Genomic DNA, 57671 nt, shown 5'->3' on the forward strand with positions numbered 1-57671 from the left:
AAACGGGCTGGCGCCGCAGAATCCAGCCCGTTTTTTTAAAAAGGGAGGCGCGCTTCGTTGAGAATGGTCGACATTATTGAGAAAAAGAGAGATGGTCAACAACTGTCGCAGGCGGAAATTGAGTTTTTGATCAAGGGCTATACCGAAGATAAGATTCCAGATTATCAAATTTCCGCGTGGGCGATGGCCGTTTACTTTCAGGGGATGTCCGCGCGTGAAACCGCAGATTTAACAATAGCGATGGCGGACTCGGGCGAGCGGGTGGACTTGAGCGCAATTAAAGGAATAAAAGTAGACAAACATAGTACGGGCGGGGTCGGTGACACGACGACACTTGTGTTGGGACCGCTTGTCGCCGCCGCGGGGGCTCCTGTCGCTAAGATGTCGGGAAGAGGGCTCGGACATACAGGGGGCACCATCGATAAACTTGAGGCGATCCCAGGCTTTCATATTTCGTTAGGCAATGATCAGTTTTTAGAAAATGTGAACAAACTAAAATTAGCAGTTGTCGGTCAAAGCGGTAATTTAACACCCGCCGATAAAAAACTTTATGAATTGCGTGATGTGACGGGAACGATTAACTCCATCCCAATGATTGCCTCTTCCATTATGAGCAAGAAAATCGCTTCGGGCGCTGACGCGATTGTGTTAGATGTAAAAACGGGCAACGGCGCCTTTATGAAGTCGCTGCAAGACTCTGAAGCATTGGCCCAGACGATGGTTGAGATTGGCAATCGGGTCGGTCGAAAAACAGTCGCTCTGATTAGCAATATGGACCAACCGTTAGGTTTTGCGATCGGCAATGCGTTGGAAGTAAGGGAAGCAATTGAAACATTGCAAGGCAGGGGTCCCGCTGATTTAACGGAACTGTGTCTCGCGCTGGGGGCGCATATGGTTGTGTTAGCGGAAAAAGCGGAAAACTATGACCAAGCGTATGAACGACTCCAAACCATGTTGACGACAGGCGAGGCGATCGATACGTTTAAGAAATTCGTTGTGGCCCAAGGCGGCGATCCCGGGATTGTGGATCATCCGCAACGATTGGCCCAGACAGCTTATCAGTTTGATGTGAAGGCAACCGAATCGGGCTATGTTGAGGCGATTGCCGCCGAGGAAATCGGGCGGATTGCGATGATGCTGGGGGCCGGTCGTCAAACGAAAGAGGACGCGATCGATTTGGCGGTCGGTGTGATGCTAGCTAAAAAAGTGGGCGATCATGTGACTCCTGGTGACACGTTAGCGACGTTATATGCCAATCAGCAACAAGATCAAGCTTTAGCGCAAAGGACTTTACAGGCGTTTCGATTTAGTCCGCAGCCGATTCAAGTTCCGAAACTGATTCAACAAGTGATCCGTTAACCCTTTCTTACGCGTCAAACAAGGTGTATAATCAAACATTATGCAACTTCGGAATAGGAGAATAGAGATGTCAAAATTGAACAATATTGAGCTCATTGCAACCTCCACATTTGGTCTGGAAGCAGTCGTGGGGGAGGAAGTCCGCGAGCTCGGATACACGGATGTTCGTGTGGAAAATGGAAAGGTGACTTTTCGTTCAGATTTGAGCGCAATTCCCCGCGCCAACCTCTGGCTTCGATCCGCTGATCGGATTCGCTTAAAAGTGGGGGAATTCCAGGCGCGCACCTTCGATGAACTTTTTGAACAAACGAAAAAATTGCCCTGGTCAGACTGGCTTCCGAAAAACGCCTGTTTTCCAGTCGATGGAAGATCGGTCAAATCAACCCTTTTTAGCGTGTCCGATTGTCAAGCGATTGTGAAAAAAGCGATTGTAGACCATATGCAAGGAACGTATAATCAAAGTTGGTTTGAGGAAGATGGCCCGTTATATCGGATTGAGGTTGCCCTACTAAAAGACGTCGCTACACTAACAATCGATACGAGCGGGGTGGCGCTTCATAAACGAGGATACCGTGGTTTGATCGGCGGGGCTCCCTTAAAAGAAACGATGGCTGCCGCTCTAATTCGCTTGTCGAGATGGAATCCCGACACGACGTTGATCGATCCATTTTGCGGATCAGGCACAATTCCAATTGAAGCGGCATTGATTGGTCAAAACGTGGCGCCTGGCATGAATCGCGAATTCGCTTCAGAACACTGGCCCGTCATCCCAAAAGAGCTGTGGAGACAGGCCCGTATGGAAACGCATGATTTAGCTAATTATGATCGTCCACTTGAGATTATCGGCACCGATATTGACGATGAAGTGTTAAAAGTCGCTCGGCTCAACGCCGAAGAAGCGATGGTTAATGATGCGATCCATTTTCAACGGATGGACGTTTCGCAAGTTCGTTCATCTAAAAAGTACGGGAAGATCATTTGCAATCCTCCATATGGCGAGAGGCTGGGTGAACAGCAAGAAATAGAACGCATGTATCAGAAAATGGGAGACGTATTCCAAGCGCTTGATACATGGTCGTTTTATGTACTGACCTCAAATGAAAATTTCGAGCGTATTATCGGCAAGAAAGCATCTAGAAAGAGAAAATTATTCAACGGAAATCTTAAAGTCGATTATTATCAATTTTTTGGCCCGCGTCCACCGCGACCAAACAGAGAAGGAGAACGGAGAAGTGGAAGAGTTCTTTCGGAGACGGCGAAATAGCAAACCTTTATATTATGTCATGCTCGTCTTCATCTTACTGGGGATCTTGCTGATCGGATTCGGTGTATGGTTCGTGATTAATTTTTAGGATCAAAAATAGCAGTCGAATGGAAAACGAGTCAGTTTCTCCACGACTGCTATTCATTTGTTAGCGCAAGCGCAGAAACTCCGCTTATTTTTGTCTAGGTTGGCGAAAACGGGTTAATTCCGCGATCCTCGGCGCGCTTGTGTGGAAATAGTCGGAGAAACTCCGCTTATTTTTGTCTAGGTTGGAAAAAACGGGTTAATTCTGCCATCCACGGCGCGGTTGTGTGGAAATAGTCGGAGAAACTCCGCTTATTTTTGTCTAGGTTGGCAAAATTGGGTTAATTCCGCCAACCACGGCGCGGTTGTGTGGAAATAGTCGGAGAAACTCCGCTTATTTTTGTCTAGGTTGGCAAAATTGGGTTAATTCCGCCAACCACGGCGCGCTTGTGTGGAAATAGTCGGAGAAACTCCGCCTAGTTCTGTATCCACTATCCCCTTACGATTCTAGATTGGGTTGGTCCTGTAGTACCTGAAAAAAAGGGGCTTTTGCAAAATGGATCGTTGGCAGTTCTTGCTCACCGACAGGCCACCAATGAAAGCCGTTTTGTTCAAGCAACTGGTGGGATTCTTTCGGTGGACCCCAGCTTCCCGCTGAATAAGATACGAGTTCGACTTTGTCTTCTTTAAAAGCGGTTGAGATTGGATCGATAAAATCCCAAGCGAGGGCAACCTCATCCCAACGTGTAAAGTAAGTGGAATCCCCGCCCAAACAATCGTGTAATAATCGCTCATACGCTTCTGGTGAATTCACGCCACCTTCGCAATTCTGACAGAAGTCGACTGCGATGGGGGATACACTTCCATCTGTTCCAGGCTTTTTGGCATTGATCTTGAAGTAGATGCCCTCATACGGGAAAATACGGATACTGAGTAAGTTCGGTTCCAAATTCCCATGTTGATTAAAATAGAGATTTTCGGGCACATTTTTAAACTCCACAACGATTTCGGTTGATTTAAGCGGCATTCGTTTTCCGGTACGAATATAAAAAGGAACCCCCGCCCAACGGAAATTATCAACGAACAAACGCGCGGCGACAAATGTGTCGGTCATGGAACTGGGGTCGACATCCTCTTCTTCCCGATACCCTTTATATTCGCCAAACCGTGTATATTGTCCGCGAATAATATGATCCTTCACCTCGTCAACTGAATAGGTTCGCAGCGAGCGGAGGACCTTCACTTTTTCATCGCGGGTCGCTTCTTTTTGCAAACTACTCGGCGGTTCCATCGCAATCATCATTAGCATTTGCAGCATGTGATTTTGGGCCATGTCCCGTAGAGCGCCCGCCTGTTCATAATACCCGCCGCGGTCTTCGACACCGACCGTTTCGCTTGATGTAATTTGCACATTGGCAATGTATTTATTGTTCCACAACGGTTCGAATAATGAATTTGCAAACCGAATTACTTCGATATTTTGGACCATTTCTTTGCCAAGGTAGTGATCGATACGGTAGATTTCTTCTTCTTCAAAAACGGCTCGGATTTCTCGATTCAACTTTTCAGCTGAGCTCCGATCGTGACCAAATGGTTTTTCAATGAGTAGTCGTTTCCAGCCATCGGTTTCAACGAGTCGGCTATTTTTTAAATTTGCGGACACCGAACTAAACAGTTCGGGAGCAATCGCCAAGTAAAAGGCCCGATTTTGGGGAATGTCTTTTTCGGACTCTCGTTGCTCTACAACTTCTCTCAACTTCTCATAGTGTTCCGCTTCAGTAAGATTAACTTGGGCATAATTCAAATGGGCGCAAAAAGAATTCCATTGCTGTTCATCATGCGCTTGATACCCGCCAAACTCTTTTAGCGCCTGTAACACAAATTCCCGAAAAGTTTCTTGTGAAAAATCTCGACGAGCGACGCCGATGATTGCAAACGAGGGTGGCAGCATCTCGCGCTTAAACAGATTAAACAGGGCGGGAAACAATTTTCGCCTCGATAGATCGCCTGTTGCCCCAAATAAAATAATTGTTGCGGGGTCTAGCTTTAAGGTTTGTAGTCGCATAGTTCATTCCTCCGTTACCAATAGATCTTCTTATTTATTATTCCAACCGCTCTCGTTTTATATCAACTAAATACGTTATAATGAAAGGAAAATGAAGAAGGAACGAGTGGACGATTCGATTGAAAACTAAGTTGCAAACGTATGTAGATGCAGAAAATTTTATGTACGAATCTTTTTTACGGGCCCAAGCTTATATTCCAAAAGCGGATGATTCGGTCACGCGTGATCCCAAACGAGCCAGATGGTTATTAGATCAACTAGGCAAGCCCGATCAAGGTATAAAAACAGTGTTGGTTGCGGGCAGTAAAGGGAAAGGATCGACATCCCATCTCATTTCTATTTTATTGCGTGGCTTAGGATACCGAGTGGGGTTGTTTACTTCACCGCATCTGATCCAGTTTACGGAACGAATTCAAGTGAACGGGCAGCAGATTAGCGAGCTAGATTTTTTGCGCCTCACAAGAAAGATCGAGCCATATGTAAATGAGCTAGAAACGAAACTCGAGCGCGTCGCTTATCAAGGACCGATCGGTTTGGCGTTGAGTGTTGCTTGGCTTTACTTTAAGGAACAGCAAATTGATTTTGCTGTGATTGAGGCCGGTCGCGGCGGTAGATTTGACGAAGCGAATGTTGTTTCAAATCAGTGGGCCGCGCTTAGTTCACTGTTCCCGGAACACCTTGATACGTTAGGACCAACCATTGAGGACATCATATGGCATAAACTGGGCATTGTCAAAGGGGAAACGACGACGGTGATCGTTAATCATCAACAACACGCGATTCTTGAAACGTTGCGCTCAGAGCTTAGTCATATAAAGGATCTGCGTGTCTATGGTGAACAATTTCAGGCTGACTCTATTCAACTAGATCGGAGCGGAATTACTTTTCAGCTACGGACTGAACGAGCGGATTATGGCCGACTCCACCTCCCGTTGTTAGGCGCTTTCCAGGCAAATAACGCCGCGACTGCTGTTGCCTGTTGCGAATCGATCATCGGTGATCGTTTCCCCGAACAACTACTGCGTGATACGTTAGCGCAAGCTCGCTGGCCAGGCAGATGTGAACTGCTCAGTCAAAATCCGACCGTGATTGCGGATGGAGCGATCAACGCCGTTTCCGCGCTGTACATTCAAGAGTTGGTGGAAACAATCGGTTTTCAAAAAGTGATTTCGATTGTGGGCGTTCCTGTCGATAAAGATTATGAGGGCGTAATTCGAGTTGTTAGCGGCTTTTCGGAACAAGTGATTATCTCCACGCCCGATTTATCGCACAAATCATTTTCGGCGGAGGCGTTCATTTTTGCAAAAAAGATGAATCGATCTTCTCGAGAAATTACTCCTTTAGACAAGGCTTTAGAATTCGCGAAACAACAACCTGGCGTCGATTTAATTTTAATTGTTGGCACACAAACATTCATTGGCAACGCAAAGCGACTATACCGCTAGAACTCATTGTTTGTAAGGACAAGCTGGCTTTTCTAGGCTAGATTCGGTATGATAAAAAAATGATGGATATAGTAAAAAGAGGTGTGTGAGAAAATGTCAGTGGTACAGGTCAAATTAAAGGACGGAAGTGTCCGCGAAGTTGAATCAGGCATCAATCTGCGTGACCTTGCAGGACAAATTTCCTCAAGATTAAAAAGGGATTCGGTTGTCGGCAGCGTCAACGGGGAGTTGACTGAGTTGACGACGCCGATCATGGAAGACTGCGCGATCGAATTGTTCACAACAGAGGATGAGGCGGGAATGGAAGTTTTACGTCACTCCACAGCTCATCTGATGGCTCAAGCGATTCAACGACTGTGGCCTGATGTGAAATTGGCGATCGGACCGGTCATTCAAGATGGTTTTTATTATGATATGGCGGGACGTACGTTTTCCTCAGATGAGTTTGAACAGATTGAGCAAGAGATGGCTAAGATCGTTAAGGAAAATGTGAAGATTGAGCGTCAAGAAATTAGTCGGGATGAAGCGCTTGCTTTTTTTAAAGAGCGCGACGATAAATATAAAGTTGAAATTATTGAAGATCTACCAGATGAAGAGACGTTAACCCTTTATACACAAGGCGAATTTACGGATCTTTGCCGTGGACCGCACGTTCCTTCCACAGGGTATTTGAAAGTGTTTAAATTAATGTCTTTATCCGCCGCTTATTGGCGTGGGGACGCTAAGAATGATTCGTTAACGCGAATCTATGGAACCGCTTGGACGAAAAAGAAAGACCTGAATGATTATTTGGAGCGACTTGAAGAAGCGCGCCGTCGCGATCACCGTCGCATCGGACGTGAGATGAAAATTTTTGCGAATGCGCCAGAAGTGGGCGCTGGTTTTCCGCTTTGGTTGCCAAACGGGGCAAAAATCCGCAGAACGTTGGAGCGCTACATTGTTGATTTAGAAGAGAGCTTAGGCTATCACCATGTTTATACGCCTGTTTTAGCCAACGCCGATTTGTATCGGATTTCGGGACATTGGGATCATTATCAGGAAGACATGTTCCCGCCAATGGAGTTGGACAATGAACAGTTTGTGCTGCGACCAATGAACTGCCCGCATCATATGATGGTTTATAAACAAGACAAACACAGTTACCGCGATCTGCCGATTCGAATTGCCGAATTAGGAATGATGCACCGATATGAAGCGTCTGGGGCCGTGTCTGGGTTGCAACGGGTGCGAGCGATGACGTTAAATGACGCGCACATATTCTGTCGTCCAGATCAAATCCAAGAGGAATTTAGCCGCGCGGTTGAATTGATCGAACGGGCCTATAAAGATTTGAATATTACCGATTATTGGTTCCGATTATCGTATCGCGATCCAGAAGATAAAGAGAAATATGTGCAAAATGACGAGCTATGGGAACTGGCTCAAAAAATGTTGAAAGACGCGATGGATACGATGGGGTTACCGTATAAGGAAGTGGAAGGAGAAGCAGCTTTCTACGGTCCGAAATTGGACGTGCAGGTGAAGACAGCGATCGGTCATGATGAAACACTATCGACGGTTCAACTGGATTTCTTATTGCCAGAACGGTTTGAGCTCGAGTATATTGGCGAAGATGACCGCCCGCATCGTCCTGTTGTTATTCACCGTGGAATTTTATCAACGATGGAACGGTTAACCGCCTACTTAATTGAAGTGTATGAAGGGCGCTTCCCGGTTTGGTTGGCGCCGGCGCAAGTGAAAGTGTTGACGATCACGAGCGATGTTGATGCGTATGCCGCGGAAGTCGTTCAACAGTTAAAGCGTGTCGGGATTCGCGTTGAATTGGATGATCGGAATGAAAAAATTGGTTACAAGATTCGCCAAGCTCAGCTAGAAAAAGTTCCGTATATGGCCGTGATTGGTCGAGCGGAAGCGGAGAATGGTCAAGTTGCCGTTCGTAAGCGGGGCGAAGGGGATCAAGGAGCGTTAGCCACGCAGGATTTTGTGAATCAGGTTCTCGATGCTATCGACTCCAAACAGTAAAAAGCGCCATTTGGCGCTTTTTTTACTAGCAGCTTAGGAAAGCAGTCACTGAGTAGCGTCATCTTTTTCTTAGGGATTGGATTGTGGATTGAAGCATGTTTTACGCCTGATTTTGAGTTGAGTTGTAACATTTTTAGCGGGGAGGTTCCGATCGATTGGAACATTTAGATACAAAAAGGAAGATTGCGATCATGCTCTCCGTCATGTCTGTGATGCTGTTTGCCGCATTAAACATGACGATTGTCGGAACGTCTTTGCCTAAGATTATTGCGGACATCGGTGGAATGGAGTACTTTAACTGGGTTTTTATGATTTATATGCTGACCTCGAGCATTACCGCAATTCTAGTCGGAAAATTATCTGATATCTATGGCAGGAAAGTGTTCATCTTGATTGGAATCTGGGTTTTTATTGTGGGTCAGTTGTTATGCGGTTTCTCCACGTCAATCTTTCAACTAATTTTGTTTCGGGGACTGGCGGGATTCGGCGGGGGGATGATTATGTCCACTTCCTTTGCAACGGTAGGTGATTTGTTTTCCGCTCGAGAACGAGGACGTTGGCAAGGTTTTATGGGGAGTGTGTTTGGCTTGTCTAGCTTGTTTGGACCGACTCTTGGCGGATATATCGTCGATAACATGGATTGGTCCTGGGTGTTTTGGATTTTTCTCCCGGTGGGTTTGATTGCCTTTATTTTAATCTTCAAGCTGTATCCGAAAGCGGACAAAAAAGCGAAGGAAAAAATCGATTATTTCGGTTCAATCTTGTTGTCGATCTTAATCTTAAGTTTGTTGCTCGGCTTTAGCTGGGCGGGGACGGTCTACGCGTGGACTTCATGGCCGATTATTGGTTTGTTTAGCCTCACACTAATCTGCTTAGGCGGGTTTATTTATGTTCAAAATAAAGTGGAGAGCCCGGTTGTGCCGCTGCATTTGTTCAAAAATAGTGTAGTGTCCGTCTCTAACGTTGTCTTGTTTTTGTCTGGGATGGGAATGTTTGGGTTGATCATGTTTGTGCCATTTTATGTGCAGGGTGTGCTCGGTAAATCAGCGACGACATCGGGTTTGGTGGAAATGGTGATGACGCTGTCGATGGTGACGGTCAGCGCTGCTTCAGGTCAATGGATTACAAAAACAGGAAAATATAAAAATCTGGCTTTAATCGGATTTGTAATTATGGCGACAGGGATTTTTCTAAATGCAAGATTGACGCCGCAGGCGGATTTGATTGAGATCATTATAAACCTTGTAATTAGCGGAATTGGTTTAGGAATGACGATGCCAATTTTCACATTAACGGTTCAAAATGCGGTGGAACATAAATATCTTGGCGTCGTGACGGCGACGGGACAGTTGTTTAGACAAATTGGCGGAACGGTTGGAGTAGCGATCATGGGCTTCATTATGAGCTCAAAAATGGCTGAACGGTTACAAGGGAGTTCGCTCCCGCTACTGCCTGAGCAACATGCGCTTGGCGGCGAGGAATTGTTAAATCCGCAGTTGTTGATGAGTACCGAGGCGTTGCAAGGGATACATGCGGGACTTCCCGCTGACGCTCAACCCCATTTTGAGCAATTTATTGTCGTTTTACGGGAGGCGCTGAATCATTCGTTGACGCAAGTTTTTCTGTTCACAGGGGTGATCGTGATGCTCTCTTTTGTCGCTACTCTCTTGCTAAAAGAGATTCCGCTGCGGACTTCGAATGAAATGAAACCAGCGTTGGACCCTAATCAGGAGGAAGTTTCCTCCTGATTTAAAACGTGTCAAAGGGAGTTTCGCGGTGGACGTAGAGCTTACTAAATCGGTATAATAGAATTATTGTTATGTAGAGAGAAAGGGGCTTTTCAAGTTGTCCTATCTGCCGTCCAAAGATAAAAAAGAATCGTATGTTAGAGAGCTGTTTAATAATATATCAAAAGGGTACGATCGCACGAATCGAATGATGAGCCTTGGTCGCGATGAAAAGTGGCGGAGGACAGTTGTCAAACGCGCGCGTGTGAAACCCGGCCAGCATGTGTTGGATGTTTGTTGCGGCACAGCAAAACTATCGATGCAGTTGGCGATGGCGGTCGGCTCGCAAGGAAAAGTAACAGGCCTCGATTTTTCAGAAAAGATGATCGAAATTGGCTTGGAAAATATCGTTGATCACCCTCAACGGGGGCAGATTGAGTTGATGCAAGGCAATGCGATGGATTTGCCGTTTGAGGACGAGCAATTCGATGCGGTAACGGTTGCCTGGGGATTACGAAATGTGCCTGAATTGGAAGTCGCCTTGCGTGAGATGATCCGAGTCCTGAAGCCAGGCGGAAAGCTGGTCTCGTTAGACATGTCAAAACCGACCGCACCTGTCTTTAAACAAGCATATTGGGTATATTTCGAAAAGATCGTACCGATTATGGGCCAAGTCGGAGCTGGCAAGAGCGACGCGTATCGTTATTTCTATGAATCAGCGAAACATTTTCCTGATGCCCCTAAATTGACCCAGTTGTTTGCGGAAAATGGTTTGAGAGACGCAAGATATACGAATTTGATGGGTGGAACACTAGCGATTGTAGAGGGAAGAAAATAATAGTATTTGAAAAAAGGATAATATGAGCCGAGGTGGTTCGATGATTGCTTTATCACTTGGGGGATAAAGTTTAAATAGGCCGATGAATCGGCTTATTTTTTTGCAATTTTATGGTTATTAGTGACATTTGCCTAGTGATTTGAATACGCTGATTGGGGAGAGGGAGGAGATGACGAATGGGTAACAAAAACGCGCGAGCGGAGGAGTCCGTTTGTGTAGATGACATCGCCCAGGTTTGTGAGCAACTACGCGCTGAGATCAGAACGACGCAACGGGCGATGATTGATTTGATGTTGTATCTGGATACACATCCGCTCGATCACTCCGCTCGTCAACAATATACCGCTTGGCAATCTCATTGGGCGGGGTTAAAACAAAAATATGAACAATCTTGTGGACCATTGGGTTGGTATGGACCGCGTTGGTGGGAGCGGGCGTTAGGTTACGGATACGATCCGTTAGATGATTGTTTCGAAAATCGGCCTTAATCTATATAGAAAGGAGTTGGCAGCCTTGTGGATTTATGAAGCAAATCTATTGTGTGATGTGGAGGTTACTTATCCCGATCCGCGGCTAGCCCAGTTGTTGATGGCGCAATATGGGGGACCAAATGGGGCGATGGCCGCCGCGATGCAATATTTGAATCAACGTTTTACGATGGAAAACAAGCGAGTCCGACAATTGTTGGTCGATATCGGCACGGAAAAACTGGGTCACTTGGAAATGATCGGCGTCATGATCCGTAAGCTATTGAAGGGACTCTCACCGAAACAGGCACGCGAGTCGGGAATCGCCCAGCATTATGTCGAACATAGAAATGGACTTTTTTATGTAAATCCGAGCGGAAACACGTGGACCGCTGATTATCTGCAACATGTTGGCGAACCCATCGCCGACATCATGTCCAACCTCGCCCTCGAAGCGCGATCAAGAACCATTTACGAAAATCTTATTACGTTGACAGAAGATCCGTGTGTTCAAGACACGCTCCGCTTTTTACGTGAACGTAGCTTAGTCCATGCTGCCCGCTTCCAAGAAGCCCTCTTTATTTTGGGAGAAGGAACATAAATTAAGGCGCCTGATCGTGGAAATCACGGGAACTCGAGCTTGGCGCTCGAAAATTTTGAGCCAGGTCGTGAAATGTGGGCCGAGAGGACGAGGATTTGCGTTGGGTCGGAGCAAATCGGGGAAGTTTGAGTCCAAAGCTCGGAAATACCGCGCTAAATCGTGGAATTCGGGTAGGCAGGTGGAGCGGCCGATCTGAAGATCGCGCGCAGGTCACAAAAATGTACCGCTAGGTCCCAAAATTCGGTCCCAGATTCCAAAAAGTCGTGGTTAGGTTCCAAAATCGCAGCTCCTGCTCCCTTTGTCGGAATGATTTCAAATAAGAAGCCAAGCCGCGCAGCGCGGCGGGCGAGTACACGTAAAAAAGCAGGCGGAGGAAAATTCCTCGCCTGCTTTTGATATTTATTCGATGATTTCGACGGCTTCATCTAATAATTTTTGCGGGATGGTTACGCCAAAGCGCTCCGCCGCTTTTTTATTGATTGTGAGGCCAAGATTTTTTTGTGTTTCAATTGCCATCTCAGCAGGCTCTGCTTCCCCTTTTAAAATGCGGATCGCCATTTCGCCTGTTTGCTTGCCTAGTTCATAGTAGTCAAGTCCGTATGTGATCAAAGCTCCATTTTTAACGGATTCGGATTCTCCCGCAATGACGGGAACTTTCGCTTGTTCAGCGACCATCAACACGGATTCAATCGCGGCAACGACTTTATTATCAGTTGGCACATAGAATGCGTCTACTTTTGGCATAGATTCTGCCGCTTGTTTTACTTCCGAGCTGTTTGAGATCGTTCGTTCTACAATTTCAAAACCAAGTTCCTGCGCATATTCTTTCGCTAGATTCACTTGTAAAATCGAGTTGTCTTCCCCTGAGTTATAAATAATACCAACTGTCTTCGCATCAGGTACAATATCCTTTATAAGAGTCAACTGTTCCTTGATCGGATTCATGTCGGATGTTCCTGTCACGTTTGCTCCAGGCTTGTCCATTGATGCTACTAGCTTCGCGTCAACAGGATCAGTAACCGCTGTAATTAAGATCGGAATCTCCTGCGTTGCTTGCGCGGCCGATTGCGCGGATGGAGTAGCAATTGCCAAAATTAGATCCACCTTATCGCCAACTAACTGTTGGGCAATCGTTGTCGCGTTATTGATATCCCCTTGCGCGTTTTGATAGTTATACTTGACTTGCTCGTCTGTTTTGTATCCATTTTCGGCTAGGGCATCCATAAAGCCTTTTCTCGCCGCGTCTAAAGCAGCGTGCTCTTCAATTTGAATGACACCGACGTTAACTTGTTGTTCACCAGCTTGTTGATCTTGATCGCCTTGATCCGCATTGTCGGAAGGTTGGTTGGTCCCGCCGCATGCGGCTAAGGATAGCGCCAGCGTTGTCCCGATTAAGCCGAGCATCCACTTTTTTACTCTCTTTTTCATGTGAAGATCCTCCTCAATTCATTTCGCGTATTCAATAAATGCCAGCGCTTTATTTAGTGCTGCGCTAAAAAAGCATACTTATAAAGTATCAGAAAATTGAAATTTGCACAATGCTAAATTGATTTTTATCGAAGTTATTGTCAAATTGTGTCGATAAAAGGCGTCACACGCCCTTTGCATAGGGCTATAGTCTCTGGTGAAAGTTAAAGCGCGAAGCGTCGAGTTTCATGCTTCTAAAACGGTTCTGGTATAATGCCATAAGCAGGTGAAATAAAGGGAGTGAAATAGAGAATGCAAAGTGAATTGGGGCAGATGCTCAGCCGCGTTGAAATATTTCAATATTGTACCGAGGAAGAAATTGAACAAGTGGCGGATTTGTTGTTGCCGCGCGAAATTAAACGCAGGGAGATTTTATTTAATGAGGGAGACCCTTGCGAGGTGGTTTACTTTATTCAACAAGGCAGAGTGAAAGTATATAAGACGACGGAAGATGGACGTGAGCAAATTGTCAATTTGCTTGGAAAAGGAGATATATTTCCGCACGTCGGTTGGTATGGAGGCAGTAACTACCCGGCGACCGCGGAATCATTGGAAGACGGGCATTTTTATTTCATGTCAGTGGATAAGTTTGTAAGAGTGTTAGAGAATAATCCGCGTTTAACATTAAAGTTGTTGAAGGAATTCGATGAACAAATACGCGAGTTGCAACGGCGTTTATCCAACGTGTTGAGCGGGGACATGGCGGGCAAAATTTTGAACGTGTTGCACTCGTTAGCGAAGAGTAAGGGGCGGAAAACGGAAGATGGTTACCTGCTAGAAATTGATCTGACCCACCAAGATATTGCGAATATGGTCGGCACCAGCCGCGAAACAGCTAGTAGGGTAATTAGCCAGTTAAGAAAAGAAGGTAAGTTACTCTTAGAACATAAATCTTTGTTAGTAAAAGGGTAAGGGGCGCGTAGGCGGGATGCCATCGCGGCTTGGTTCGGGGCGGTTAGCGAGCTGGCCGTCCCCCGCTCTCATTTAACCCTGTCGCTCTGTAACGGTCCCATCTCCCGTTGCAGCGCGCGAATCGTCGTTTCTCCTTCTGCAGAGGTCGCAACTCCCGTTAGAGCGCTCGCCGACTGCTCTCATTTAACCCTGTCGCTCTGTAACGGTCCCATCTCCCGTTGCAGCGCGCGAATCGTCGTTTTTCCCTCTGTAGAGGTCGCAACTCCCGTTAGAGCGGCCCGCCGACTGCTCTCATTTAACCCTGTTGCTCTGTAACGGTCCCATCTCCCGTTGCAACGCCTGTTTCGCTGTTTTCCCCTCTGCAGAGGTCGCAACTCCCGTTAGAGCGCTCGCCGACTGCTCTCATTTAACCCTGTCGCTCTGTAACGGTCCCATCTCCCGTTGCAGCGCGCGAATCGTCGTTTTTCCCTCTGTAGAGGTCGCAACTCCCGTTAGAGGGCTCGCCGACTGCTCTCATTTAACCCTGTCGCTCTGTAACGGTCCCATCTCCCGCTGCAACGCCTGTTTCGCTGTTTTCCCCTCTGTAGAGGTCGCAACTCTCGTTAGAGCACTCGCCCTCCCCGCGCGCCTTTCCATCTCTCTTTCAACTCCATTGGTATGACGCAGTGGACAAGCGAATATAGATGAATGGAGGTGAACGTTGAGGGGGGAATCAGCTTGGACGGGCAATTTTGGCTCAGTTTTTTGAATATTATTATCATTGATCTCATTTTGAGTGGTGATAACGCCGTCGTCGTTGGGATGGCAAGTCGACGTTTGCCGCCGCCCGAAAGAAAAAAAGCGATTATGTGGGGGACGGTTGGCGCGGTAGGGCTGCGGATTCTGTTCACAGGGATTATTACATGGTTGCTCGGGATTCCTTATTTAAAATTGATCGGCGGCTTTTTATTAATTTGGGTTGCTCTTAAATTGTTAACCCAGCAGGAAGATGTCGCTCAGATAGAGGAAGGTCGCAATCTTTGGGAAGTGATTCGGATCATTGTAATTGCCGATGTGGTGATGAGTTTAGACAATGTGCTGGCGATCGGAAGCGCGGCGAAAGGGAATTTTGGACTCGTGATTTTTGGGCTAATGTTGAGCATTCCTTTGTTAATGTGGGGGAGCGCCGCGATTGCAAAGTGGATGAATGAATATCCGATCCTCGTCTATTTTGGTTCGGGGGTGTTAGTTTTTGTGGCCACATCGATGATGCTGGAAGAACCGCTTTTGATTTCGTATTTGGCGGGGTGGAAGTTACCTTACCTCGACACGCTGATTCCGATTATGGCGACAGGTTTAGCGCTGTTCATAGGAAAGTGGCGGCGAAACAGTTTATTCACCTTTCATCATGTAAAATAATGGATCATTCTTCGGGGCATACTGATAGGAGAATGTGTTTTTTGACCATCAGTGAGGTGTCCATCTAATGAAAGTACTCATACTTACCGAGTCGATCGCGGGAACGGGCCATTATCAAGCAGCAAAAAATGTGGCAAAAGGAATTGCGGCTGTCTATCCGCATGCGCAAATAGAAGTAGACCAATCGTTGACTCATGTTAATCCGTTTCTAGAACGGATGACGAGCAAGCTTTATATGGGAACGATTCAACATGCCGCAAAATTGTGGGGATGGGCTTATCAACGAGAACGTGAATGGAGTTTGTTGACGAAGCAAGCGCTTCGAAAATACATAGCGAGAAAATTGCAACCCTATCTGGAAGAGCGTGGTCCCGATGTCGTCGTTAGCACACATGCTTTTTGCTTAGGGGGACTTGCGGAATTAAAGAAAAAAACGTCAAAGCCGTTTCGACTCGGGGTTGCCTTAACCGATTATTCCGTCAATCCATTTTGGATTCATTCAGAAATTGATCATTATTTTGTAGGAGCGATGGAATTAAAAAGTCGGTTGATCGATCAGTATGGCGTCTCTGAAAAAAACATTTTTGTTACGGGTATCCCGATCGATCCCTGTTATAGTCAACGACTGGACCCGATTCAAGCGCGCGTAAAATTAAATTTGCAGGGAGATCTGCCCCTTTGTCTGGTGATGGGCGGTGGACTCGGATTAGTTCCTTTCATTGAGATTTTAAAAGGACTGGCTGAGATGGACCAAAAAGTGAAAGTCTGTGTCATTACGGGAACAAACACGAAGGCAAAAGAACAGTTGGAACGGTGGTTGGAAAAAACGTCTTATCCGCATCCTGTCTATGTAAAAGAATACGTCTCCAATATGGATGAGTGGATGAGCGCTGCTGATTTATTAATTGGCAAGCCGGGCGGACTAACGGTATCTGAAGCGCTTGCTTGCGGCTTACCGCTGCTCATTTATAAGCCAATCCCCGGTCAGGAAGAAAGAAATAGTCAATTTTTAATGGACAGTCAATTGGCTCTAAGGGTGAAAAGTCAAGCCGAATTACCTCAACTGGTTGATCGCTTTCTCGCGGATCAACAGGGAGCAAGGTTGCTTAAACAACAAATTGCCAAGTACTCAATGCCAGATGCAGCTTACCAAGTGGGTAAGATTCTTTGTGGACCAGTGGAATAATTTAACATAGGCCTTCTGCGCATGATAAAACCTCTTTTGAGAAACTATATGATTACACCACTCAAGGAGGTGAAACACACATGCCAAACAACAACAACTCTAACCAACTGGTAGCGCCAGGCGCTGCTCAAGCTCTTGATCAAATGAAATATGAAATTGCTCAAGAATTTGGCGTTGAACTTGGAGCTGATCAAACTTCTCGCGTAAACGGTTCTGTGGGCGGTGAGATTACAAAGCGTCTTGTTCAATTCGCTGAACAACAATTAGCTGGTTTCCGTCAATAATAATGGAATACAACTTCCTTCATTGGATGAAAGGAAGCGAACAGGACAACCTTTGGGTTGTCCTGTTTTAATGTAGCCGTAGGCGCAGTTTGGCCCAACAAATCTGACGAAGATTCGCCGCTCTATAAGGTCTTATGATGACTTGTTGCGAATTGCTTTCATCGCCTGTTCTGGACCGAGCAAGCCAATCATTTCCAACAATTCTTTGTTGTTGAGCTGCTTTTTCTTCCCTTTTTCCATCAATTCCATTAATCTGTTTTGGTCGCTCATGGACGCCACCTCCCACTCTTAGTCTCTCCCTTTTTTAATTGAAACATGAAATAAATTACCATTTGTTCTGTCTCCTATTCATTCGACTAATCGAAGCTGGGCTCGTTCATACTAGTAAGGAGGTGGATAACATGATTTGGTTCGGATTAGCTTTGCTTGCTCTTATCGCAATCGTTTTTTTTACATCGGTAAGGATCAACTTTGAATACATCCGAAAGGCTGAAGATGACCGCATTCGCATTCGAATCGAAATTTGGGGCCTCATCAAATTAAAGTACGAAATTCCTACATTGGAATTGCAAATGTTGTTTAAGGGCGTCGGTATCAAACATAAAACAGGCGTGGCGGTAAAGCAGGAACCCGTCAAAAAGAAAAAGTTTCGACTCACGCCAAATGAGGTTCAGAACTACTATCGGAAGATTTATAAGATAAAGGATCGAATGCGTGATTTTAACGCAGTGGTGAAAGTGATGAGCAAGCAGATAAAATGTGATCGTTTGGAATGGTACAGCAAAGTAGGCGTTGGGGATGCGGCGATGACGGGGATGGTGACAGGTGGGGTCTGGGGGATTAAATCAATTGTGATCGGTCTCATCTCACGGTATACAACGCTGCAAACGGAGCCGAAAATGAATGTCATTGCCGCCTTTCAAGGAAGCGATATTAATACAGAATTACATTGCATACTCAGATTTCGAATCGGGAATATTATAATTGCAGGCACCCGAATTTTGTTTAAAATTATAAAGGGGCGTGAAGGATTATGGCAGAGCATCCTATTCAGGGCTTAATGCAAACAGCAATGGAAAACTTAAAAGAGATGGTAGATGTCAATACAATTGTCGGGGATCCCGTCGAAACGCCGGATGGAAGCATTATCCTTCCTATTTCCAAAGTAGGATTTGGTTTTGCCTCTGGAGGGTCTGATTTTGAGGTGGAAAAAGAGTCGAAAATCGGCGAGGATGTTAATCCTTTTGGCGGTGGAGCGGGTGGCGGTGTGTCAATTACGCCTGTTGCTTTCCTCGTCGTTGGTAAAAATGGCGTAAAGACGATTCCATTGGAAGGACATAATCAGATGGTCGACAAGATCATGGATTATATTCCGCAGGTGATCGATAAATTTAGCGCGAACAAAAAAGCGATTAAAAATCAAGGGGAAGATCCGTTTGATCTTCAGTAAAAGTGAAGTTTCGCTATTCGAGACAAAAAAGAGGGAGCTTAACCAATTTATTTGGTTAGCTCCCACTTTTTTTGTTTTCTTTTTATGTTATAAATGAGGTTTTAATTCGATTAACAAGTCGCCTGTTTCGATCGTGTTCCCGTTTTTAACGTGAATCGCTGCCACCACTGCGTTAAATGGAGCTTGGATCGTAGTTTCCATTTTCATCGCTTCCGTAACAATTAGATGTTCTCCTTTTTTCACTTCTTCTCCCGCTTCGACCATAACTTTAATCACTTTGCCTGGCATCGTCGCCCCGATTTCTTCTGGATGCTGCGGGTCCGCTTTACGTTTGACGACGGTGGTGACTTGCGCGGCTTGATCGCGAATCATAATTTCACGCGGCTGTCCGTTAAGTTCAAAATAAACCGTCCGATTTCCTTCCGCGTTCGGCTCTCCGATGGAAATTAACTTCACGATTAATGTTTTGCCCAGTTCAATCTCTACCGCAATCTCTTCCCCGAGGCGTAGGCCGTAAAAGAAACTTGGCGTGTCTAATCCAGCAAGACTGCCAAAACGCTCCGCTTGCGCCTCCTTGTCTAAAAAGACTTGGGGATAGAGCGTATAGGAGATGATCTCAAAGTCTGAAATCGGGCGATCCAGCTTTTCTTCAAGCTCGGCGCGCGTTTGCTCAAAATCAACAGGAGGGAGCAACTGGCCAGGTCGACAGGTAAACTGCTCTCTTCCTTTTAAGATGATGCTGCGCAATTGTTCGGGAAACCCGCCGGGTGGTTCTCCAATGAAACCTTGGAAAAACTGAACAACCGATTCTGGAAAATCGAGGCGTTCTCCACTCTCATAAATATCTTGCTCTGTTAGATCGTTTTGGACCATAAATAAAGTCATATCACCAACAATTTTGGAAGAAGGGGTGACTTTCACGATATCGCCAAACATTTGGTTCACTTGTCGGTAAGTCGTTTTGACATCATCCCACCGTTCGCCCAGCCCAACCGCCTTGGCTTGTTGGTGGAGGTTCGTATATTGCCCGCCTGGCATCTCATGCAAATAAACATCCGCCGTCGGGGCTTTCATCCCGCTTTCAAAACCCGTATAGAACTGCCTCACATCTTCCCAATAATCCGATAGCTTTTGCAGATCGGTCTCGGAAAGTTTTGTTTCCCTTGGTTGTCCATTTAACGTCGTCACTAAGCCATTCAAGCTCGGTTGCGAGGTTAAACCAGACATGGAGCTAATGGCCGCATCGACGATATCGACGCCCGCTTCATAAGCTTTCAATAAGGAGGCGAGTCCGTTTCCGCTTGAATCGTGGGTGTGCAAGTGAATTGGAATGCCAACTTCTTGTTTTAACGTATGAATCAATTTGTAAGCCGCAAACGGTTTTAAAAGCCCCGCCATGTCTTTAATACACAAAATATGCGCGCCCGTCTGTTCAAGTTCTTTCGCTAAATCAACATAATATTGTAGGGAGTATTTGTCGCGGTTTGGATCGAGAATATCCCCCGTATAACAAATCGAGGCTTCCGCAATTTTACCCGTTTGCAGGACCGTGTCGATCGATACCCTCATTCCGTCTATCCCGTTTAGCGGATCGAAAATACGGAAGACGTCAATCCCAGCTTGGGCGGATAGTTCTATAAAGCGACGGATCACATTATCCGGATAATTTGAATAGCCAACCGCATTTGAGCCGCGCAATAACATTTGGAACAACAAATTGGGGATTTGCTCCCTTAACTTTTCCAATCGTTCCCAAGGGTCTTCATTTAAAAAACGCATTGCCGTATCAAAAGTAGCCCCGCCCCACATTTCCAGAGAGAAGAAATTCGCTCCGAGTTTACCTGTTGCCTCAGCGATTGTCAGTAAATCGCGCGAGCGGACGCGTGTCGCAAAGAGGGACTGGTGGGCATCGCGAAAGGTTGTGTCTGTTATTAACAACCGATCTTGCTCGCGGATCCAGTCGATCAATGCATTCACTCCGCGTTCATCCAAAATTTGCTTTGCTCCGTTTGGAAACGGTTGGTTCACACTGACTTTTGGGATACGCGGTTGAGGAAATACAGGCTTTCGTTCCTTCAGAATTCCCGGGTGCCCATTCACTGTTGTCTCTCCAATATAGGTTAGTAGTTTTGTGCCGCGATCTTGTCTCTTTACAAATTCGAACAATTCTGGTTTGGTGTCAATGAAGGAAGTATCATATTCCCCGCTCAAAAAATCGGGGTGCTGCATTACATTTTCTAAAAAGGGGATGTTCGTTTTTACGCCGCGAATTCTAAACTCTTGCAAGGTCCGATTCATTTTATTGGCGGCTTGCTCGTAACTCATCGCCCAGGCTGAAACTTTGACTAATAGTGAATCGTAGTGGGGGGTAATGACTGCCCCTGTAAACCCTGTTCCGCCATCTAAGCGAATACCAAATCCGCCGCTTGAACGGTATGCAAGCAAACGACCCGTTTCTGGGGCAAAGTCTCGCTCAGGGTCTTCCGTCGTGACGCGACACTGAATTGCATAGCCGCGCGGGGAAATTTGAGCTTGGTCTTGAATGCCAATTTCCGGATCGGCGAGGGCATACCCTTCCGCAATGCGAAGTTGCGATTGAACGATGTCGACCCCTGTAATTAATTCGGTAATCGTATGTTCCACCTGAATGCGAGGGTTCACTTCGATAAAGTAAAACTGATGATCAGGCGTTACCAAAAACTCAACCGTCCCCGCATTGATATAGCCAGCCGCGCTCATTAGTTGCAACGCCGCTTGGTTTATTTGATTGCGTAAATCGGATGGCAAAGAGACGCTCGGCGCCACTTCGACCACTTTTTGATGTCGGCGTTGGATGGAACAGTCTCGTTCGAAAAGATGCGCGACGTGTCCATATTGATCCGCCAAAATTTGAACTTCAATATGTTTTGGATTTTCTAAATATTTTTCAATATACACTTGGGGGTTACCGAAAGCAGAGGCAGCTTCAGATCGGGCTCGCGTCAACGCTTCTTGCAATTCATCTTGCGATCTCACAATTCGCATTCCGCGTCCTCCTCCGCCCGCAGACGCTTTTACAATGATCGGGTAACCGTGTTCATTCGCAAATAACATCGCTTCTTGCAGTGTTTCAACGGGTTTTGGCGTTCCTGGAATGATCGGAATCCCCGCCGAAATGGCCATTGCTCTCGCGTCCACTTTGTCCCCAAACGTTTGAATGTGGCTCGCTTTGGGACCGATAAACACGATGTTCTCCTGTTCACAACGCAACGCGAATTCCGCATTCTCCGCCAGAAAACCATAGCCGGGATGGATTGCGTCCACATCGTGTCGTTTGGCAACTTCAATGATCGCTTCGATATCGAGGTATGCTTCAATGGGACCTTTTCCTTCGCCGATCATATACGCTTCATCCGCCTTGAAACGATGTAACGAAATGTGATCTTGTTCAGCGTAAACAGCAACCGTTCGAATGCCAAGTTCGGTACAAGCTCGAAAGATCCGAATCGCTATTTCGCTGCGATTGGCTACTAAAACTTTATTGAATTTTCTTATTCGTTTCATCAGTCGCCACTCCTCACTACTCGTTGTAATGATTAATCATGATAAGTATATCATGCGCATGTTGCTGAAAAATTTCCCTTGAGGTATACGATGTGTCAATCCGGTGAAGAATGTGTCGAGAGGTGATAGAATTGCTCTTGATCGATCGCAAACCAACTGACATCTGGAAATTACTGATTCCTCGCAAAAACATCCTGCTCGCGGAGGGTCAAGGTTTTGAAGATCTCATTTTTTATTATCGAGACAACCTTTATTTTGTTCATGAAGATGGGGCTGTCGTTGGGATGAAAAGACCACGCGAGGTTGAAAAAATAGCCCCCGATGAGTTATGGGAACTTTTATTTTATGCTAAGGATACGTTCGATTACGACGATCAAGGTCTGTTCTCGATCGGTTCAATCTTGTTAGAGATGGGTTATCTTACAGAAGTCCAACAAAACCAACGAAAAAGCTACCGAGTGGAATTGGTTGATATGTTAGATTCAAGTCGCGTCCGTTCGTTTGAATTGCAAAGTGTTTCATTTCAATATGCGTTATATCGCGCTTTGCTTGAATGCCACCTTTTAGACCTGGATGGCGGGGAAAGTGTGGAATATGAAGTGTTACAAATAGTGGAAATCAGTCAACCGCTCCAACAGATGCATACATAATGAAACACGGTCGGGGCGAACTCGGATTGTGCTGGGCGATGGGGGTCGGGCGCGCGCGATAAATAGATAACGATATAAATCTCCTACTTTAGAAGTAACAGGCTGTATCTTCTAGAGTAGGGGATTTTTCATTTCGGTCTATAAAAATGAAGTTATTCGCCCGCCATTTCCAGGCGTGTACTCCTCCGCCTGGCTCTCCGCCCCGCCGAGAAGGAAAATCATTCTGTCTAGCGAATAGGAGTTGAAGGAGATACAACGATAGTTAGGGCGCTTTTTGAAAATGGAACAGGGGGCTTTTAAAAATGAACAACCCTACGCTGATTTATCAAATAACCGAGGAAGATGAAGGAAATACGATGAAACATTTTCTTCGAAAGAAGAAGGGGCTGTCTCGTAAATTGCTGTCGCGTATGAAAAATGGGCAATCCATTTTTTTAAACGATCAGTTTACCTATTTGGACCATCCTTTAAAAGCGGGGGATACGATCCGACTCGTCATGCCAGAAGAAGAATCGGAAAATATAATCCCACAAAATTTGCCGATTCAAATTGAATACGAAGATGAAGATGTGATGGTTTTGAACAAACCCTTTGACCAGTGTGTTCACCCGACACTGCTCCATCCCGATGGGACGCTAGCGAACGGAGTCGTTCATTATTGGCGCGAGCAAGGTTTTAACCGAAAGTTTCGGGCGGTCAATCGGCTTGATCGCGATACTTCCGGATTACTGATCGTCGCCAAAAACCAATTTGCGCATCAACAACTTGCGATCGCCCAAAGTAACCAGCAAATTGAACGGTTTTATGAAGCTTTTACACACGGAATAATGGAAAAAGAGGCGGGAACAATCGCGGCGCCGATCGGAAGAAAGTCAGAATCGATCATTCGACGAGAGGTTCGCGCTGACGGACAGGAAGCGGTGACACATTATCGTTTATTAGAACGATTTGAAAATGCGAGTCATGTTCAATTGCAGCTGGAAACTGGAAGAACACACCAAATACGGGTGCATTTGAGTTTTATTGGACATCCATTAATTGGAGATGACCTGTACGGAGGAGAGAGGGATCTTTTGGAAAGACAAGCGTTGCATGCGCGTCATATTTCATTTCCGCATCCGCGCGCAGGCGATCAACTAAGCTTTTCTTCACAGTTGCCGCCAGACCTTGATCAATTGCTAAAAAAATTAAGAAAATGACATACTTTAACGCCTAAAAGTCACAAAGCGGTGAACCCTAAAAACTTGCGCTTAAACTATTATAGAGGATATATTATAATAATGTTTAGTGTCGTAAAAAGAATGAGGGGGAGACAATATGGGTACAGCCATGCTCGGATCACTTGAATCAGGCTTCATCTTCGCCCTGATGGCGCTTGGTGTTTACCTGACTTTTAGAATACTTGATTTTCCTGACCTAACGGTCGATGGGAGCTTCACAACAGGTGGTTCGGTTGCGGCGGTTTTAATTGTGAGCGGATACCCGCCATTGATCGCAACCGCGCTTGCGGTCGTCGCAGGCTTCTTTTTTGGGGCGATCACAGGGGTTTTGCATACGAAAGGAAAAATCAATGCCTTACTATCGGGGATTTTATCGATGATCGCTCTTTATTCCATTAATCTACGGATCATGGGGAAAGCGAATATTGGGCTGTTGGGCCAGGAGACGCTCATCTCACAGATTAGCGCTTGGACAGGCTCTATGAAATACTCGATTTTAATCGTAGTTGCGATCCTGGCAATTATCGTCAAAGTGGCGCTCGATTGGTTTTTGCGCACGGAAATTGGGATGGCGTTGCGCGCAACGGGAGATAATCCGCGAATGATTCGCAGTTTCTCGGCGAATACGGACAACACGATCATTATTGGCCTTGCCCTTTCCAATGGCCTTGTCGCCCTTTCAGGCGCGTTGATGGCTCAATATCAAGGGTTCTCTGACGTATCGATGGGAATCGGGATGATCATTATCGGGCTTGCTTCGGTTATCATCGGGGAAGCGATCTTCGGTAGTCGTTCCATTTGGAGAGCAACCTTCGCCGTCGTCGGCGGGGCGGTTATTTATCGTTTAGTTGTCGCCGCGGCTCTACGCTTTAAATTTGTTGAAGCATCGGATATGAAATTGATCACCGCGTTAATTGTCATTGCGGCTTTGATCGCTCCGAAGATGATTAACAATATGAAGGAAAAGAAACGGAAAGCAGCGAGAAGGAAACAGATGATCAAAGCGAACGCTTCTTTAGGAGGCGAGAAAAATGCTGAAGCTTAATAGGGTTAACAAAATATTTAACGAGGGTACAGCTGATGAAAAAATAGCATTGGAGGATGTCAACCTTGAATTAAAGCAAGGGGACTTTGTGACGATTATCGGCAGTAACGGAGCGGGTAAATCAACGCTAATGAACATCATTTCCGGCGTGTTGTTCCCTGATGAGGGACGCGTTGAAATCGGTGGGTCTGTTGTGAATCAGTTGAAGGAACACCAACGGGCTCCGTTGATCGGTCGAGTGTTTCAGGACCCGATGGCAGGAACGGCGCCAACGATGACGATTGAGGAAAACTTAGCGATGGCTTATTCTAGAAATCGACCGCGCAAGTTGCGCAAGGGCGTCACGAAAGCGCGACGGGACATGTTCCAAGAGTATTTAGAGACGCTTCATTTAGGGCTGGAAAATCGGTTAACAGCAAAGGTCGGTCTGCTGTCTGGCGGCGAGCGGCAAGCGCTCAGCCTATTGATGGCAACTTTTACCCAACCGAAAGTGCTACTGCTTGATGAGCATACCGCTGCCCTTGATCCGGCGCGGGCATCATTGATTACACAGCTCACGAAAAGAATTGTAGCTGATTCTGGTTTGACGACGTTGATGGTGACGCATAATATGCAACAAGCCATTGATTTAGGCAACCGTTTAATTATGATGGACAAAGGGATGATCATTTTAGACGTGCCGCCTGAGCAAAAGGGTTCACTTACAATTGAAAGATTATTGAAGGAATTCGAGCGTTTACGTGGCGAGAAATTCGCTAGCGATCGAGCGGTATTGGGATAATTCTTTTTTTAGGGGAGAAGACCTTACGAGAGAATAACAATTTAAAAAGGGGAGGTTCACGATGAGGAAACGTGATGATGAAAAGCGCGCAATTGATGCGGAATGGACCCCTCTAGATGATGAAAAAGAGCAAGCGTCTGGACAACAAGATAGAACGGAAGACCGCTCCGCTGATTGGCGAGATCAAGTGATATTGGAAAATGAGCATCGCCGTTTTTATGATCGGTTAAGAGCAAAAATTGAGGATTTTATTCATAAGCAAGGGCAGGGGCGGATTGATGGCGCCACACAATATATTTTGCTTGCTCCTGATTTGTTTGTCCTCTTTGCGCGGTTGATGCAAGATCGACGTGTCCCCGCTAAAACAAAGGCAATTGCGGGCGCGGTTGTAGCTTATTTCATCTCTCCTCTTGATATCATTCCTGAACTCGTATTTGGCCCATTAGGCTACCTAGACGATATTGTATTGGCCGTGTACGCGCTCAACCGAATTTTACAGCAAGTTGACCGTTCGATTATTCTTGAACATTGGAATGGGGAGGAAAACCTATTTGATGTTGTGCGGGAAGTCTTGATGAAAGCGGAAGATTTGGTGGGAAGACGCGTGTTTGCCGCAATTAAACGAAGATTCAAAAGATAAAAAAGAGCTGTCATTATGACAGCTCTTTTTTTATACGGAAACAGCAACGGGAAGCACTTCTTTAATGACAGCAATCTCATCACAAGCGGGGAATTTTGAGCAATTTATGCAATCTTTCCATACTTTATGTGGTAGAGTCTCTTTATCAACGATCCGAAATCCGCATCGGTTAAAGAATTTTTCCTCATAAGTGAGAGCCATCACGCGGCGAATATGCAGTTGACGGGCTTGTTCGCAAAGGTGTTCCACAAGCATTTTACCAAGTCCTTTCCCCGCATAGTCTGGACCGATCACAAGCGAACGAATCTCTGCTAAATCTTCCCACAAAATGTGTAAACCGCCTACACCCGCGACACGCTCAGGGTGGTCAGGATCTTCCACAACGCTAAAACAAGTTAAATTTTCACACAAGGAAAGTTTCGAACGAGGCAACATCAGGCCCTTTTCCGCGTACATGTTAATCAGCTCAACCATCGCATCGAGATCTTTTATTGTCGCTTGACGAATTTTCATTTTTATTTCCCCCACACAAACGAATAATTATTCCTATCCTTTATATAAATATACACAATGTCAGGGTCGTTTGTCTACTCCTTTAATCGACTTAAATTGCCCGATTTTGCCGAAAGCTGTCGATTAAAGTTTGTGTCTAGTTACTAATATATATGCTATTATAAAGACTGTAAATCCATTTCATTTCCTATTCTTCTCCCCGAGTTCCTTGACGCCCTGGCAATCCCAGTGGGTCTAAGGGATCGGGGAGTTTTTTTGTCTTCTGACTAATACCAGAATGTACGGTTAAAGATAGTTAAAAACGACCTGGATGTGACCAAAAACGTGACCAGTGTGACCAAATGTGTGACCAAACTTTTGAGTTACCTTATCGGTGTTGGACTGTCAATTTTTAAAATACTGCGATTATTTATATCGGTTTGGATTATTTAATTATACCAGTTAATTAACAACACAATTAAAATTAATTTTCACTTTACTTCACATCTATAGAGGGGGGATTTTTAAATTGGATAAAGATTGGGGATGAAGAGGTTTTTGAAGAGAAAATTAAATTGATCCCCGAATCGATTTAAGATTATGAATATTTCAGCGCTTTTCTCCTAAAAGACACGTGCGTCTCGAATTGGGTGGTGGCCGATATGTCCCCTGTCGTCCTTTTTTTAGCCGTAATAAAACACCCTAAATATTTCTAATTTTGGGGTGTGGTTCAAAACTTAAACTATAAGGGGGCATACTACTCTAACGTATCTATATAATTTAAAAACATGTTCTTTGATAAGGTTTTTTTCATCCTCAGATAATTCTTTTCCGGGTCCGGGTGATTCGGGTGGTTGATCCGCAGCAAGAGTAGTCACAGGTTCAAATTCCATTTCTTCTTTCGTATCGGAATAGTTTGTACTATCCCTAAATACATCATATTTAATAGAACTGTTTATGTAGGTCCCATCGTTATTATAATAATCAGCTACTTCATATAGTTTTGTGGTTTTCCCGCTTCTTGAAGAGGTTTCGTAACGCAATATCGAATTGACCTTTCTATAACCTTCTATTTCCATGAGACCTTCGCTATTGGGAGTATCCCCGAGGTAATCCATAGTAAATACTTCAATATGCTCGATGACTTGTACGCTTTCAGATGACGAACACCCCATCAAAAGTAAAGTAAGTAAACTAAATATAAAAATGTTTTTCATGATACCTCCTCGTATATTCTCATTACTAATACTGCTCTATTATACAGATTAATCCTGGTAGCTTTGTGTCAAAAAAACTGAAAAGAGCATGTTTTAAGGCCCCTCACTTCCCTTCTGAGCGGATTTTATACGGAAAGAGTATATACAAAAACGATTATCTGATATGATTTCCTTAAATAAACAAATAGAAGAGGGCCTGCGGTTTTCTGTGGTGTTGAATCGTAAGTGTATCCGATCCACAAACAAATGTTTAGAGGTGGGTATGGATTCATGGCTATCTTAGCGGGGATTGCATTTTACATTACTTTTTTATCTATTTTTGAATTAAAGAGTGGAGTTGAATCCGCAGGATACTTTTATTCAATATTAACTGATTAAATATCGTTTGTATTAAACTTGCATATATGGTGAGATAAGGCCAATTTTTTGACGCCGAACCTAGGGAACCTAATAAATCTAAAGATAAAGAGATAGTAGTAGCGCGCGCAAGGCGCGGATCCATCCTATCCAATTGTAAACTACCCTTTTGTCATTACCGAAAAGCTGTCCGAATTTAATCTTAAACCCAACCCAGCCACCTTAAAACGCTGGCTGTCTTTAGCGAACGAAGAAACGATCTTACAAGTCATGAACGAGAGTGTTGCAAGAAAAAGTATACGCAATCGGATTGCCTGGATCACAGGCGTATTGCAACAAGGATATGTTCAAGCGGATCAAACGAAAGCAAAACCGAAGAGTTATCCAAAAAAACAAATAAAACAGGATCGCGTCCCCCTTGGATCGGGGCCCAGAAACAGCGTGGTCAGTATCCCGTGGAAGAATTAACCGAAGAACAAAAGCAAGAAGCTGCGGAATGACTGGCCGCTTTGGATGCACTTGCGTACAATGACGATAAAATTAGGATTGCATAAGTAATTAGTGATGGTTTGATGAATTAGATACCTAATTTTGAACATACAGAGTTATAAGGGTTCAAAGAAAGGGGTGTGGGTTTTGGATATCGTTATTGGAGTTATATTGGCGGGATTATATTTAATTTTTCATTCTGCGGAACTTTGGTTTTCCCCCAGTAATGGAGGCGTGTTTAAGGGATTTAAAAAGAGGTTAGCCTTTGCTCTGCCTCTGTGTGTTACCTCTTTTGGAGTATGGTATTTTTTCTTTTCTTAAATGAATTTTAAAAATGTATAATCTTTGCATATAGGGTGGCAAAAGGCCGATTTTGCATCAACTTAATTTTTTTCAAAGAAATAACATTAGAATAAATGATGTTGAAAAGGAGAGTGAAACAGTATGGATCTCAATATACAGTGGGTGCTTTCTCAGCTTATTTCTTTTTTTATTCTACTAGCTATTGTCGTAGGGATTTCATGTTTTCTTATAATCCCGTTTTTCCAAAGCCGTAAAAACAAACGTGCAACAGAGTACGAAGCATTAGAACAACGTGTGCAGCAGCTGGAAGAAGAGTTGCAAAAGTAAAGTTCATTTGTATAGTTCTTGCATACAGGGAGACATAAGGTGGATTTTGTCTGGCTTGTTAAAGACGGCCCTAGAGCCGATTCTCTTGATTTCCAAGGGATTCAACCGTCTATTCGATGAGTTTGTTCATGCAGGATTTCATACATCGCCCTTTTCGGGGTGAAAACCGTCTTTATCGGCTTTTTTGAGCGCATCGGGGAGGCACAAACGGATTGGGCTCGAGTCGGAGGGTTATTAACACTGCCCGTCATGTGATTTGAGGGCCCCCTCTTCCCTTCTGAGTGGTTTTTATGCGGAAAGGGTATAAGACATGGGACAAACCTTGAAAAGGTCTCCTGCGTCCTTCTGAGTCGTTAGCACGCGGATGATTCGAGGGGGAATCCGATTAATTAAGCGGTTGTATCTTTTTTCTAGAAAAAGAACCAGGGATATTTCAACAGAGATTCCGATATCATTTTTTTAAAAAGAGGAGGGAGTTTTCGGAATGCTTAAGACTTGGAAAGGGAGAAAACAGCCATTTTTGGCACTGGATATTTTGTTGACCATTGTAATTACTCTTACCATTCTTTTTACGTTTTTTACCCCGCTACCTTTACTTCCTTTGGTGTGGGGTTTAATGGGCTTATCATTTTTGAATCAAGGAATAGAGATGTTTGTTACAAACCAACGGAGGTATTTTGTTTTAACACTATCAGCGTCGGTATTTTTCATTGCCGTATCCGTTTACCAATATTTCGGATCTGTTTAAACGTTTTTCAAAACGGAACTGGTCGAAATGCCTTTTCCTTTCGACCAGTTTATTTGGTATACCTACATACGATTGATGACTCTGTTTTTAGTGGAATTGTTCGTCTGCTCTATAGCTCCCTTCTCTCCATTGGCTAATAATGAGCGGAAAACGGGGCTGATCTCGGTAACGGTGTTACTGTGTTACTCAGTAACGCAGTAACTACGGTGGGGGAAAGGCGAGTTTTCACGAACATTGCTTGTCCAAGATATTTAAAATATTAAGGGGGGGATATAACGTGTTTAAATTAAGATGGGTGTTAGCAATAATTGCGGCAATCGCTATGTTATCAGGCTGTTCAACTAAAACTCCTATAACACCAATGGCGCTTCTGTATGATAACTCGGATGCTGGAGCGACCGATGGACATTACGTTTCAACTGAATTTGCTACACCATCAAGCAATTCCAATAACATAAATGTTTGGTTTGACAATAAAGGGGCTTCTAGTGTTACAGTAACGTTTCAGAAAAAAGGGTTCTTTGGAACATGGTCAAATGTTGGTTCTTTTGCAGTGAATGCGGGTAAAGCTGACTTTAGACAAATGGCGGGTGCAAGTGGAACCACTTACAGAATTAAAGTGGATTCGTCAATTGGTTCTCCAATAAAAGGTCATCTGAAGGCTAACCAACTTTAATTTAATTTTCTTTCCAATAGCGTGACATAACCGTTATTTTGTATGCGATTTAAACCGCGACAGGGTATAGCGTAGAGAGGGCCTTCCCTTGGATTTGTAATCCAAGAAATAGCTTTAAGAAAGTTAGGATTCAGGTTCAATAATTTGATATAATTATTTTAACTTTGAAAATATCTTAAGGGAGGTGAGTAAAAATGTTTTTGGAACTTATAAATAATGCATTTATTGACTCTTCTTTTTATTTATATTTAGGTACAATTTTGATTACATTTGGTGTTTATTATCAATTAAATAATATTTTCATTGAGAGTGATTATTTATTTTACAATAAACATCAAAACACTAAGGTTAATTTTAGCCATATGGAGACATTTGTCATTAATGAATCCATTGTAATTTGGCTTATCATAACATTTAAAAGAATAGATGAAAAAGATGATAAAGAAGACAATTCCTCCTCTTATTTTAAGAATTTGTTTAAAATAAGAGGAGGACAACTATGGAAAGAAACATTTTGTTTATAACCCTTAAAAAATATCAACTTTTAATTTTATTGCTACTATCTTTGTTCTTACTTGGGGGGTGTGGAAACAACTTCACACCTATTGATAGTTCATCGACGGGTTTCTTTGATCATTATTTTGTATATCCTTTTTCTCTTCTGATTAAAAAAGTTGCCTTTTGGTTTCAAGGTAATTATGGAATTGCTATTGTTCTCATTACAATAAGCATTCGCTTTGTGTTAATGCCTTTTTTGATCCGACAATCAAGGAGTAGTAAGGAATCACAAGATAAAATGGCAATCCTAAGGCCTGAGATCGATTTAATTCAGGAGAAATATAAAGGTAAGAAAAGTACAGAAGATCAGCTAAGTATGCAAAGAGAACTAAGTGATCTTTATAAAAAACACGATTTTAATCCAGTTAAAATGGCTACAGGATGTTTGCCACTAATTATACAGACACCTTTTCTTATAGGTTTTTATTATGCTATTAGACGAACTCCAGAAATAGCCGAACAGTCTTTTCTTTGGTTCAATCTAGGAGAAACAGATATTTTATTTGTTGTTTTGGCCGCAATTATTTACTATATCCAAGCAAGAGTTGGTCTGATCGGCTTGGAAGAAATCCAGCGTAAGCAAATGGCTATCATGGGCTTAATATCTCCGATTATGATTGGTGTTATTTCTCTGAATGTTCCAGCAGCACTGCCTTTATATTGGGCTGTAGGTGGATTATTTATGATTGTGCAGACACTTATTATAAAAAAGTATGTGTATTAAAAGATAATAGAGTAGCTAAAAGCTACTCTATTTTTATTTTTCATCGTCAAAAACAGCTTAAGTTCTTTATCTTTGGATGTTTTCGTATGGGGCCCTATCACTTGAAATTACTTGTAAATGCCGCCCGCGGGATTCAATGGCGCGTATGTACACGATTTTTTTCATGGTGGTCGATTTCAAAAAGGATGCGGTACGCCCCCACTCGTAGTCGGTAGAGTCTCGCATAGCCTTTCATCGATCGAATATCGCCGATCGGGGGACTTGAAGAAGACCTCTTAATCCTAATGCGATGCGTTCTTGAATGGCTTTTTCTTGCTTGGCTAAAAATTTAATGCTGTTTCTATGGTAAATCAACGGATAATCCGAACGCGGGTTTAACGTTCTTTCCCGTTATAAAGCCTTCCTCGCTGTCTAATTGATGAAGTTCTTCCTCTGTAAGGGGTTCGTCGTCAGGTTCCATCCGATCGATCGCATCACGATTGGGGCGTGTGTGATGAAGCGTAGAAACTTTAAATAATCATAGGCCGACTGAGATGCTTTCTTTGGCAGCACATGAATCAATTTAATTAGATCTTCTTTTCTAATCGCCATGACCCATCATCCTTTCAATTCCTGTTTAACCTGTTGTGCGTTCGTTTACAATGAGTCGCCAGATAGTAACAAACTTGGGAAAAATAACACTTAATAGTTTGTTTCGTTATCACCTATATCATTATCCCAATTGGAAGCAATTTGATTATAGAATATTGCAACAGAAGCAGAGATGTATGGAATCAACCACAGAAATCCAATTCCCAACGTAAACAAACATAGAATTCCCCAACCAACAAAACTTAGCCATAACAGGAAGTACTTCCACTTGTATCCGTTCATCATTTTCCTACTCTCCGTTATTGCCTCGGTCACTTTATAATCAGGATGATCCCGTAATATAAAGAATGTTTGAGAGTAAGCTAATCCTTTTATAATTCCAGGAACAATCAATAATAATGACCATAAAAACAAATAAATAACTTGTAAAATAGATGCCCCAATCATTTTAAATGAAGTTTTTCCATCTTTATATATTGAAAACACATCAGAAATTCGTGGATCCTTTTTCCGTATCAATGATAAAAAGAACCAAGATACACCTATGTCAAAAGGAATTAGCGCAATGGAAATTATTATACTTACAACATCTACTCCTATTGATCTTTCCTCTTGATCCAACCATTCAATAACCCCGCCACTCATAAAGACCTCAATAATAGTGGGAATTACAAAGTTTAATAAAAATAAAATAAAAGTAAGTAAAACGACTAATCCCCAATTTCCCTTCAATGATGATTTAGATTCGCTTTTAATTTCTGAGATTCTTAAATTCAATATTCTTTTTCTCCTTCTTCTCAAAATTCATCTTAATCTCTTTCCCTTGGAGTGGAGCTAGTATAGATGTATGGACACTGTTTAGTTAAATCTCTATCAATTAAAGCTCATCAATACCAATCATCCTAATTAAGTAAAGGGCATTAGTAGTTTTAGACACTCCAGGGGATAATTTATAATCAAATATGATTTGATTATCTACATATCTTTCTGAAAAGTGAAAATTGTCTACATCTATCTCTTTATCCATCTCAATCTCACTCAATTCAAGATCGTGTGTTGATACAAGTCCCACGGCGCCCATTTTGCTTAATTTTTTTATGACCGCGGTTGCTCCAATATGCCTGTCTTTAGAATTTGTTCCTCTAAAAATTTCATCTAATAAAAAAAGGATGGAGTTTCCCTTGTTAGCTTCTTGGATAATGTCTTTTATTCTTAGTAGTTCAGCATAAAAGGAAGAAATCTTTTTTTCCAAATTATCATTCACTCTCATGGATGTATAAATGTCCATTATGGAGCACTTAAAATCACTTGCGCAAACAGGCGCCCCTGCATATGCCAAAACCAAATTTAAGCCAACAGTCCTTAATAACGTACTTTTTCCAGACATATTTGATCCTGTGATCAATAAAACATGGCCACTTCTCTTTATTGATAGGTTATTACAGACACGATCACTTGAAAATAAAAGTGGATGTCCCATATTTTTTGCGGTGAGATTTTGTTTGGATATCGTCAACTCCGGGGTGTCCCAATTAGGATGATCGTATCGTATTGTCGATAAGCTCGATAATTCCTCTAACCTGCCAATAACAGTAAGCCAATTACGTACGCTAGACCCCGACTTTTTCTTCCACTTTTCAAGCGCAATCATGCAGTGGTAATCTAATAAGAAAGTTACATTGAATAAAAAGTAGATCAATGGACTATATTTGAAACTCATCATATCAACAATAAAAGATAATTCTTTAATTTGCCTGGAGGCATAATTACCATTCGAGTCAATTAGACCTGATTTAAGCTCAGATAGATACTTGGATTTGAATTTTTCACATTCAATTTTACTTAGTAGTCTTTGGTAATTAAGGATCGTATCATGATGCAGGTTTATCATCTTATGAGTATTCCTATACAATCTTAACCCCATAACAAATAAACTGAATTGAGTAAGTAACAGTATCCCTGTTATATAAAGAAAGCCTATGCCAATTAGAAAGGGCAAAATGAGCGATAGCACTGTAGCTAACGAAATGGCTCGGATACTCCATACCAACCAGGTATTTCTGAATATGTGGTTTTCATTTTCTGCCCATTTACATAACGGCTCAGGGTTGTTCATTTCATTTTTACTTGAACTACCTTCCGCAAAAAAGTGTTGTTTCCAATCGAGCTTATCAGCAAGTTCATTAATTGCATCTTGTCTTTCCCTAATTCTTGAAATACTTTTCTCTGGGTGAGTCAAGGAACTTACCAAGAGTTTTCTTCCTAAAAATGTAAAGGTGTTATTAATCCACTGAAATACTGAAGCTTGTCCAAATATATCTAAATCAACGCTATACGGATGGTTTGGATCCCTATACTCCTCTCCGGTATCCGTGAATCCAACCCATTTTCCATTAATTCTGTCAATTGCTTGCCGATTGATATTTAAAAGGGAAAGAGCCAATTTCCTCCGTCGTTTTTCTTTTTCATGTCGAATAATAAAAAGGACAAATGCAACAAAAGAGAGAGCTAAGGACAAACCTCCAAAAATACGATATTCAAAGTAAAGAAATAGCGCGCCAAAAACAATCCCTAAAAATGCAATCAACCGCGAATTGCTTAAGTTTTTACATTTCCGATCGGCCTGAGTATATTGTATAAAATATCTCCTTTCACGTATTTGATACTCATGTTCCGCATTATACATGTTCAAAAGGATAGCCCCTCCACTCAAGGAATTGTTGTGGTAAACCACGATTAAACCAGTATGAATAAGCCATTCAAGTGTCCTTGGTTATCAAATCATTACGTTTTATTTAGAAAACATCTTATTATATTGATCAATAGACGCAGTCAAATGGATATTATATCCATAATAGGTGGAAGTCAATGTGATTTCCAATGCTACTTAATTATGACTATTTAAAGAAGGGGTGAATTATAATTAAATCAGTATATACTCGACATATAATATGACTTATATGCGCACGAAAATGCATCTAACTGCATTTTCTCATATGCGAATACGCATATTTTCATTTTTAAAAAATAAAACAAGCACTTATAAGAAGCGCTTGTTTAGTTACTTATCGTCTTTAATTTGAACAGCATGTTGTTCGATCCATTCAGCGATTTGATGAATATCTTTTTCCTTCGTCGCGATCTCTATTGCTAGGTCAAACAGTTCGCCCTCGTGCATATCTAGCTCATACCCATTAAAGTTTAAAAACATCTCAGCACAACCTATTGACGTTCGTTTATGAGCATCGTTAAAACAATGCAAGGTTGCAATGGATTCCATGTAGATGGCTGCCTTTAAAAATAGACCAGGGAATGCTTCTCCCTTTAATCCGAATGGGCCGTAAAACGGCTTTTCTGCTATGTAATCAAGCATACCAGGATCTTTTATTCCCGGTATGCCTCCGTACGTTTCGAGCATGATGTCATGTATGAGGCGAATATCGTTGGCTGTTAATCCAACGATCAATTCTTAGAAAGTCTCCTTAGATCCTCGTTATATCGATTTGTAAATTTATTCATACGATCGCGGAGGAATTCTTCACGTTCTTTTTGAGATGAATTTTGAGATTTTTTAATATCCTTGTTATCTACAGCCATTTCAGTATCCTCCCAATCTTCTTCTCTTTTCATTTTATCACATCCTCTCACCTGATAGTCTGTCCAGTTTAAATAGATTTTCTACCAAGTTATGAGGAATCATAGTTGATTATGTGTATCTAATATTACATGTATTAACGCTTTTTGTCATGTAAATTCGATTACATCAACGTAAACGGATACGTAGATGTTTACGTTGATGTAAGATGTGTCTCAATAGATACTATTTATTCAGATATGATTCAGGAACGTTTTGGATTAAAATATCGTCTTTATAGAGACTTGCTCTTTGAATGGGGATCTACACGGTAAAACGGAGGGACAAGAGGAATTGTTGTTGTTGATTAACCACCGTCAACGATGGTCTGTTTTTATCGTTAGTTTTTTTAATGTAGTGATTTTTTCAGGGTGCAGTAAAGAAAATAATGTGTTGTTTCTGTCTGGTGAAGGAGAAGATTGGAAGATTGAGTCTTACTCTTTATAAATAACCCCTACAACAATAAAGACGGGAGGTGGGGAAATTATAAAAAAATATGAATCAAGATATGATCTCCAATTTATTGGTATAGAAGCCTTTGCTGAAATCGAAGGAGTTGATCGGCATAAGTATTTTTCTGATATTAAGGAAATGGGTCCGGTGAACAAGGTTCAGGCCGATATAGGTAGATCTAACTTGGGGGTTTATCCCAATAAAAATGGAGATCCGATAACATTTGATGATATTCGTCAAATTTATATGATGATATATTGGGTAAAGGTCGGGAATGAAGAGGTGTTTGAAGAGAAAATTGAATTAATTCCCGAATCTATTTAATATTTTGGATCTTTAAAATTTGCATAGCCCGCATCTAGAGTGACATGGCGTAATTTTGTGAAGTCGGAATTTAATAGGGGGTAGGCATTTGATTATATTGTATTATTTGAAGAAGATATTAAATTCGTTTGGAGATGTCTTTTATAATTTCTTTAGAGAGGGAATATGGATTGCAGGTTTCTTTTATTTGTTGAATAAAACATTTGAATCTGAAAAATTAAAGAAAATATCAAAAGGAGTTATTATAGTTGTTTTAACTATCTTATTTCTCCGTTCAGTGTTTTATTTATCCTTTTAGAACAACCTTTCCTTATGCTCTTTAGGTGAGTGCTTAATAAAACTTGAAAAATCGACTAGCGAGACAAAGTTGTCATTTTGTGTACAGGTTATTTATAAAAAGCTAAAATAAAACAATCTGTAAAAAACACAAACATTCCATCTACGCACACGTAAACATCTACGTGTGCGTAGATGGAATGTTTCAATAGTGCGTCTTATTGGTGTATTTATAACAAAAAGATAAAACGAGAAATGTACTTTCTCATCCTTCTTTATGTGATTGCTTCTTTATTCTAGCAAATGTATTCCCTACGCCTCTATGATGCTACTACTCATTCTCCTCGGATAACGATCTAGCACGATCATCCAAGTAACGATATAAAGTAGACTTACTAATTCCAGTCGCTTCTTTGATGTCATATAGCGTATATTTTTTACTGTCATACATTTGAAAAGCGCGCTGTAAATTGTCATCCGTTTTTCGTGGACGACCAATCGATTTACCCTGCTGTTTTGCCGCTTGCAGCGTAAAGGTTGAAGAATGGCTTAGGAATTTAGACTGTAATTCCATAAAAAAAGCATCATGGAAGGGGAATAGTATGTCTACTTTAAAACAAGAGTGGTTTGGGAATGCGCGCTCCGATATTTTGGCAGGTATTGTTGCGGGATTGGCGCTCATTCCTGAATCATTAGCTTTTGCATTTATTATGGGTGTTGATCCGCGTGTTGCGATCTATGCTTCGTTTACCATTTCGGTTGTTACTTCATTTGTAGGCGGTCGACCTGGTTTGATTTCAGCAGCGACCGGGGCGATGGCTTTAGTTCTTGTCAGCCTAATGGCGAATCATGGACTACAATATGTACTCGCGGCTACCATTTTAACAGGACTTACTCAATTTATACTCGGAGGATTGGGTGTGGCCAATTTAATGCGCTTTGTACCCAATTCCGTCATGCTTGGCTTTGTAAATGCGCTCGGGATTATGATTTTCATGACGCAACTGCCTTATATATGGGGAGCAAGTAGCATGACCTATCTCTTTGCGATTGTGACATTAATTTTAGTGTACGTGATCCCGCGGTTTTTCACTGCAATTCCCGCGCCGCTGATTACGATTGTTCTCATGACAAGTATCGCGCTGATCAGTGGCGTCGGGTTACAAACGGTCGGCGATATCGGGACGATGCCAAATACGTTACCGACTTTCTTTTTGCCAGATATTCCACTTAACTTGGAAACGTTAAAAATTATTTTACCTTATTCTTTAGCTTTATCGATTGTTGGTTTGTTGGAATCGTTACTGACATCCCAAGTGTTGGACGATATGACTGATTCATCGAGTAATAAAAATAGGGAAGCGCGCGGACAAGGGATCGCCAATTTCATTAATGGTTTTTTCGGGGGGATGGCAGGTTGCGCCTTGATTGGTCAATCGATCGTCAATGTTAAATCGGGTGGACGCGGCCGCTTATCGACATTGACCGCAGGTGTATTTTTGATGTTTTTAATTATCCTGTTAGGCGATGTTGTTATCAAAATTCCGATGCCCGTGCTTGCCGGCGTGATGATTATGATCAGTTTCACAACATTTAATTGGGGTTCGTTTCAATTTTTGAAACAAGCGCCTAAATCGGAATCTTTGATTATGCTGATTACCGTTGCAATTATCTTATATACAAAAAATTTAGCAATTGGTGTTGTTTTTGGTATTGTATTGAGCTCGTTATCCTTTGTTGCAAAGATTTCTCGTATCAACGTTATACAGAAACGGAATAGATACGAGATAAAGGGTCCCTTGTTTTTTGCATCAACGACTAAATTTATTCAGTCATTCGACAACGTTTCAGAAAGTGAAATCGTGATTAATTTTGAAAACAGTCAGGTGTGGGATGAATCTGCAATTGGTGCAATATCTAAAGTAAAACAGAACCTTGAACAAAAAGGCGTGAAGGTACAAATTCAAGGGTTAAATTCCTCAAGTGAACAATTAACATAGGGGGGAATATTATATGAAAATTGCTGTAGCAATTGACGGATCAGAAAATGCTTTACGTGCAGCAAAACACGCGATTCTATTGGATAATAGTGACGGTCTTCTTTTAGTGTACGATGAGGAGAATGAAGCTTCCCCGAAATTTTTAAAAAAGGAAGCGGAATCGAAAAAAGAGAATGCAAATTATCAAATCATAACTGTTAACTTTAATGACCTTCAGGATATTATCGAAGAAGAAAACGCAAGAAATTATTTATGAATTAAGTACAGGTAAATGAATTAAAGATTAAAAGGAGTGGGCTATAAGTCTCACTCCGACATGATAAATTTATTATATAACGTATACTCCTTCAATTTGTAAAGCGTTAGGTCCTCTTATTTTCTATCAAAGATATTTGATCAACGTCAAACGATACTTGCTAACCCCAGTATAAATATAACGATCAAACCAATAATGATTGCTAGAACGAGATTAATAATTCCAAAAACAAGATATTCTTTGCCCTTTGGAGATTGACGAAGTTTCACAAAACTTAATTGAATAATTGATGGAACGAGAAAAGCAATCCAAGAATATTCAAATCCAACTTCCCATTTGAAACTTGAGTATACTAAAATAGACGATATAATAAACCCTACACTATTCATCCATTCCCTCTCCGATTCTTTTTCTTTAATATTGATCTATATGTATACAAACTCAATAATATTTTCAATATGTTTATGGCAGTATAAAAATGTACAGTATGGCAGCTAATTTATGCGCTGTTAAAATACCGCAATAAAAGAAAAGCCACTTGCCAACACCCTAAAAAATACATACACTCCTTTTGGGCATTACGTTCATGGGAGGGTATATAGGAGATGTTAACAATGGCTGAAATTAATTATATCAGAGAAGAAACGAATAAAAAAGGACGTTCTTATTCATCAGTAGCCAAGCAGATGAACCGAGATCGACGAACCATTAAGAAATATTCAGAGATGGAAGATTTCAATCCAGAGGAACAGCCTGTTCAGATCAGAACGGCGCGTGTGATGGATCCAGTGAAGCCGATCATTGATCAGTGGTTACTAGAAGACATGGGGAAAAAGAAGAAGTTTAGAAGAACAGCAAAACGAATCTATGATCTGCTTGTCACAGAGTGTGTTTTGCAAGATAAAAGCGAAGAAGAATGCAAAGATAAATACATAAGCTTGCCAGCCTTCAATTTAGTTCGTAACGCCAGAACAGTGCCATTCAGGCGCTTATATAGATGTGCTTAAAAACCGTAAGAACGTGTATGAACAAGCAAAGATGAACCGTCCAGAACGCTGGTCAAGAACAACAAGGAATTGGGATCCGCATGATACAGTGGCTTTAAATCCAGTCAAAGATGAAATAAATCGATCTGTCAGGGATTAAGCGTAAATCAATTTACCCTTGTCATGCAAGAACAGAAAAATCTGTTCTTGCATGACAAGGCCACCAAGCGACAGCGCGGTAGTTCCTTGCAAATCATAAACACTAAACTAAGTTATATGCGACAACTATGTTGACAAACACCGAGACTAAGGGGAAAAATATGAATAATACTGAGCTCTAATAGCTTGTCTTTTGAGCCGCAAGAATGGATTGAATTTCGGGATTAGACTATCGGAAATTAGTTGTTTATAAAAAATCACCTTTTAATTAAGGTGATATCTGCTCGTCTTTCTGTAACATACCGATGTTTTTCGGGTGACATTTTCCTAACCTTTCTATTATAAAGGCGATTCAAGCTAAGAAGTAATTTAGCTATTTGTTGCGAAGCCGTTGTCATTTTGTTACCTTGCCGATCCAAAGTATATCCTGTTTGTTCGTAAAAGGGTAAGTGCCTTAACATTCGTGTTAAAGAACGAAGGGGCGGAAAATAAGGGACCTTTAAGGCGGTATGGAGGTCGAGTAACATTTCCTGAACTTTTGGATCCTCGTTAGCAGCCTGTAAAAATGTATAGAAGTCCTCGGATGAATTCAGCGAGTATAGAACCATTGCGTTTCGAACTCGTTCATGTCGTTTCGCATGTTCGATTAACTCGTCCATGGATGGAATCTGTCCATAAAAAAGATGTTTGACTAATTCAGTTGTTGATTGGGTGTATTGTTGATAATCCATGTTACCACCTCCGATTATTGATTATTATAACCGATATAGATTCTTTTAGACTATGATTTCCTTCGATAATAATCTTCAATTATATCATTAATATCAATAAATCGAATGGGGTGTCCTACGGTATACCCCACAATTTCATTGTAAAAATCCCGTAGCATATCTAAATCATCGATCTCACTTAATATATCTGAATCCTACACATCCGTAGCATCACGCATATCTCCGCGTATTAATTTTGAAATAACTAAATCGATTGGATGGGCTACAAATACCTTTAAATTTTTAAATCCACTCAATTCATAGGCGCGATTCATATAATCTTCTGGTACTCCGACAATACCCTGCATCTGATTATTAATGTCATATTCATTGAAGATTTTGATGACATCATTATTCATTACTTTGTTTAGGAAAAGGACATCAATATCCGATGTAGCACGGAATCTTTGGCTGAAAAATAAGAATGCTGTTCCGCCAAAAATACAAAAATGAACTTTTTCTTTAAGATTCTTTTCATCTAAATCAAAGTCAAGTTCTAATAAAGTATTTATTACCTGCTGCTGATTTTCAAACATATCATTACTTCTTCCTCGTGCAGATACCACCCAGATCAATAAAATTAAACGGCCTTACCTGAGAAGATAAACTGGATTTTTTGTTATTTTTCCAAATAGCGATATATCGTTGTTCGAGACACATTCCATTTTTCAGCAACATCTTTAATCGGCGTACCATTTTCAATCAGTGCTTTCATCATTTTAATATCTTTCGGTCCAAATTTATTCGGACGTCCACTTGATGGCGGTACCCCTATTAAAGCAGGGGTAGCACCGACTAGAATTTTACTAATTGAAACTAGACCTTAAATAATCTGTCCAATTTACTGTTGATAGTCCAGAATCATACAGAAATACCTCCTAAATAATAAAGGTACGCTGAAAAGCGCACTCAATAATTATACAGAAGAAATCGTGGTAAACTGCTTGTCACTTACTGATACAATCTTTGTTACTAGCTGGTAAATAGGATGGCACTGGTGGTACATTTTTTAGTGGCGGTATTCCAATACAGTCTAGGATTTTACGACAATTAACCACCAAAAAAACCTTCTGTATAATATCGTAATGCTTAATCGCATGCTTTGTTTATTATACAAGAGGTTATTTTATTTAGCGCACTGGCTCTTAACTCCGCAGAAGGTCGCTCACTCTTCCTCACTGACTGGCTTTAAACTCCGCCTATGTGGCTCAATTTATATGCAATAATCAGGCATCCTGAGGTCGTATTTCGCGCAAAGTCTGAATGATCATGTCAATGGATAGATTAGTAGCGGAAACAAGCTAACTAATTTGTAATGAAAAATAATTGAATCAAGAAATATCCGGGTTAGGTAAATTTTAGGGAACTAATTCTATTCTTTTAACGTCTAATTTTATAGAAAACTGAAAAGGAGTTGTTAGTTAGGTGAGTTTGTTTAAAAAAATAGCGCTATTATTATTAGCTGTTATGATGGTTACTACAGGTGTGATCGTTCAGGACGGTAGCGCCGCTAAAGAGATAGAACTTCCCGCAGCGCCAACAGAAGGGGCGCCTTCAAAAGATCTTTCTAATGGTCAAGCGAATAAGTTCTATGATAACACTATACAAGCTACTGAATATTTAATGCGAAGCCAAAGTTCGATTGCTAAAGCATCATCAAGTCAAGTAACTGTTAGTGGAAGTACAAGAGCATATTCTTCTGTAAATACTATTGGCATTGACTTATATCTACAAAGATGGGACGAATCTAAGGGAAAATGGATAGAAATAGGTTACATTGGGGAATTTAAAAATATTAATTCTTCCATAGTCACGGCAGAGAAAAAAACAAATATCGTAAGCGGTTATTACTATCGGACTCGCGCTTATCATTGGATAAATAAGGGCGGATTAATTGAAAGTGATAATACTTATTCAACTTACATACTTGTAAACTAAAAACGAGGAATGCCAGTACGACTGGTATTCCTCGATTTTTTCATTGACATAGTAATTTGAACAATTTCAGATTATATGGATAAGTGATTAAACACAAATTAAGTGTTTTTAATTTCACGTTTACTCGATCATTGGGCTTTTCTAATATTTAATGGTTTTCCATTCTTTGACTTAAGCCATTCAGCTTGAAATCTTAATTAGTGACATATGAATGTAGTCGGTTGTATTAATCGAGGGAATCTTATCTTGATGTTTTTTGATAAGCTGAAATGTCGATGTCTCTTAACTGGTTATATTTTAGAATGCTATGGTTTTTTTAGCGAGGAATCCAAAGGATTATCTGAGCGATCAATACCCTGTTTCCGAATCTATTATGGAAACAGGGTAATTTTTTGAGCGCCTTATTAAATGGGGAATAGTGGTAATAGAAGGATCATACTTCCCTAAAAGAACTTCTTGAAATCAACATATTGTGTTTATATATTCCTTATAAAGTGTACATAGACGGTTGGACAAGCCGTCAAACAATAGCTAGGAGGAGAAACATGAGAAACATGAATCAGAAAAACAAGAAGACAGAGAAACGATGGATCCCAGTTGCGATGTCAACGAGTTTACTAGCTTCCGCTTTTTTCAGCGCTGGAGCGCCTGTATTAGCTGATGAACTTGAACAGGGGGATGTTACGCACACTGAAAAGGAGTCAGAAGCTAAGAATCATGGAAAGGTAGTTTCAAAACTAGCGAAATCATTAAATACTCCACCCGGAAAAGGTTCTATTGTTAGTGAAGTAGCAAAAAATAAAGAAGAAAGGCTAGAAGATCCGACTGATGGTGCCGATATGGATCCTGATCTAGAAGATCCGACTGCTGATGCCGATGAGGACGTTGATCTAGAAGATCCGACTGCTGATGCCGATGCAGACCTTGATTTAGAAGATCCGACTGCTGATGCCGATGAGGACGTTGATTTAGAAGATCCGACTGCTGATGCCGATGCGGACCTTGATTTAGAAGATCCGACTGCTGATGTCGATGCGGACCATGATTTAGAAGAACTAAATGCTGATGCCGATGTGGACCTTGATCTAGAAGATCCGACTGCTGACGCCGATGCGGATACTCATAGCTGGATAGATGAATACTATAAGCAAGTGATTCAGGATCAAAAGAATTTAAATAATTTTTTTGAAGACTACATTCAGCAACAGAGGGTAAATGGAGAGGAATCTACAGACATTGCTGTTGACGGCCCGAATGAGATTGTTGAATCGAAAGATGAAATTGCGTCGGAAGAAGTAGCGGAGCCTGCGGATATTGATGAAATGACTGAAAAACTAGAGGAAAGTAAAGGTAATGAGGATCGTTCACGATCAGTCTACGATAGGCTTACTGGCTATTATCAACATGTGATAACAACGTGTCAGAGTTTCGTTTCCATTTTTAAGTAAAATATTAATATGAATCCCCTTCTCCTCGATTAAAAAGAACTTGCCAAAAACGGCAGGTTCTTCTTTTTATAAAGAAATTTTTCTGTATGAGCCGTTAGAGCCTATTGTATACAGTCTAATTAATTTAAATAAACGGGTGTTGCTGTTGAAGAAGTGATACCTCCTCCCAAAATAAAGCTTGCCCCATTACTACTAATCTTTCCCCTCAGATAACGATCTAGCGTGATCATCTAAATAACGATATAAAGTAGATTTACTAATTCCAGTCGCTATTTTTATGTCATACAGCGTGTAATTTTTACTGTCATACATTTCAAAGGCGCGCTGTAAATTGTAATCTGTTTTTCGTGGACGACGAATCGGTTGACCTTGATATTTCGCAGCTTGCAGCGAAATGTGGAAGAATGGCTTAGAAATTTAGACTGTAAATCTGCAAAAAAAGCAGCGTTTTCAAGGAGTAAAGTTTTTTGGATCGTTTGATTGGTTAATTGTTCATCGACAAAGTGGATGATGATTTGATCTCGCTGAGCTAATCGTAAAATAGCTATAAGTTCCTGCAGAGAGTCGGCCAACACGAAAATAATTTGGATAAACAGTTCGTCATTCATTTTGAAAACAGTCAGCTGTGGGATGAATCGGAAGTCGGCGCCATACTTAAAGTCAAACAAAACCTTGAGAAAAAAGGAGTGAAGGTACAGATTCAAGGGTTAAATTCTTCAAGTGAACGATTGTACAAACAATTAGCTTCAGGGAGGAAGCTATTGTGAGGGTTGCTGTAGCAGTTGATGGATCAGAAAATGCTCTGCGCGCGGCACAACACGCGATTACGATCGTGAAATGCTTACCAGAAGCGCAGTTAGAAGTAATCTATGTATCCGATTATAATAAGGCGAAAGAGGAGCGACTGTTATCGCAAAGTCCAGAGAGCCTAGTCTTAAAGCGAGAGCAAAAAATGCTTCCGATTATAGAACTCGCAAAAGAGGCTGGAGTGGTGGCAAAGGTTAACATGTTAAAAGGGAGTCCGAGCGATGAAATCATAGAGTATGTGAAGTTACGTCAATAAAAAAGTGGATTTAGCAAGATAATAGCTCGAATGCCACGGGTTAGATATGACGAACCTGTGGCATTCGTATTTTTTATCCTTTTATAAAGGGGGCGATTCTAGTTAGCAAAATGAATGCATGGTACTTTTCCTATTCTGCCTTTTCACAAAGAATGTGTTTGTCTCTGGAGAAATCATGCAACAGTAATTTTTACAAGGCTATATCTTTATTATCTTGTTTGTTTCGGGTTCCAAAAAAGACTTTTAATAAAGGTGGTGTAACTAGTGTCGTTAAAATAATAACAATAATCGTAGAAGTGTAATACTGAGCAGCTAGTAATCCACCCTCTAATCCCATTGCAGCTAATATTAAGGCAACTTCTCCCCTTGAAATCATCCCAGAACCGATTCCCATTGAAGATCTTGTATTAAACCCTGATATCTTAGCGCCAAGACCACAGCCAATAAACTTTGACAATACGGCGATTACCGAGAAAATAACAAGAAATCCTACTTGGTTTCCGATCCCATCAAATGAAACAGGCAATCCTATACTGACAAAGAAGAAAGGAACAAAGATCCCATTTGCAATCGGTTCCACTCTATACTCAATTTCCTCTTTAAATTTGGTTTGAGAAATGGCAATTCCTGCAAAGAACGTTCCAATAATCCCAGCAACACCAAGCAATTCTCCAAAATATGCAAAGCCGAACGCGATAATTAATCCTGCGCTTAGAGTAACTTCAGTTACTTTAAACTGTGAGAATAATTGAATAAATCTGGGAACCAACCATTTAGAAGCTAAAATAACAACCGCAAAGAATAAGACTTGTTGTCCAAGGAGCAACCCAATATTCGTATCCGATCCTGTAAAGACACCCATTGCAACTGCAATTAGAATGACAACAATAATATCATCTAATACTGCAGCTCCTAGTAATGCGGATCCTTCCTTGGTATTCAACCAGCCAAGCTCTCTTAATGTTTGAACAGAAATACTAACGGAAGTAGCAGATAATAGTAAACCCATAAAAATCGATTCTGACGTTGAAAAATCATAAAATTGTGTTCCAGCGTAACCCAAGACAAGGGGAATAACGATACCGCCAACCGCAACGAGTAAGGCTGCTTTCTTATTTCGATTTAAGTCCTTCAAGTCTGTTTCTAACCCCGCTAAAAACATCAATAGTAAAACACCAATTTGACTAAAAACATCGATGATTTCAGTATCCTTTACCCACCCAAGTAATGCAGGACCTAAAATAATCCCAACGATAATTTTACCTAACACCGACGGTTGCCCTAATCGAACACTTAATTGACCAGCTAATTTTGTAGCAAGTAAAACAATGACGATTTGTAGAATAAACATATATTACCTCCGATAATAAGATTTTTAGACATTTCAACAGAAAACGAAGGAACTTATTGTTCTTCTCAAAGCATACAAAGGTCTATTCATGTAAAATGCAAAAGACTTACTACAGAATGTATCCCGTTATTCATCATCCTTTCTGGGTCAGTCCCCAATAAAAACACAAAGAGGAGCCTTGTCTAGCTGGCTCCTCTAAAAAAGCGCAAAAAGGAGCCTGTAACACAAGGCTCCTGCGAAAAAGCGCAGAAAGGGGCCTTGTGTGACAGGCTCCTCCAAAATTTAAATAAAAATATATTCAAATTGTTAATATATTATGTAACAAAAATTAAGAAAATGTCAAGGTTTTTTATATTTTAAAAAAGAACCCAAGACGGCCCCGCGCTTTTATAAGTGGGGATTTTTTGAATTATCGTGTAAAGGTTTTGTAAATTACCATTTCTATATAGATATAACAATATGGTTATATTATAATATCGTTGTTATTGATGCAGTAATTAATAATGAATCAAGGGGGGAGATAAAGATGGATATAATCCAAATCACAGATGGCTTAAAAGCTCTTGGGGATCCAACGAGGCTTCAAATGGTTGCCTTAATGAAACATCGAGAATGTTGTGTTTGTGAATTCACTGCCATCTTTCACATTTCACAACCCGCTATTTCTAGGCACATCGGACGCTTAAAAAATGAAGGATTAGTGAACGAAGAACGGAGGGGACAGTGGGTGTTCTATTCATTGAATCGGAACAAGTTTGAAAAGCTTGGATTTTCTCTAGCCCATCTTCCTGACCTTTCAGAGAAGTTTAAGGAGCTAGAGGAGAAAGGTCTCCTTGTGAATTGTGACGCCTAAATAGGTAAGGAGAGAGAACTATGATAGCAGTTATGATTTTTGCCATTACATTAATGTTTGTTATCTGGCAACCGAAAGGACTTTCGATTGGATGGTCAGCCTCAGTAGGCGCGCTGCTCGCCCTGTCCTTTGGAGTGGTTACGTTCCAAGATGTATGGACAGTGACAGGGATTGTCTGGAACGCCACATTAGCATTTGTAGCCATTATCCTGATTTCCTTAATTCTAGATGAAGTTGGTTTCTTCGAATGGGCTGCCTTACATATGGCTCGTCTGGCTAAGGGTAATGGAAAGTTAATGTTCGTCTATGTCATTTTTCTAGGAGCAGCGGTAGCCGCATTTTTTGCCAATGATGGCGCCGCCTTGATCTTAACCCCGATCGTGCTGGCGATGGTCCGCGCCTTGAAGTTGGATGAAAAAATGATCATTGCTTATGTCATCGCGAGTGGATTTATTGCAGATACGACTTCCCTTCCACTTATTGTGAGCAATCTAGTGAATATCGTATCCGCGGACTTTTTTGGCATTGGTTTTCTTGAATACGCGAGTCGTATGATCATCCCTAATTTTTTTGCCTTGTTTGCCAGCTTAGGGGTACTGTACCTCTATTTCCGAAAAAGTATTCCAGAATCTTATGATTTAACGCAGCTTAAGAATCCGCAAGAAGCCATTCTAGATCGTACATTATTTCGCTTATCCTGGGTCATTTTAGCTGTCCTGTTATTTGGCTATCTGTTGAGTGAAACCTTTGCCATACCCGTATCGTTTATAGCCGGTATTGCGGCTATATTCTTTATCATTCTAGCCAAAGGGAGTGAAAAAGTAGATACCTGGAAGCTGATTAAAGAAGCCCCTTGGGCAATCGTAGTTTTCTCCATTGGTATGTATGTGGTCGTATACGGGCTCCGAAACGCAGGCCTGACCGACCTATTAGGACAGGCGATTCAATGGACAGCGGACCATGGTCTGTTCTCCGCAACAATGGGAATGGGCCTTATCGCCGCGATCCTTTCTTCGATTATGAACAACTTGCCAACGGTAATGATTGATGCCCTGGCAATCGAAGGTACAGCAACCGAAGGAATCATTCGGGAAGCCCTTATTTATGCGAATGTGATCGGTTCTGACTTAGGTCCTAAAATTACGCCGATTGGTTCTTTAGCGACTCTTCTTTGGCTTCATGTCCTCTCCCGAAGAGAGATTACGATTACTTGGGGCCAGTATTTCCGAACAGGAATTGTCCTGACAATCCCGACTTTGTTTATTACTCTATTGGGATTATATATATGGCTAATTCTTATTCACTAAAACGATTAGGGGAGAGAGTTTATGGATACTCAAGCGAAAAGCACAAGTAAAAAGAGGATCACGATACGGTCATTGTTAGAAATATGGCTGATTTCAACCAAGCTTGGATTGATGTCTTTTGGAGGACCTGTCGCGCATTTAGGATATTTTCATGAGGAATATATTAGAAGAAGGAAGTGGATGGATGAACAGAGCTATGCTGATTTAGTGGCCTTGTGTCAATTCCTTCCTGGGCCAGCAAGTAGTCAAGTGGGGATAGGTATTGGGGTCATACGCGCTGGTATTTTAGGCGGGATTGTCTCATTTCTTGGATTTACAATCCCTTCCGTTATAGCCCTTATCGTTTTTGCTATCATTCTTCAAGGGGATGAGATCAGTTCCGCGGGATGGATCCATGGATTGAAAATTGTTGCGGTAAGCGTTGTTGCTTATGCTATTCTAGGCATGTCTCAGAAACTAACGCCCGATTTAAAACGAAAAGCAATTGCTTTGCTAGCGTTGATCGTAACGCTATTATGGCAAACCGCTTATGCGCAAGTAGGAATCATTTTATTATCTGCATGTATTGGTTATCTCATTTATAGGCAGGAAGATGAAATGGATGGCGCTAAGATTCACATTCCTTTTTCACGCAAGGTTGCAATCACTTGTTTGACACTGTTTTTTGGACTACTTATTATTCTGCCTATTCTACGAGAAGTTACTTCATTGAGTTGGGTTGCTATGTTCGATAGTTTTTATCGATCAGGTTCCCTTGTTTTTGGTGGAGGACACGTTGTTTTACCTTTACTTGAACGTGAATTTGTATCAACAGGTTGGCTAAGTCATGAGGAATTCCTTGCTGGATATGGCGTAGCGCAAGCAGTCCCCGGACCATTGTTTACATTTGCAGCTTATGTAGGCGCAATTATGAATGGTTGGTTAGGGGGAATAGTAGCAACGATTGCTATTTTCTTACCAGCATTCCTTTTAGTTTTAGGTACGCTACCTTTTTGGGATCGTCTTCGTAGCAACCTAAAAATGAAAGGCGCTTTGATGGGAGTCAACGCAGCGGTTGTTGGGATATTAATTTCAGCATTTTATCAGCCGATCTGGACTAGCTCTATTTTAAAACCCATTGATTTTGCCTTTGCTGCAATTTTGTTTAGTATGTTAGTTTATTGGAAGCTACCACCTTGGCTTATTGTAGTAACAGGCATAATTGGCGGGACACTAATTTCATTATTTTAATAATCATAAATAAAGGTTAGGTGGTATGATTAATAGAAACGAGGGCTGTTTTTGGGAGGGGCTTGCTTGTCCCGCGTGGTTCTGGTTTGTTGCTAGAAAAATAAAGGAGTGAAGCTGGATTTGGATACAAAAAATATTAGTAAAAACGAGGGGAAAAAAGAGGCATGGGAATGGGGTAAGGCCATTGGAATAGCCGTTATCATAGCATTTTTCACTCGAACCCTTCTGTTTTCTCCATATTTAGTTGAAGGATCCTCTATGGAATCAACTTTAAAAAATCACGATAAGGTGCTGGTAAACAAAGCAATCTATCTTGTAAGTAAACCGAAACACGGTGATGTTATAGTTTTACATGCTACACAAGAAAATGATTATATTAAACGTGTGATAGGAGTCCCTGGGGATAAAATTGAAGTGCGCGATGATACCCTGTATATAAACGACAGAACCGTTGAAGAGAAATATCTCTCTGAAAATAAAAATAATGCGGCAGTAAAACCCTTAACTGAAGATATTAGACCGTTAGTTGTGCCAGAAGGGAAAGTTTATGTCCTTGGAGATAATCGTCAAAACAGTCTAGATAGTTCCGAACTTGGTCCTTTTGATATTGATAAGGTTGTAGGTCGCGCTGAATTTGTTTTATGGCCATTTAAAGATATTCGATTGATTAAGTAAGTCACTCATTTCACCTTGACAGGATCGTTATAGATTTTTTGTTATAGAAACTCAGACTTTCATCTATTCAATCGACATACAAATATAAGGGAGACTTCGAGTTAATGCATAATGGATTTAAACTTACCTTAACAGGCGCAATTGTTTTTCTTGGGTTTTCCATTTTGGTAGGCTCATGTCAAATCTCCAGCGCGATAAATTCAACAAAAGATATCGACTATCAAAGTGAATTTAATATGTTCAATTACAATTTAGAGAGGCTTGTAGAATTACTTGAGCAAAATCAATAACGGCGATCCTTATCCCGCTTTGTTTAGCAGTCCCCTTGGGTATCGACAGGGTTTGAACACCTAGGGTCTAAACCCAAGATTCCCTTTATCGAATCCAAAAGTGTGAAATAAGTAAAATCCGATATTCAATATGGGTAATGGAAAAGAAAAAGTATTGCGCATGATTACCTCCTGTAACTTCACTCAAATAAGGGATCGACCCCTTCTTTGATTTCAAGAGTCAATGATTATAAGTTTAATGTTTCACTTCAAAACTAATAAGCGTTAATTTTTCTTGGTAGATTACTCAACCGTCCGAAAATCCGTACTACTTGTTAGAGTACGGATTTTTTATGTGAAAAATACTTCTCCAATTTAATTCTTAGTCTCGAGACATCCTTATCTATATTCTAGTAAGCTTTCATTTTTTGTGAGTGGCTACCTTCGCTAACCAAATAAACAATAACGATCGCAGAGATAATCGTTATTATAAGAGCAAGGTAAGACAAAACAAAATTCACCTTTCATTTGTAGTAAGGAATTAGTTGACACCTTTGAATTACATATGTAATACTAACCTTAACACGCATCATTTACAAGTGTAAATCTTGAGAGGGTGAATACACATGAGTATGCCAAATATATCGGAATCTGAATGGGAAATTATGAAGGTGATTTGGAGGAACCATCCGATCACGGCAAATCAGATTACGGAACTATTGCCAGAAGATATTGGATGGAGCGATCAAACCGTGCGGACTTTCATTAACAGGCTCATGAAGAAAAAGGCCATTGGTTTTGAGCGAGAGGGAAGAAGCTACAATTATTATCCGTTGGTGTCAGAAGAAGAATGCGTTAAGTCGGAAAGTAATTCCTTTTTAAAAAGGGTGTTTGATGGAGCGACACATTTGATGATGACCAATTTTATTGAACATGCCGATTTATCGGACCAAGAAATAGAGCAATTGAAAAAAGCGCTGCTTGAAAAGCAAGACCAGGGACAGAAGAAACGAAGCGATGAGTAGCTGATTGGCAGCATACAGAAAGGACGGTGAGGTGTGCATTATTTACAGCTATTATTTTTATGGGTAGTGGAGTCAAGTCTCGCAGCCAGTGTTGTCATACTTTTGGTTTTAGCGGTTCAAACGATTTTTAGGCGGTATATTAGTCCGCGGCTGTCTCATCTTTTATGGTTGATTGTATTAATACGGTTGCTTGTTCCCGTTTTTCCAGATAGTCCAGTAAGTATTTTCAATCTGTTTTCGAATGGGCAAAACGTGTCCGAATCAGGGATGGTGATCCGTCCATTTACTAATATTGGAATGAATCATTTTCAAGCGCTGGACAAGCAACCTGTTCCGCTCAATCCGTCTATTCCTGAAAAGTTCCCGTCTTTGGAAACTAATGAGGCCTCAATGTCGTTGACAGCTGTTGGTTTGAAGTTGTTCTCAGCTGTGTGGTTTCTTGGAACGCTCGTGTTATCGGTATACTTGGGTCTGGTATTGTGGAAGACGAGTCGACAACGTAGATTATACGATCGGGTCACAGATTCAGACATTATTTCGATCGTTACACAGTGTCGAGAGAAACTAGGAATTAAGCAAAGTGTTCCCGTCTATACGGGAAAATATAAGAAAAGTCCGTATCTTTCAGGGCTCATCGATCCGTGGATCTATCTGCCTGAAGAATTGAACAACCAGCTGGGCGCCAATCAGTTGACACATATTATCTTCCACGAGTTAGCCCACCTTAAGAGGAAAGATATGATGTGGAATCTAATCGGGGGATTGGTGTTAACGATTCATTGGTTTAATCCCCTAGTGTGGGTATGTTTAAAACAAATGAGGGATAACAGGGAGATCGCTTGCGATGCCTATACGTTGGAGATTCTTGGTGAAACTGAGGCGGTGCCTTACGGGATGACAATGATTGAGTGTCTACAGTATTACTCATCAAAGGAAAGAACATTAAGTCCACTACATTTTTCCAACAATCTGAACCACATGAAGAGGAGAATAAACATGATTAAACGGTTTAAAAAGGGATCGTATCGACTGTCTGCCCTAGCCATCGTCACGGCGCTTATCATTGGCGGAGCGACATTAACGAATGCGGGCACTACGAAAAATGAAGATCAATTACTATTTGGAGCAACAATTTTTGGCGGTGGTCAGTATGCTAACTTAGAAAAGGGAGTTAAGGTATCAGGATTTAAATATAAGGTCCCGGCAATCCTACCCGAAGGATATAAGTTCGATCATATAATAGCTCGTCCCCCAATAGAGCTATATAGTCAAGAAGGCAATGTATCTATCCGATTCTCAAAGCGTGATGCAACGGGTGAGATTGGGAGTTTTCATTTTTCTGCAATCCTTGACGGACCTGGAATAGAAGCCGCTTATGCTAAGGTTAAAAAAGGTGATGAAAGAGCAAGGGAAATCGTGGAAGAACCACTGATTGCGCGCGGATTAGATGGGATCAAGGTGACATCCTACATATACGACTGGGAAAAGCTGACCTATATTTGGAAGGATCAAGGCATTCAATATCAACTAGAGAGTAGCGCAGAGTTAGCCGATCAAGACATGCTAGTAATGATCCACTCGATGAAGTACCCTGATAAGGAGATGTTCGAAGCTTCTATAAATCCTTATATGATCACTGAAAATATCTATGATACAGATGATTTACGCCGCGCATCGGAATCCATCGGTATAAATCTCAAGTTCCCAGTACAAGGTCCTGGGAAGTTTAAGGCGGTAACTGCTGATGAATCCAAGAAAATTAACTTCAGTTACCCAGTTGATGAAGACGATTATTGGAGCAAGGCGCTTGTTATAAATTATAGAAAAACAAAGGGTGAACCCGGATTTTTATTTAAACAGATTGAAAATAATAATATCTTTGAAATGATAGAAGCTGAAGGGGAGGTTTCATTTATCCGAATGGACATGGAAAAGAATACAATACCAGTATTTTCAATTGAAGTTAATGGAAAAAAGGTATTGGTTACAGAAAAATACCATGCTGATGGAATGTTAGCCACTTCACCACCGTATAAGACCAGCTATTTTTGGAAAGAAAACAATGTTTGTTATCAGCTTGAATCTTACCAAGATGATATGGCAGACGAGGAAATCGTGAGCTTTTTCATGAATGCTGACTATATGGATATAAAGAATCTACACTAAAGTGAATAAAGCGGCTTTTCCTTTTGTAGGATGAAGTCGCTCTTTTTAATTATTTGTTAAAACCTACATATTTTAGGGTTCCATAAATAATTTGCAATCTCTTTTTATCCCTTCATAAATTTCCATCCAATTTCCAATTATAGTAGGTGTCGGGTTCATTAATATTTATTGTTCTTTTATTAATTATTATTTCATTATTGTCTTTCCATCCAATAGAAATTTCATCGATTGCCGGATATAACCAATATATTGTATCATCATGAAACTCCTTTTTCTCGGTTAAAGAAGTTACAGAGACCCTATATTGATGACCAACTGTAGCGCCACCTTTATTTATGAGAAATGAATCAGCTCGGTAGTTGCCATCAGGAGAAACATAAGATTTTTGAAAATTCCCGCTACCATTGAGTTCCCAAAGTTTTGTTTGCATAAATGAATCTAGAATAAAGAATAAGGAGATCAGCGCGGTAATAGTAATCGTTGCCATTACTAATAAGACTTTTCTGATTTTTACTTCCCCCTTTTCTCTTTCCTATTTTATTTAGAATGTGCAATGGTAGAGTTTTGGCGTGATAAAACCATATTTTGCGCGCGGATTTAAACAGAAAACCAAAGCTGCTAAGTTCCCCTTTTTCAAACCGGTAGATGAGTTCGATTTTAATCGGTTACAACAAATTTCTAGCGCAACGATATGGGAATTAGCTTCCATTGAATGTTATAAGAAAACGATGTATCTGTAAAGATGAGCCTTCGATCTTTCAGGCGCACCTTTTTAACCTTAAGTGGCCTACGATTCTTTCAGCGTTTTACTTCAACTGGTCTAGTATTTTACAAGGTGACTGGTCTACTATTTTCTGATCAGCTGGCCTACTTTTTTATTGACACTCGCAGATCAAAGCCACTGAAGGGATTATCCATTCATTGTTAAATAAAGGATATAAATTTGTCACAGTTAATGAACTTCAGGAATCGGAAGTTAAATAGTATTAAGTAAGCGGTAAATTTTCGGACCGCGTAAAATAAATTTACAGCATTCCCTTATTCTTCTTCCCAAGCCTTTTGAAAACGCTGGAAAACTCAGTGAGATTAAGGGATTGGGAGTTTTTTTATGTGTTGGTTATCCTGAAATAGTTGGGTAAAATACTAAAATACCTTCTGTATAATAACGGCATGCCGAAAGGCTTGCTCCTTTATTATACAGAAGGTATAACAATAGAAAGCTTGTCACTCGGATAAATAATGGCAAGTATAATTCTATGTCTATAATTATATCCACGCCGATGTGAATGAGCGGTTATTTGTCTTTGCTTTTACGATCGAGATCTGCGTTTAGACAAACGCCGAGTGGTTGTTTCTCTGGATTCGATAATTCCGTGCGGAACCCTGTTTTTAGAACTATTTTAGCAGTTGCTTTATCATGATATTCGTTACAGGAAAGACAGTAAAATATAGCGACCACATCCCTTGAGTATTATTTACTATTACTTCATAGTATAAATTGTTTCCCTATAAAGAACACCGAAATTGATATTGCGGTTTACCACAAAGATATAGGTAAGATTGAATTGCTTTAAGAAAGGACTGAATTATGACGATTGAAACAATTTATGCGGAGATGCGAAATGGGATAGATGAACAATTGTTGGGCGTCTAAGAGAATACACATTGAAATTTATAATGATTGAATCTTTACCCGTAAGTAAGGAAAGGCAAGAGAAATTAAACAATTATATTTATTTATCTAGAGTGGACCGCAATCGAATTGTGGTATACCACCGAATAGATACGTGTTTACTGGGGTGATTATAGGTATAATTAGGTATAAAGGTATATCATAAAAAGGGGATATGTGAAGGGTGTTCCAGTCTATTATTGAATATTTATTGCGAAAACCTGATGTAATTTAACAGGTGAAAGAGGGGGGACAGCTAGTCTAGTCGGACTATCAGATGTTGAACAACAGGCGCTTGTGGGAGCGCCTATCACTTCCATGAAATATTGGCCATAGTTGTATACTATAGTCATGACAAAATGCGCTGAAATATGCCTATAGGAGAGATAGCATGAAATCGGTTAAAAGCCACCATCTGTTTTTATTTCTATTGTTCTCCGTGGTAATCGTGTCTAGTTATTTAATCATAGTCACATTAAAAACGCCTTTCATCGGTTTGGAAGTAGGGCGAAATACGTTAAACGAGTGGGAAATTACGCATGTGACTGAAATTAGTTGGGCGCAGGAAAAGGGGATTGCCGTTGGGGATCTCGTAACCTCGATTAATGGCGCATTGCCGAACCATCACCCCACGGTTAAACAATATAGTAACATTGAAAATATAAAGGAAATGGGTGTGGTAAGAAATGGAGAACTATATAGATATGAAGTAGATCGCGTGTTCATTCCTAGTCTGTTTACTTATCATACTCTGTTCCCGACGATAGCAGTGTTCCTCTCGTTGTCTTGTTCTTTATTTTTATACTTTAGGAAGAAAAACGATCTAGCGGCGTTAATGCTTGGTCTATTTTTGTGCGTAGCGAGCATCGGTTACCTAAGCGCGGGCGGTTCTGCTCGAGGGGATTTTATTGCAAGGACTATAAATAGCATAACTTTTTTGCAAACG

58 protein-coding genes and 1 pseudogene (1 of these 59 only partly in view) are annotated in these 57671 nt (G+C 41.4%); 39 read left to right on the forward strand and 20 right to left on the reverse strand.

The window, feature by feature from the left end; all coding sequences use genetic code 11:
* Window positions 1-57: 57 nt before the first annotated feature.
* Window positions 58-1359 carry a pyrimidine-nucleoside phosphorylase gene (locus BEP19_RS00300; RefSeq protein ID WP_120187870.1) on the forward strand — a complete coding sequence of 434 codons (1302 nt, stop codon included), beginning with the start codon at window positions 58-60 and terminating at the stop codon, window positions 1357-1359.
* A gap of 76 nt (window positions 1360-1435) precedes the next feature.
* Window positions 1436-2623 carry a THUMP domain-containing class I SAM-dependent RNA methyltransferase gene (locus BEP19_RS00305; protein ID WP_120187951.1) on the forward strand — a complete coding sequence of 396 codons (1188 nt, stop codon included), beginning with the start codon at window positions 1436-1438 and terminating at the stop codon, window positions 2621-2623.
* Between the two features lie 523 nt (window positions 2624-3146).
* Here BEP19_RS00305 and zwf read toward each other — a convergent pair.
* Window positions 3147-4712: a glucose-6-phosphate dehydrogenase gene (gene zwf / locus BEP19_RS00310; RefSeq protein ID WP_120187871.1), complete on the reverse strand. Its 1566-nt coding sequence runs from the start codon at window positions 4710-4712 to the stop codon at window positions 3147-3149.
* Window positions 4713-4831: 119 nt separating this feature from the next.
* Here zwf and BEP19_RS00315 point away from each other — a divergent pair, with 119 nt between their 5' ends.
* The 6 genes from BEP19_RS00315 to BEP19_RS00340 all read left to right on the forward strand — a co-directional run bounded on the left by BEP19_RS00315 (window position 4832) and on the right by BEP19_RS00340 (window position 11812).
* Window positions 4832-6157: a bifunctional folylpolyglutamate synthase/dihydrofolate synthase gene (locus tag BEP19_RS00315; RefSeq protein ID WP_120187872.1), complete on the forward strand. Its 1326-nt coding sequence runs from the start codon at window positions 4832-4834 to the stop codon at window positions 6155-6157.
* 93 nt (window positions 6158-6250) lie between these two features.
* Window positions 6251-8179, forward strand: a complete 1929-nt coding sequence (gene thrS / locus BEP19_RS00320) for a threonine--tRNA ligase (RefSeq protein WP_120187873.1) — start codon at window positions 6251-6253, stop codon at window positions 8177-8179.
* A 155-nt stretch (window positions 8180-8334) separates the two neighbouring features.
* A complete protein-coding gene (locus BEP19_RS00325; protein WP_120187874.1) occupies window positions 8335-9927 on the forward strand; it encodes an MDR family MFS transporter in 1593 nt (530 codons plus the stop codon).
* 97 nt (window positions 9928-10024) lie between these two features.
* A complete protein-coding gene (locus BEP19_RS00330) occupies window positions 10025-10744 on the forward strand; it encodes a demethylmenaquinone methyltransferase (RefSeq protein ID WP_120187875.1) in 720 nt (239 codons plus the stop codon).
* 176 nt (window positions 10745-10920) lie between these two features.
* A complete protein-coding gene (locus BEP19_RS00335) occupies window positions 10921-11232 on the forward strand; it encodes a spore coat protein CotJB (protein WP_120187876.1) in 312 nt (103 codons plus the stop codon).
* Between the two features lie 25 nt (window positions 11233-11257).
* The gene (locus tag BEP19_RS00340; protein ID WP_120187877.1) at window positions 11258-11812 is read left to right on the forward strand and encodes a manganese catalase family protein; all 555 of its coding nucleotides are present in this window, start codon (window positions 11258-11260) and stop codon (window positions 11810-11812) included.
* 399 nt (window positions 11813-12211) lie between these two features.
* On the opposite strand, the gene BEP19_RS00350 is transcribed toward BEP19_RS00340, so the two are convergent.
* Window positions 12212-13240, reverse strand: a complete 1029-nt coding sequence (locus BEP19_RS00350; RefSeq protein ID WP_120187879.1) for an ABC transporter substrate-binding protein — start codon at window positions 13238-13240, stop codon at window positions 12212-12214.
* A gap of 291 nt (window positions 13241-13531) precedes the next feature.
* On the opposite strand from BEP19_RS00350, the gene BEP19_RS00355 reads away from it, so the two are divergent.
* The 4 genes from BEP19_RS00355 (at window position 13532) to BEP19_RS00370 (ending at window position 17059) form a co-directional block, all read left to right on the forward strand.
* The gene (locus tag BEP19_RS00355) at window positions 13532-14191 is read left to right on the forward strand and encodes a Crp/Fnr family transcriptional regulator (protein ID WP_120187880.1); all 660 of its coding nucleotides are present in this window, start codon (window positions 13532-13534) and stop codon (window positions 14189-14191) included.
* A gap of 717 nt (window positions 14192-14908) precedes the next feature.
* Window positions 14909-15589, forward strand: a complete 681-nt coding sequence (locus tag BEP19_RS00360) for a TerC family protein (RefSeq protein WP_170145195.1) — start codon at window positions 14909-14911, stop codon at window positions 15587-15589.
* Between the two features lie 67 nt (window positions 15590-15656).
* Window positions 15657-16775, forward strand: coding sequence for an MGDG synthase family glycosyltransferase (locus tag BEP19_RS00365; RefSeq protein ID WP_120187882.1), 1119 nt, complete (start codon window positions 15657-15659; stop codon window positions 16773-16775).
* Window positions 16776-16855: 80 nt separating this feature from the next.
* The gene (locus tag BEP19_RS00370; protein WP_120187883.1) at window positions 16856-17059 is read left to right on the forward strand and encodes an alpha/beta-type small acid-soluble spore protein; all 204 of its coding nucleotides are present in this window, start codon (window positions 16856-16858) and stop codon (window positions 17057-17059) included.
* A 132-nt stretch (window positions 17060-17191) separates the two neighbouring features.
* Here BEP19_RS00370 and BEP19_RS17430 read toward each other — a convergent pair whose 3' ends face one another.
* Entirely contained in the window at window positions 17192-17329 is a 138-nt protein-coding gene (locus tag BEP19_RS17430) for a hypothetical protein (RefSeq protein ID WP_170145196.1), read from the reverse strand.
* 131 nt (window positions 17330-17460) lie between these two features.
* Here BEP19_RS17430 and BEP19_RS00375 point away from each other — a divergent pair, with 131 nt between their 5' ends.
* Entirely contained in the window at window positions 17461-18120 is a 660-nt protein-coding gene (locus tag BEP19_RS00375; RefSeq protein ID WP_120187884.1) for a DUF2953 domain-containing protein, read from the forward strand.
* Entirely contained in the window at window positions 18093-18509 is a 417-nt protein-coding gene (ytfJ, locus tag BEP19_RS00380; RefSeq protein ID WP_120187885.1) for a GerW family sporulation protein, read from the forward strand. Before BEP19_RS00375 ends, ytfJ begins: the two co-directional genes overlap by 28 nt.
* Before the next feature lie 87 nt (window positions 18510-18596).
* On the opposite strand, the gene pyc is transcribed toward ytfJ, so the two are convergent.
* A complete protein-coding gene (pyc, locus tag BEP19_RS00385) occupies window positions 18597-22052 on the reverse strand; it encodes a pyruvate carboxylase (RefSeq protein WP_120187886.1) in 3456 nt (1151 codons plus the stop codon).
* A gap of 122 nt (window positions 22053-22174) precedes the next feature.
* On the opposite strand from pyc, the gene BEP19_RS00390 reads away from it, so the two are divergent.
* The 5 genes from BEP19_RS00390 (at window position 22175) to BEP19_RS00410 (ending at window position 26388) form a co-directional block, all read left to right on the forward strand.
* Window positions 22175-22702, forward strand: coding sequence for a hypothetical protein (locus BEP19_RS00390; RefSeq protein ID WP_147393750.1), 528 nt, complete (start codon window positions 22175-22177; stop codon window positions 22700-22702).
* A 302-nt stretch (window positions 22703-23004) separates the two neighbouring features.
* Entirely contained in the window at window positions 23005-23901 is an 897-nt protein-coding gene (locus BEP19_RS00395; RefSeq protein ID WP_120187888.1) for an RluA family pseudouridine synthase, read from the forward strand.
* A gap of 118 nt (window positions 23902-24019) precedes the next feature.
* A complete protein-coding gene (locus tag BEP19_RS00400) occupies window positions 24020-24967 on the forward strand; it encodes an ABC transporter permease (RefSeq protein ID WP_120187889.1) in 948 nt (315 codons plus the stop codon).
* On the forward strand, window positions 24954-25748 hold the full coding sequence (locus BEP19_RS00405) for an ABC transporter ATP-binding protein (RefSeq protein ID WP_120187890.1): 795 nt from the start codon (window positions 24954-24956) through the stop codon (window positions 25746-25748). Before BEP19_RS00400 ends, BEP19_RS00405 begins: the two co-directional genes overlap by 14 nt.
* A gap of 61 nt (window positions 25749-25809) precedes the next feature.
* Window positions 25810-26388: a YkvA family protein gene (locus BEP19_RS00410; RefSeq protein ID WP_120187891.1), complete on the forward strand. Its 579-nt coding sequence runs from the start codon at window positions 25810-25812 to the stop codon at window positions 26386-26388.
* A gap of 30 nt (window positions 26389-26418) precedes the next feature.
* Here BEP19_RS00410 and BEP19_RS00415 read toward each other — a convergent pair whose 3' ends face one another.
* Together BEP19_RS00415 and BEP19_RS00420 are read right to left on the reverse strand one after the other, a co-directional pair.
* Window positions 26419-26901 (reverse strand): N-acetyltransferase, encoded by a 483-nt coding sequence (locus BEP19_RS00415; protein WP_211329282.1) that lies wholly within the window; start codon window positions 26899-26901, stop codon window positions 26419-26421.
* Window positions 26902-27617: 716 nt separating this feature from the next.
* Complete coding sequence (locus BEP19_RS00420) at window positions 27618-28097, reverse strand: hypothetical protein (protein WP_120187893.1); 480 nt, start codon at window positions 28095-28097, stop codon at window positions 27618-27620.
* Window positions 28098-29387: 1290 nt separating this feature from the next.
* Here BEP19_RS00420 and BEP19_RS00430 point away from each other — a divergent pair.
* The 5 genes from BEP19_RS00430 (at window position 29388) to yidC (ending at window position 32279) form a co-directional block, all read left to right on the forward strand.
* Complete coding sequence (locus tag BEP19_RS00430) at window positions 29388-29573, forward strand: hypothetical protein (RefSeq protein ID WP_120187895.1); 186 nt, start codon at window positions 29388-29390, stop codon at window positions 29571-29573.
* Window positions 29574-30057: 484 nt separating this feature from the next.
* The gene (locus tag BEP19_RS00435) at window positions 30058-30321 is read left to right on the forward strand and encodes a hypothetical protein (RefSeq protein WP_120187896.1); all 264 of its coding nucleotides are present in this window, start codon (window positions 30058-30060) and stop codon (window positions 30319-30321) included.
* A gap of 277 nt (window positions 30322-30598) precedes the next feature.
* Complete coding sequence (locus BEP19_RS00440) at window positions 30599-30997, forward strand: hypothetical protein (protein WP_120187897.1); 399 nt, start codon at window positions 30599-30601, stop codon at window positions 30995-30997.
* 194 nt (window positions 30998-31191) lie between these two features.
* Window positions 31192-31521 (forward strand): hypothetical protein, encoded by a 330-nt coding sequence (locus BEP19_RS00445; protein ID WP_120187898.1) that lies wholly within the window; start codon window positions 31192-31194, stop codon window positions 31519-31521.
* Window positions 31497-32279: a membrane protein insertase YidC gene (gene yidC / locus BEP19_RS00450; protein WP_120187899.1), complete on the forward strand. Its 783-nt coding sequence runs from the start codon at window positions 31497-31499 to the stop codon at window positions 32277-32279. The genes BEP19_RS00445 and yidC overlap by 25 nt, the downstream gene beginning before the upstream one ends.
* A gap of 411 nt (window positions 32280-32690) precedes the next feature.
* On the opposite strand, the gene BEP19_RS00460 is transcribed toward yidC, so the two are convergent.
* The 5 genes from BEP19_RS00460 to BEP19_RS17435 all read right to left on the reverse strand — a co-directional run bounded on the left by BEP19_RS00460 (window position 32691) and on the right by BEP19_RS17435 (window position 36500).
* Window positions 32691-32870, reverse strand: coding sequence for a hypothetical protein (locus BEP19_RS00460; RefSeq protein WP_245983167.1), 180 nt, complete (start codon window positions 32868-32870; stop codon window positions 32691-32693).
* 90 nt (window positions 32871-32960) lie between these two features.
* On the reverse strand, window positions 32961-33647 hold the full coding sequence (locus BEP19_RS00465) for a DUF975 family protein (protein WP_245983170.1): 687 nt from the start codon (window positions 33645-33647) through the stop codon (window positions 32961-32963).
* Window positions 33648-33747: 100 nt separating this feature from the next.
* On the reverse strand, window positions 33748-35556 hold the full coding sequence (locus tag BEP19_RS00470) for a MutS family DNA mismatch repair protein (RefSeq protein WP_245983195.1): 1809 nt from the start codon (window positions 35554-35556) through the stop codon (window positions 33748-33750).
* 375 nt (window positions 35557-35931) lie between these two features.
* Window positions 35932-36336, reverse strand: a complete 405-nt coding sequence (locus BEP19_RS00475; protein ID WP_120187902.1) for a type II toxin-antitoxin system death-on-curing family toxin — start codon at window positions 36334-36336, stop codon at window positions 35932-35934.
* Window positions 36333-36500 (reverse strand): hypothetical protein, encoded by a 168-nt coding sequence (locus BEP19_RS17435; protein ID WP_170145197.1) that lies wholly within the window; start codon window positions 36498-36500, stop codon window positions 36333-36335. The genes BEP19_RS00475 and BEP19_RS17435 overlap by 4 nt, the downstream gene beginning before the upstream one ends.
* Window positions 36501-36756: 256 nt before the next feature.
* Between BEP19_RS17435 and BEP19_RS00480 the strand changes: the two genes are divergently transcribed.
* On the forward strand, window positions 36757-36951 hold the full coding sequence (locus BEP19_RS00480; protein ID WP_120187903.1) for a hypothetical protein: 195 nt from the start codon (window positions 36757-36759) through the stop codon (window positions 36949-36951).
* A 153-nt stretch (window positions 36952-37104) separates the two neighbouring features.
* On the forward strand, window positions 37105-37281 hold the full coding sequence (locus BEP19_RS17440) for a hypothetical protein (RefSeq protein WP_170145198.1): 177 nt from the start codon (window positions 37105-37107) through the stop codon (window positions 37279-37281).
* Between the two features lie 607 nt (window positions 37282-37888).
* Here BEP19_RS17440 and BEP19_RS00495 read toward each other — a convergent pair.
* Window positions 37889-38131: a helix-turn-helix domain-containing protein gene (locus tag BEP19_RS00495; protein ID WP_245983172.1), complete on the reverse strand. Its 243-nt coding sequence runs from the start codon at window positions 38129-38131 to the stop codon at window positions 37889-37891.
* Window positions 38132-38159: 28 nt separating this feature from the next.
* On the opposite strand from BEP19_RS00495, the gene BEP19_RS00500 reads away from it, so the two are divergent.
* Both BEP19_RS00500 and BEP19_RS00505 read left to right on the forward strand, forming a co-directional pair.
* Entirely contained in the window at window positions 38160-39557 is a 1398-nt protein-coding gene (locus BEP19_RS00500; RefSeq protein WP_120187906.1) for a SulP family inorganic anion transporter, read from the forward strand.
* A 13-nt stretch (window positions 39558-39570) separates the two neighbouring features.
* Window positions 39571-39813: an SLOG family protein gene (locus BEP19_RS00505; RefSeq protein WP_120187907.1), complete on the forward strand. Its 243-nt coding sequence runs from the start codon at window positions 39571-39573 to the stop codon at window positions 39811-39813.
* A gap of 146 nt (window positions 39814-39959) precedes the next feature.
* On the opposite strand, the gene BEP19_RS00510 is transcribed toward BEP19_RS00505, so the two are convergent.
* Window positions 39960-40202, reverse strand: coding sequence for a hypothetical protein (locus tag BEP19_RS00510; protein ID WP_120187908.1), 243 nt, complete (start codon window positions 40200-40202; stop codon window positions 39960-39962).
* 225 nt (window positions 40203-40427) lie between these two features.
* Here BEP19_RS00510 and BEP19_RS00515 point away from each other — a divergent pair, with 225 nt between their 5' ends.
* Entirely contained in the window at window positions 40428-40820 is a 393-nt protein-coding gene (locus BEP19_RS00515; RefSeq protein WP_425452692.1) for a hypothetical protein, read from the forward strand.
* Between the two features lie 395 nt (window positions 40821-41215).
* Here BEP19_RS00515 and BEP19_RS00520 read toward each other — a convergent pair whose 3' ends face one another.
* The 3 genes and pseudogenes from BEP19_RS00520 to BEP19_RS00530 all read right to left on the reverse strand — a co-directional run.
* Window positions 41216-41689 carry a hypothetical protein gene (locus tag BEP19_RS00520; RefSeq protein WP_120187909.1) on the reverse strand — a complete coding sequence of 158 codons (474 nt, stop codon included), beginning with the start codon at window positions 41687-41689 and terminating at the stop codon, window positions 41216-41218.
* A 194-nt stretch (window positions 41690-41883) separates the two neighbouring features.
* Window positions 41884-42264: a DUF6036 family nucleotidyltransferase gene (locus tag BEP19_RS00525; protein ID WP_120187910.1), complete on the reverse strand. Its 381-nt coding sequence runs from the start codon at window positions 42262-42264 to the stop codon at window positions 41884-41886.
* 83 nt (window positions 42265-42347) lie between these two features.
* A pseudogene (locus tag BEP19_RS00530) lies at window positions 42348-42482 on the reverse strand (helix-turn-helix domain-containing protein); the annotation flags it as partial.
* Window positions 42483-43153: 671 nt separating this feature from the next.
* Here BEP19_RS00530 and BEP19_RS00535 point away from each other — a divergent pair.
* Complete coding sequence (locus BEP19_RS00535) at window positions 43154-43666, forward strand: DUF6147 family protein (protein WP_120187911.1); 513 nt, start codon at window positions 43154-43156, stop codon at window positions 43664-43666.
* Between the two features lie 545 nt (window positions 43667-44211).
* Window positions 44212-45114: a hypothetical protein gene (locus BEP19_RS00540; protein ID WP_120187912.1), complete on the forward strand. Its 903-nt coding sequence runs from the start codon at window positions 44212-44214 to the stop codon at window positions 45112-45114.
* A 192-nt stretch (window positions 45115-45306) separates the two neighbouring features.
* On the opposite strand, the gene BEP19_RS17875 is transcribed toward BEP19_RS00540, so the two are convergent.
* On the reverse strand, window positions 45307-45426 hold the full coding sequence (locus BEP19_RS17875) for a helix-turn-helix domain-containing protein (protein ID WP_245983185.1): 120 nt from the start codon (window positions 45424-45426) through the stop codon (window positions 45307-45309).
* Window positions 45390-45722, reverse strand: coding sequence for a hypothetical protein (locus BEP19_RS17880; protein ID WP_245983201.1), 333 nt, complete (start codon window positions 45720-45722; stop codon window positions 45390-45392). Before BEP19_RS17880 ends, BEP19_RS17875 begins: the two co-directional genes overlap by 37 nt.
* Window positions 45723-45877: 155 nt before the next feature.
* Here BEP19_RS17880 and BEP19_RS00555 point away from each other — a divergent pair, with 155 nt between their 5' ends.
* Window positions 45878-46177, forward strand: a complete 300-nt coding sequence (locus BEP19_RS00555) for a universal stress protein (protein ID WP_120187915.1) — start codon at window positions 45878-45880, stop codon at window positions 46175-46177.
* A gap of 190 nt (window positions 46178-46367) precedes the next feature.
* On the opposite strand, the gene BEP19_RS00560 is transcribed toward BEP19_RS00555, so the two are convergent.
* Window positions 46368-47528, reverse strand: coding sequence for a cation:proton antiporter (locus BEP19_RS00560; protein ID WP_120187916.1), 1161 nt, complete (start codon window positions 47526-47528; stop codon window positions 46368-46370).
* 526 nt (window positions 47529-48054) lie between these two features.
* Between BEP19_RS00560 and BEP19_RS00565 the strand changes: the two genes are divergently transcribed.
* The 6 genes from BEP19_RS00565 to BEP19_RS00595 all read left to right on the forward strand — a co-directional run bounded on the left by BEP19_RS00565 (window position 48055) and on the right by BEP19_RS00595 (window position 55053).
* The gene (locus tag BEP19_RS00565; RefSeq protein WP_120187917.1) at window positions 48055-48381 is read left to right on the forward strand and encodes an ArsR/SmtB family transcription factor; all 327 of its coding nucleotides are present in this window, start codon (window positions 48055-48057) and stop codon (window positions 48379-48381) included.
* A gap of 20 nt (window positions 48382-48401) precedes the next feature.
* Window positions 48402-49688, forward strand: a complete 1287-nt coding sequence (locus BEP19_RS00570; protein ID WP_120187918.1) for an arsenic transporter — start codon at window positions 48402-48404, stop codon at window positions 49686-49688.
* A 21-nt stretch (window positions 49689-49709) separates the two neighbouring features.
* Complete coding sequence (locus tag BEP19_RS00575) at window positions 49710-50918, forward strand: chromate transporter (protein WP_120187919.1); 1209 nt, start codon at window positions 49710-49712, stop codon at window positions 50916-50918.
* Window positions 50919-51038: 120 nt separating this feature from the next.
* Window positions 51039-51593, forward strand: a complete 555-nt coding sequence (gene lepB / locus BEP19_RS00580) for a signal peptidase I (RefSeq protein ID WP_120187920.1) — start codon at window positions 51039-51041, stop codon at window positions 51591-51593.
* 895 nt (window positions 51594-52488) lie between these two features.
* On the forward strand, window positions 52489-52887 hold the full coding sequence (locus BEP19_RS00590; protein WP_120187922.1) for a BlaI/MecI/CopY family transcriptional regulator: 399 nt from the start codon (window positions 52489-52491) through the stop codon (window positions 52885-52887).
* Between the two features lie 33 nt (window positions 52888-52920).
* A complete protein-coding gene (locus BEP19_RS00595) occupies window positions 52921-55053 on the forward strand; it encodes a M56 family metallopeptidase (protein WP_120187923.1) in 2133 nt (710 codons plus the stop codon).
* 112 nt (window positions 55054-55165) lie between these two features.
* Here BEP19_RS00595 and BEP19_RS00600 read toward each other — a convergent pair whose 3' ends face one another.
* The gene (locus BEP19_RS00600; RefSeq protein WP_120187924.1) at window positions 55166-55540 is read right to left on the reverse strand and encodes a DUF5412 family protein; all 375 of its coding nucleotides are present in this window, start codon (window positions 55538-55540) and stop codon (window positions 55166-55168) included.
* A gap of 1576 nt (window positions 55541-57116) precedes the next feature.
* Here BEP19_RS00600 and BEP19_RS00605 point away from each other — a divergent pair.
* Window positions 57117-57671, forward strand: partial view of a sensor histidine kinase gene (locus BEP19_RS00605; RefSeq protein WP_120187925.1) — the start only. Its footprint extends 1797 nt past the window's final position; only the first 555 of its 2352 coding nucleotides appear in the window; it begins with the start codon at window positions 57117-57119; its stop codon lies off the right edge, out of view.

Origin of the sequence: Ammoniphilus oxalaticus (assembly GCF_003609605.1) — a bacterium.
Lineage (GTDB): Bacteria > Bacillota > Bacilli > Aneurinibacillales > RAOX-1 > Ammoniphilus > Ammoniphilus oxalaticus.

What these genes read in the sequence shown, in the direction of transcription:
- zwf (WP_120187871.1), bottom strand. Translation starts at nt 4,712, where the DNA reads ATGCGACTACAAACCTTAAAGCTAGACCCCGCAACAATTATTTTATTT.
- thrS (WP_120187873.1), top strand. Translation starts at nt 6,251, where the DNA reads ATGTCAGTGGTACAGGTCAAATTAAAGGACGGAAGTGTCCGCGAAGTT.
- BEP19_RS00335 (WP_120187876.1), top strand. Translation starts at nt 10,921, where the DNA reads ATGGGTAACAAAAACGCGCGAGCGGAGGAGTCCGTTTGTGTAGATGAC.
- BEP19_RS00350 (WP_120187879.1), bottom strand. Translation starts at nt 13,240, where the DNA reads ATGAAAAAGAGAGTAAAAAAGTGGATGCTCGGCTTAATCGGGACAACG.
- BEP19_RS00355 (WP_120187880.1), top strand. Translation starts at nt 13,532, where the DNA reads ATGCAAAGTGAATTGGGGCAGATGCTCAGCCGCGTTGAAATATTTCAA.
- BEP19_RS00365 (WP_120187882.1), top strand. Translation starts at nt 15,657, where the DNA reads ATGAAAGTACTCATACTTACCGAGTCGATCGCGGGAACGGGCCATTAT.
- BEP19_RS00370 (WP_120187883.1), top strand. Translation starts at nt 16,856, where the DNA reads ATGCCAAACAACAACAACTCTAACCAACTGGTAGCGCCAGGCGCTGCT.
- BEP19_RS17430 (WP_170145196.1), bottom strand. Translation starts at nt 17,329, where the DNA reads ATGAGCGACCAAAACAGATTAATGGAATTGATGGAAAAAGGGAAGAAA.
- BEP19_RS00375 (WP_120187884.1), top strand. Translation starts at nt 17,461, where the DNA reads ATGATTTGGTTCGGATTAGCTTTGCTTGCTCTTATCGCAATCGTTTTT.
- ytfJ (WP_120187885.1), top strand. Translation starts at nt 18,093, where the DNA reads ATGGCAGAGCATCCTATTCAGGGCTTAATGCAAACAGCAATGGAAAAC.
- pyc (WP_120187886.1), bottom strand. Translation starts at nt 22,052, where the DNA reads ATGAAACGAATAAGAAAATTCAATAAAGTTTTAGTAGCCAATCGCAGC.
- BEP19_RS00395 (WP_120187888.1), top strand. Translation starts at nt 23,005, where the DNA reads ATGAACAACCCTACGCTGATTTATCAAATAACCGAGGAAGATGAAGGA.
- BEP19_RS00400 (WP_120187889.1), top strand. Translation starts at nt 24,020, where the DNA reads ATGGGTACAGCCATGCTCGGATCACTTGAATCAGGCTTCATCTTCGCC.
- BEP19_RS00405 (WP_120187890.1), top strand. Translation starts at nt 24,954, where the DNA reads ATGCTGAAGCTTAATAGGGTTAACAAAATATTTAACGAGGGTACAGCT.
- BEP19_RS00410 (WP_120187891.1), top strand. Translation starts at nt 25,810, where the DNA reads ATGAGGAAACGTGATGATGAAAAGCGCGCAATTGATGCGGAATGGACC.
- BEP19_RS00415 (WP_211329282.1), bottom strand. Translation starts at nt 26,901, where the DNA reads ATGAAAATTCGTCAAGCGACAATAAAAGATCTCGATGCGATGGTTGAG.
- BEP19_RS00420 (WP_120187893.1), bottom strand. Translation starts at nt 28,097, where the DNA reads ATGAAAAACATTTTTATATTTAGTTTACTTACTTTACTTTTGATGGGG.
- BEP19_RS00430 (WP_120187895.1), top strand. Translation starts at nt 29,388, where the DNA reads ATGGATCTCAATATACAGTGGGTGCTTTCTCAGCTTATTTCTTTTTTT.
- BEP19_RS00435 (WP_120187896.1), top strand. Translation starts at nt 30,058, where the DNA reads ATGCTTAAGACTTGGAAAGGGAGAAAACAGCCATTTTTGGCACTGGAT.
- BEP19_RS00445 (WP_120187898.1), top strand. Translation starts at nt 31,192, where the DNA reads ATGTTTTTGGAACTTATAAATAATGCATTTATTGACTCTTCTTTTTAT.
- yidC (WP_120187899.1), top strand. Translation starts at nt 31,497, where the DNA reads ATGGAAAGAAACATTTTGTTTATAACCCTTAAAAAATATCAACTTTTA.
- BEP19_RS00460 (WP_245983167.1), bottom strand. Translation starts at nt 32,870, where the DNA reads ATGGCGATTAGAAAAGAAGATCTAATTAAATTGATTCATGTGCTGCCA.
- BEP19_RS00470 (WP_245983195.1), bottom strand. Translation starts at nt 35,556, where the DNA reads ATGTATAATGCGGAACATGAGTATCAAATACGTGAAAGGAGATATTTT.
- BEP19_RS17435 (WP_170145197.1), bottom strand. Translation starts at nt 36,500, where the DNA reads ATGAAAAGAGAAGAAGATTGGGAGGATACTGAAATGGCTGTAGATAAC.
- BEP19_RS00495 (WP_245983172.1), bottom strand. Translation starts at nt 38,131, where the DNA reads ATGGAATTACAGTCTAAATTCCTAAGCCATTCTTCAACCTTTACGCTG.
- BEP19_RS00500 (WP_120187906.1), top strand. Translation starts at nt 38,160, where the DNA reads ATGTCTACTTTAAAACAAGAGTGGTTTGGGAATGCGCGCTCCGATATT.
- BEP19_RS00505 (WP_120187907.1), top strand. Translation starts at nt 39,571, where the DNA reads ATGAAAATTGCTGTAGCAATTGACGGATCAGAAAATGCTTTACGTGCA.
- BEP19_RS00510 (WP_120187908.1), bottom strand. Translation starts at nt 40,202, where the DNA reads ATGAATAGTGTAGGGTTTATTATATCGTCTATTTTAGTATACTCAAGT.
- BEP19_RS00515 (WP_425452692.1), top strand. Translation starts at nt 40,428, where the DNA reads ATGGCTGAAATTAATTATATCAGAGAAGAAACGAATAAAAAAGGACGT.
- BEP19_RS00520 (WP_120187909.1), bottom strand. Translation starts at nt 41,689, where the DNA reads ATGGATTATCAACAATACACCCAATCAACAACTGAATTAGTCAAACAT.
- BEP19_RS00525 (WP_120187910.1), bottom strand. Translation starts at nt 42,264, where the DNA reads ATGTTTGAAAATCAGCAGCAGGTAATAAATACTTTATTAGAACTTGAC.
- BEP19_RS00540 (WP_120187912.1), top strand. Translation starts at nt 44,212, where the DNA reads ATGAGAAACATGAATCAGAAAAACAAGAAGACAGAGAAACGATGGATC.
- BEP19_RS17875 (WP_245983185.1), bottom strand. Translation starts at nt 45,426, where the DNA reads ATGTATGACAGTAAAAATTACACGCTGTATGACATAAAAATAGCGACT.
- BEP19_RS17880 (WP_245983201.1), bottom strand. Translation starts at nt 45,722, where the DNA reads ATGAATGACGAACTGTTTATCCAAATTATTTTCGTGTTGGCCGACTCT.
- BEP19_RS00560 (WP_120187916.1), bottom strand. Translation starts at nt 47,528, where the DNA reads ATGTTTATTCTACAAATCGTCATTGTTTTACTTGCTACAAAATTAGCT.
- BEP19_RS00565 (WP_120187917.1), top strand. Translation starts at nt 48,055, where the DNA reads ATGGATATAATCCAAATCACAGATGGCTTAAAAGCTCTTGGGGATCCA.
- BEP19_RS00570 (WP_120187918.1), top strand. Translation starts at nt 48,402, where the DNA reads ATGATAGCAGTTATGATTTTTGCCATTACATTAATGTTTGTTATCTGG.
- BEP19_RS00575 (WP_120187919.1), top strand. Translation starts at nt 49,710, where the DNA reads ATGGATACTCAAGCGAAAAGCACAAGTAAAAAGAGGATCACGATACGG.
- BEP19_RS00590 (WP_120187922.1), top strand. Translation starts at nt 52,489, where the DNA reads ATGAGTATGCCAAATATATCGGAATCTGAATGGGAAATTATGAAGGTG.
- BEP19_RS00600 (WP_120187924.1), bottom strand. Translation starts at nt 55,540, where the DNA reads ATGGCAACGATTACTATTACCGCGCTGATCTCCTTATTCTTTATTCTA.